Origin of the sequence: Tsuneonella dongtanensis, from assembly GCF_001698205.1 — a bacterium.
GTDB lineage: Bacteria > Pseudomonadota > Alphaproteobacteria > Sphingomonadales > Sphingomonadaceae > Tsuneonella > Tsuneonella dongtanensis.
In genome coordinates this window covers 55419-113089 of record NZ_CP016591.1, presented here as the reverse complement: position 1 = coordinate 113089, position 57671 = coordinate 55419, and the positions used below count along the sequence as shown (strand labels likewise).

Here is a 57671-nt window from a genome sequence, read left to right as displayed (position 1 = left end):
ATCTCCAATCAAAAGGTTTCATAACGGGAACGCCCCAAGCTTGAATAGGGACTGCCATCGGCAAAAAGGGGAGTCACATATCATCATTCAAAGTGTGCTAACGACAACCACCGTGGAGCCGCACGGCCAGGACGCACGGATCGGGCTCATCGCGCTATCGACCGACTTGGCGATAGAGCAGGATTTTCACCGTCTGGCTGCTGCGAGCGAAGGCGATGTCGCAGTATTCACGACGCGAATTCCCCTTGTGACGCCCAATACGATCGCGTCATTTGAGGCGCTCGCCGCTGGGCTCGGTGGGATCGGGGAACTGTTGGTCCCGGAATCGAAGCTCGATGTCATAGTATTCGGATGCACAGCCGCCTCGATGATTATCGGACCGGAGAGGCTGGCCGCCCGCTTGCAAGAGGGGCGGCGGGAAATTTCCGTGACCAACCCGGCATCCGCCTCGCTCGCAGCGTTCAAAGAGCTCCGAATTAAACGGATCGTGCTCGCCACACCATATACCGAAGAGGTCAACAAGCGGGCTATCGAATGGTTTGAAAGGCACCATATCGAAGTTGTTGGTGCAAGCGGCTTTGGCAGCGATAACGATGACGATCACGCCAGGATCTCTGCTCAGGACTGGATCGACGCGGTGGCCCGGCTTGATCCGCGGTCTGCTGATGGAATCTTCCTCTCTTGCACGGCGACAAGAGCCTTGGAAGTGATCGAACGGCTTGAGAATCAATTCAATCGTCCCGTTGTCACGAGCAATCAAGCGGCCTTTTGGCACGCCTGTTTGCTGGCCGGCCATCCTGCAAACGCAACGGGTTTCGGAGAACTTCTGACTGAAAGCACTCTCGAGCCTAAGCGCGGGCGAGGACACGCAGAAAGACGGAAATGACTTTTGAAGCCAGATATCTAGACGCGGGACTAAACACCGACACGCGCGCCGACGATCTTCTCGCGCGGATGACTTTGGATGAGAAGATTGCGCAGATCGGGGGGGTGTGGGGCCGATCGATCGCCGAAGCGGGTTCGGTTCTCGAAGAGGTGGCTGTGCGCGTTTTGCACAACGGCGTAGGTCACATCACCCGGAATAGTATGTTGCTTGCACCGGCGGAACTGGCTCGCAACAACAACGCCATCCAGCGTTGGTTGGAACATCGCACCCGGCTCAAGATCCCCGCAATCATGCATGAGGAAGGGTGCGGCGGGCTGATGATCCGCGGAGCGACGACATTTCCGATGCCAATCGGATTAGCATCTACGTTCGAGCCCGATCTGGCCAAACGGATTGGCGGCGTTATCGCAAGGCAGATGCAAGCAGTCGGCGCGCACCAGGTTCTGGCTCCGGTGCTGGACGTCGTGCGCGATCACAGATGGGGCAGGGTAGAGGAAACTTTCGGAGAGGATCCCATGCTGGCTGGGCGCATGGGCGTGGCATACATAAGAGGCGCTCAGGAAACTGAACGCGGCCCGAGAATAGCCTGTACCGCCAAACATTTTATTGCCTACAGCGGGGGTCAAGGCGGGCTCAACTGGGCGCCCGCCGATTTCGGCCATCGCGCCCTTCGTGACACATTCCTGCCTCCATTTACAGCCGCGATACGCGAAGCTGGCGTCGGGAGTGTGATGAACGCTTATCAGGAAATCGACGGAGTGCCCTGCGGTGCATCGCGCGAATTGCTCACCGGACTTCTCCGAGATGAGTTAGGGTTCGAAGGCACGGTCGTTTCGGATTACGATACACTGTCAAGTCTGCATTGTTATCATAACAGTGCCGTCGACGCGCAAGAGGCTGCCAAACAGGCAATCAAGGCCGGTATAGATATCGAATTGCCAGAACTCGACTTATATAACGACGCGCTGCGCAAAGCGTTGGCGGAGGGCGAGATAGAAATAGCCGACATCGACGGGGCGGTTCGGCGGATTCTTCGGCAGAAGTTTTCGCTAGGATTATTCGAGAATCGTTATGTCGACGAAGGGACTGTTGGGCTAGCCTTCGGCTGTGCGGAATTTGTGGAGCTATCGCGCGAAGTCGCCGGCAAGTCGCTCATTCTGTTAAAAAACGACGGGCCGCTTCTGCCGCTCGACCGTAAAATTGGGAAAATCGCCTTAATCGGTCCGGCGGCCAATTCAGCCCGGCTGGTGCAAGGAGCCTACCACTACCCTTCATTCTATGAATTCCAGTTCGGCGGCATGCCTGACTTTGAGGGAGACACATCCCGCACTACGCCCCCGCGCGATATGGTGTTCGCTTTGCCTGCCGCAGCCAGCGATCTCGCCTACGATAAAGCCAGCAATATCGAGCGACCATCTTGGGACGAGCATCTTCCGCCCACCGTTTCAATTTTTGAGGGCTTGCGCAGTGTCGCACCCGCTGAGGTTGAGATTTCATACCTTCCAGGCTGCTCTATCAGGGGCGACGAGCGCAGCGGGCTGCAGCAGGCAGTCGATCTTGCGCGTGAGGCGGATGTCGCCATTCTATGCCTTGGCGGACGCTCTGGATTGGCGCGCGACTGCACTGACGGCGAATTCAACGATCGGGTCGATCTGAAGCTCATGGGCCTGCAAGAGGAGATGCTGCGGTCAGTCGTCGCAACCGGCACGCCCGTTGTGCTTGTCTTGCTGAATGGCCGCCCGCTCGATCTCAGCTGGGCAGCCGAGAATGTCGGCTCAATTGTCGAAGCGTGGCTGCCTGGGGAGCAAGGAGGGCAGGCGATAGCTGAACTGTTGTACGGACTGGTCAACCCTTCCGGTCGCTTGCCCGTTAGTCTGGCGCGATCTGTCGGGCAGATGCCGCTCTACTACAACCGAAAACCGTCGGCCGGTCGCAGCCAGGTATTCGGTGATTACACTGATCAGCAAGCTTCGCCGTTGTTTCCTTTTGGCCATGGCCTCAGCTATTCCGAATTTGAATTTTCAAACATTGAGGTGAAAAGCGAAAGCTACGCAGTGGGCGACGACATACAGCTTTGGGTAGATGTTCGTAACGTTAGCAGTCGGGATGGAGACGCAATCGTCCAACTTTACGTGACCGACCCGGTTGGCAGTGTCACCCGGCCCGTTCTGGAGCTTAAGGCCTTTAGCCGGGTTCCGGTACCGGCGCGCGAATGTCGCCGCGTTGCCTTTACACTACCTGCCGAAAGCTTTGCCTTTCACGGCATCGATGGCGCATTGGCCGTCGAGCCAGGTGCCTTGAAACTGAAAATTGGAGAATCTTCGGAAGACATTCACGAGGAAGTCGAAGTTCAACTTTCCGGCGAAAGACGTATCTTGGCGGAATACTCGGCGCCTGCATTTACGGTCGAAATCGAACCTGTAGATTGATAGCGCGATCTCGTCTTGTTGCTCATCGGCGTATTCGTCAGTCCTCACTAAGTAGACTGAATCGCAACTAAGCAGCGGAAATATTCAAACAATATTGTATGTGACTGTATCACTTTCGGCATATCCGTAACGGATCGCCTTTGCCTTTATCGTCATTCCCGAGTGTATTATGACTGGCCCTGCATATATGATCCATCGCGACGCATCCAGATTATCGACACTGTAACCGATGCTCGATCCCGGCGTATCCCCTGAGAGAATGGCCCTGTTGTCTTCAACGGATATTAGGGGTGGAGCTGTCTTCGGTTGCTTAGATCGTGGCCACATTGCCTCGACCATGTCTCTCTCGGGAATAGCGCTTAGGTCACCAGTGCATATAATCCACGCGTCCATTGCATTTCGCAGGCGGCTGAGAACATGCTGGTATTGGTTGTCACGAACAAGATTTCTCACCTCGTCTGGATCGGCTACCGTGTCATAAAGTTCTTCTCGCGAACTAGGGGCCGTTACGAGACGACGAGCCTCAGGAGTGAGAGTGTCTTTCGCTGCCAAGCGCCATATTTCCTGCATCGTCGGCAGGGCATCACGGAACTTTAAATGTTGTAGAACAGCCAGATCAGGTCTGCAATTTCGTATGTATTTGAAACGAGCGTCGCGAACCGCCTTGGTACGCCCGGGGACCTCGTCATGACGATCAGCCGCGGCAAAGATGTAGTGTCGTAACGGTCCGTTGAGAAAGTCTCTTCCCTGAATGAATGGCGGGGCGTCCGCACCAGCTAAGCCCAATATAGTCGGAGCCAAATCAACAAAGCTGACGAGGCGAGGATCGACCGTGCCGGCTCGCTTTGTTTTGGGGAGGCGAACCATCAGCGGCACTTTGATCCCACTATCGTAAACGGTGCGCTTCATCCGCGGCAGACCATCGCCATGGTCCGTGGTCACAATGATGACTGTATCGTCAAGGAGGCCTTCCGCATCTAGTTTGGCTACAATATCGCCAGCTTTGCGCTCGGCGAAGGCAATGTTGTCATAGTGAGTAGCTAAATCCCGACGAACAATGGGGGTATTTGGCAGGTATGGCGGTATCCTGACCTCGTCGGCATCGATTAGCCGTCGCTTACCTCTCAGATCGCGGCGATTTATTTCGGTGATGCTGTTTATAAGTGGGTCGTCAGATTCCCGGTCCTCTGGCCAAATATATCCTTCGTGCGTCTCAAGTATGTTGAACATTGCGAAGAAAGGCTGTTTGTTTCGACGACCGCTCCAATCTGCGCCGTGACCATTCTTATCCCATACGGTGAATGGGTCGCCGAATTGATAATCCGTTTTACCATTATTTGAAGTGTAGTATCCTTCCATCCGCAACAGCTCGGGGAACGCTTTAACAGAGGGTGGAGGCACCGCCTCGTAATCAATCGGTCCGCCTGCATCGAGCCCCTTCATCGGCGACTTTGTCCTCATATGATGAGTGCCGAGCGTCTGCTGATGAACTCCGGTGATTAGCGAAGATCGACTGGGAGCGCACACTCCTGAGGTTGCAAATGCATTTGGGTATAAGACGGATTGCTCGGCGAAGGCATCAAGCCAAGGTGTCCGCGCGATCGGGTCACCAAACGCCCTGATGCGCTGACTCATATCTTCAAACACAATCAGCACGATGTTCGGGCGAACCTCGCGGCGGGTGCCGTACTTGCCGGTCGCGGGCCAAAGTGACTTAGAGGCGCACCCGCTAAGTCCGAGCAGTCCAAGCATTGTCGTCTGCCGACGGGTCAGGCTCATGCCACAAAACTTCCCTCAGAAGTGCCGACGCCGCGGGAACAATCTGGTGTGTAGAACTAAATCGTTATCCTAACGCTCCTCAAATTTACGATATCGAGACATGCTAGAAACGCAGACCAGCTGTCAGCCCGTAAGTGCGACCTGGATTGTTGCCCCATTGGATGACGTACAGCGGGAATCCGGGCAGCCAGAAACGTAATGAGGCGTATTCTTTATCAAACGCGTTCTCGACATAAGCGCCGACACTGAGCTGATCGTTCGCATCCGACCAGTTGATCCGGAAATTCGCGATTCCATACGGTTTCTCAATTGCAAACGGGTTGTTCGAAATGTCCCAGAAAATCTTGGATTGCCACTGATATTCACCTTGGAACTTCAGCAAGCTGCCATCGCCGAGGTCGGCCGAGTAGGCACCGTAAGTATTCACCTGCCATTTAGGAGTGCCGGGCATCTGGTTGCCATCTAAGGGATAGACGACGTTTTGTACCGTCTGCGTGCGCGTCCCCGGATCTTGGATCTCGGTTCTGTTATAGCCAACAGTCGCTCCAAGTTCGATGCCCCGACTCGGGCGGGCTACCGTCTCGAGCTCGAATCCGAGAGAAGTATAGGAATCAATAGGATTATTTATCGTCGTTGGTCTGCCAGTGTTCGGATCTATTGCCGGCGCTCCAAACTGATAATCCTTGGTCTTTTGCCAAAACAATGTCGGATTTATTACAAGGGCTCTGTTGAAAAAGCTGGTCTTGGCTCCGACTTCGACCGACTCAGTTCGTTCGGGTAAAAAATAATTAGTCTGGCCCGTCGCGGAATTCGGAGTGTCGAAATCGCCCGATTTTTGGCCGGTGCTGTACGTGCTAAACAGCAGCACGTCAGGAGTAGGCTCATACTGAAGGCCGAGGCGATAGGTGAAAAAAGAATCCGTTCGCTTGTCGTCAAACGAGTTCGTTGTTGTTCCTGTGAATGGACGACGAACAGAAATTGCCTTATCTTCCCAAGTCTGCCGTCCGCCAGCGATCAAACTCAATCCCTCTGCGATTCTTGCGGTTATGTTTGCGAAAACCGCAAAGGATTTTGTTGTCGGGTTTAAGCGGAGTGGTTGGTCAGGGATGATGCCATCGGTATTGCGAGAATCTACATTAAGGTAAAATAGGCCTGCAACGTAATCAATCGTGTCATACTGGCCATTGACCCTCAATTCCTGAAGGAATTGCTTGGTTTTATTTCCGCGATCACCACCGAACCGAAGATAATCGGTCCCATCGAACTCATCATAGTTCAGGAAGGTCATGAATTGGCCAGACGTCAGCGAAGTGATCGTTGTCTGGGCATTTAAGTTCCAAGTGAGACGGCCAATTAGGTTGGTGAAATTTAGGTCGCGGTAGACGTCGTTCACATCGATCGATACGACCTTCTTGTCAGCCGGCATGAAAGTGGCCCGACGGACCACCCCTGCGCCGGTGACATCGGCACAGGCGCCGGCTAGAATCCGCTCTAGATCGCAGTTGAATCGTGTCGATCCATTGCCGGGAACAAGGCGACTGGGATCGCTCCCGCCAAGCCCGGTGTTGGCATACTGATTATCGCGGTTGCGATTATGTTGGATTTGAACCAACGCGGTCAGGTCAGGTCCCAGATCCGCTTCAAGAGAGAAGCGGCCGGCCAATTGATTCAGCGCTCCAAATCCGCCGCCACCCGCGCCAACATTTTTCTGCCAGTCGTCGCGGCCAACGTATTTGCCGGCAAAGCGTGTGCGAACGTTCGGCCCAAGAGGTACGTTGACTGCCGCTTCTGCCACTCGATGAAAATAGCGGCCTAGCTGGACATTAAGGTATCCGCCAAATTCCTCGTCCGGTTTGGCGGTGATGAAATTCACCAGGCCGCCGGTCGAGTTTCGACCAAAGAGAGTGCCTTGGGGCCCACGCAACACTTCGACCCGCTCGAGGTCGAACAAACCTGCGTCGTTTGCCACCGGTGACCCTAGAAAAACGTCGTCAATATATGTTGAAACAGGTTGCTCTTGGAAGCCCGAGGTCTGGATAGAAACGGACCCACGGATGTTATACTGGATGTTGAAACCTGAATCTCGAAAGGAGAAGTTCGGTACGAGCGCGACAACGTCGCGCAGATTCACCACGTTGCGATCGCGCAATTCGTCTCCGCTGATCGCTGTGACTGAAATTGGGACGTCCTGAATTGAACTTTCAGACCGATTGGCGGTGACGATGATTTCGGGGGGGGTGGCATCTGCGACGGAAGGCGCTGTCTGGGCGATCGCTGCCCCACTGATACTCAACATCGACAGCGGCACCATTGCGAGCTTGGAGCAACTACAAGCAAATCTCGTGCGTGACCGTGATTTCATCGTATCTCCCCCTTCTCGTACTGATGGATCTCCTGCCTAGTTCCATGGAGCGGGAATGATAAAACAATACAGCTACCCCGATGCGAATCTCATTCAGATTGCACGGCATTGAGCTTGCCAATGCGAGTGACTGCCGATCGAGGTAAGGGGCGTACAGCTTGATCAGTAGGACTGCGAAGCGGTTGTGCCAGGAAACGCTTGTTTGAGTCGCTTATCGTTGGTTTTGCAAGTTGGGCATCGGTGTCCGGCAATTCGAGCACTCGATGTTCCCAATGATAACTTCCGGTCGGTGCCGCGAAAGTGAGCTGCGCCTGCGTCTCGTGTTGACGATCAAGCGCTGCAAGGCCGATGGGTCTGATTTGCGGTGGAGGCCTTGCGGTCGATGCCAGGCCCATTTGTGCCGATGCGCACGGTCAGAGATTATTCCGCGGCGATGGAGATATCCCCGCCAAAGGCAGTGGGATGCGCGGGGCGGGGTCACTGCTGATCCTGGACCATTGCCGACCCCGTTTCACCTCGACTTCCTTGCTTGCTAGCTCGCTCACAGCAGCCAGGGACAATTATCGCTACTTGGAGAAGGCCTAAATCATCAGCAATTCAAGATGCGACACCTGCAGCGCTTGCGCGATCTCGTAGACTGTCACGATCGTCGGGTTCCGCTTTCCGCGTTCCAGATCGCTGAGATACTGCTGCGAGAGACCCGAGCGCTCCGCGAGTTGCTCCTGCGTTCACCCCCGCTCCTTGCGCAGACGGGCGCAGTTGTCGCCGACGAGCTTGCGCATATCCATGCACAAAGCATTGGCGATTGAGGCCAAGGCAGTTTATCACCTTTAATGTGTAAACGGATCCCGGGGTGCCGTGCTCGACTTCAACACATTGCTTGAACTCGTCGATCTCGACCCCGCCGACACCCTGACTGTTCGTCATTTCCCGATCGAGAAGAAGCTGCGCCGCGTGCTGCCCTGGCTGGTCGAGGAACGACCCGAGCTCTGGCTGGCCTACCAGCAAATCCAGTGGGTGACGCTCGAAAAGGCGATGACGAAGGGCAGTCACATCGCATCGTTCATCGGTCTCGAGCCGGCCCGGGCGACCTTTGCCGGGGTTTACCGGATCGGCAAGTGGACGACGCTCGATCACGCGGGCTATCGCGATTTCCCTGGCAATGCCGAGCTTGAGCGCCTCGGAATGAGTGGGCGCTCGCCGGACATTCCCGATTGCCTTGCGTTCGATCTGGAGCCGCTCGACCACTACCGCGAATGGATCGGCAAGCTGACCGTCGCGTGGCCCAAGCCGGCCCAGAACTGGTGGCGCTGGGCGGGGCGAGGCGTGTTCCCGATCGAGACAATCGTCGAGGAGAGCCGCTTCGTGCAGGGCCTGCCCGACTGGCGCGAGCTGGTACTGGCATGGAATGAGCTTCATGCGATGCCGACATCCTGGCGAGCGGCGCTCGCCCAGTGGCGCGGAGTCTACCTGATCCACGATGCCGACCGCCGCTCTTCCTACATCGGCTCGGCGGGTGGAGCGGACAACATCCTCGGTCGCTGGCTGGGCTATGCGGCGACCGGCCATGGAGGGAACCGCGAACTCAGGAAAAGCGATCCATCGGCGCTACGCTTCAGCATTCTCGAGCGCACCTCGCCAGACCTCGATGTAGCCGCGCTGGTCGCGCTCGAGAGCAGCTGGAAGGAGCGTCTGCACACGCGCGAGGTCGGCCTCAATGCGAACTAGTCCTGCACGCTCACTCACCAGATAGGAAACATGCTGTCGCCCCTCGCGTGTGTGGAGAAACGCGCGGGACCAACCAGCAGATCTTGCGAGTTTGGACCCTCCTGATTCAGGCACACCCCCAAGGATCAAACGGCTTGCGCGGGAACCAGCTCTGCTCGAACAGCCCGTAATCTTCTCCCGAGACCTCGATGCCTCCGTCATCATGGAACGTGACCAGCATCGGCCCGCAATTAGTAGGCGGTACGTGGACCCACTGGCGGCGGACCCAGTCGAGCAGCTGCGCGAGCGCATCGACCTGGTCGTCGTGACGCGCGTTGGGGAACGCGAGGAGTTCGCGGCGGAAGTCGTCGAGCCAGACGGCCTCGGAGGGCAGGAGAAGCTGGCCGGCCTCGACCATGCTGCTGACCCCGGATGCGCGCAAGCGCTTGTCGAGTTCGGGGATGCGGCCGATCGGATCGACCACCCCGGGAAAGTGACCCGAACGCAGAGCCTGCAGCAGCTGCTGGCCCGAGGCCTTGTCCTCGATGATGATCGTGCCGGGGTTCCACTCCTGTGCGAGAGCGACAGCCTGCCTGAGTAGGCCGGGAAACTCGACACGGCCGCGCCAGACGTGAAGGATGTGCACCTCCTTGCCGACGATCCGTGCGGTTACACAGACCGAGAAGTCGTTGTTGGCTCCCGTCTTGATGGCGGTATCCCACGACTGGACGATCTGGCCATAGCGTTCGGACTGCTGTCTTGCGGGATAGACCCTCAGCCAGTTCGCGCGGAACACGTTGCCTTTCGCGGGCATCGGATCCTGTTGGTACTGCGCGGCGAACGCGAGGCTGCCCATCGCGACCTTCAGCTCCAGCAGCACGTCAAGCGGCTCGCGCGCCGGGTGGAGCACATCGCCCGCATAACGGCGGTGGACCCCGCCGCGCGCGAGCATGATCGTCTCGTCGCGCGTGGCGATAGCGGGCAGCGAGAGGTGATCCCAGACGCCGGTCTCGATCAGCATTCCCGAGAGATCGTGCTCGTGGAGCCGCTGCATCACGCAGATGATCGCGCCGGTCATCTTGTCGTTGAGGCGCGAGGCGAGCGTCGAGCGGAACCACTCGTTGACGCTCTCGCGCACCGTGTCGGAGAACGACTCCTCGGGCTTGATCACGTCGTCGAGAATGATGATGTCGCCGCCGCGCCCGGTCAGCGTGCCGCCGACCGAGGTCGCGAGGCGGCCCCCTCCGCGCGTGGTCTCGAAGTCCCACGCGGCCGAGCGCGCCTTCGAGATTACGGTGCCGGGGAAGATCTCGCGGTACCAGCTGCTCTCCATGATCGCGCGGCAGTCGCGCGCCATCTTGTTCGAGAGTTCCTGCGAGTAGCTGACGCACACGAAGTTGAGCGTCGGGTCGATGCCCAGCATCCACGCGACCCATGCCACCGAGACCGTTTTCGACTTCGCGTTGCGCGGCGGAAGGTTGACGAGCAGCCGCCTCGTCTCACCGTGCTGGATGCGCTCGAGGCGGTAGGCAATCGCGTCGAGGTGCCAATTCCACATCAGGAGTTCGCCGCCGCTGATCCACGGCCAGGCGCGCCGCATGAACGCGGTGAAATCGTTGCGGCACAGTTCGGTGAGGAGGCCCTGCGGGTCCTCGGCAGCAAAGCCAGTCATCGGTCGGTATCGTGGTTGTCGGGATCGGGGTTCGTGGACATGGCGTCATCTTGGGTCTCGCCACCGATCCCGCCCCGGTCCTGCGGGCGAGCATCGGCAATGACGGAGGGCCCGGTCTTCCGACCGAGCAACTCGTCGAGGATCTGCTGATCGGGGCGAGACAACGTCTTCGGCCCGCCGCCCTGGTCCTCGGGCCCGAATACCTGCAACACGAGGTCGATGAGGATGCGGGTGGCCTTCACGTCGCCCGCGGCGGCCCGTGCGGTGAGCGTACGGAGCATCAGCTGCTGCTTCGTTCCGCTCACGCGCTTGCCGTTCATGCTGATCTCCATGCGGCTGATCAGCTCGGCGCGCAGGTCAGTCTTGAGCCCCCTTGTACCTTTCGGGCGGCCCGAGGGGTTGCCCGACTGCCCCTTCTTCCAGCGCGACTGCCGTGGCGGACGGCCGTAGCCGACTGCGCCATCTTCCGGCTCCTCGCCTTTCCCGTCGTCGATCTCCATCTCAGTCCTCCCAGGCGAGGCGTTCGGCTGCGATCTCGTCGAAACTGCGCCCATCGCCGACGAGCGTCGGCACGAGACCGGAGGTGGCGGCGAGGCGCTTCAGCGCCGTGTCGGCGTAGCCGGGATCGATCTCGATCCCCGCCCCGCGGCGGCCGGTGCGGTGTGCGGCGATAAGCGTGGTGCCCGATCCGATACACGGATCGGCCACGAGGTCGCCCCGGTTCGAACAATCGAGGATGAAGTCAGCGACGAGCGCGGTGGGCTTCACCGTGCTGTGTGCGGCGAGGTCCGCGTCGCGGCCCTTGCGGAAGGTGTTGGTGCCCGCATACTCGACGACGTTGGTGCGGTAGCGACCGCTCTGGCCGAGCCCGAAGTTGTTGGTGTGCCTGGTCTTCCCCGCTTGAACACGAATACCAGCTCGTGCTGGCTCCGGTAGAACGCCCCCTGACCCGCGTTGGTCTTCTTCCAGACCACCAGCTGCTTCCACTGGTCGTAGATGCCATCTGCGGCGTCGAGGGTCTCGCGGCAGTGTCGCCAGTCCATGCACTGATAATGGATCGAGCCATCGACGGAGAACCGCACGCAGTTGCGGAAGATCGCGCGCTGGAACGCGGTGAACTCGGGCGCGCTCATCTCGCCTGCGCCCATCACGAACTCGCGGTGACGGGTCTTACCGTTTCCCGAGACAAACCCGTCGATCGGAACGTTGTAGGGCAGGTCCGTAAAGACCATGTCCGCCCGCTCATCGCCGAGCAGGGCTTCCCAGCTGGCAACCTCGCGCGCGTCACCAACGTAGAGGCGGTGCTGGCCTGCCTGCCACAGGTCACCGGACCGCGAGACCGTCGGACCCGCGTCGGGCAGCTCGACCGTCTCATCGGGCGGGGCTGCTTTCTCTTCCGGGATCGAGAAGTCGAGGTCGGCGGTGCTGAACCCGGTGATCTCGAGCTCGTAGCCGTCATTCCAGAGGATGTTCAGTTCCTCAGCCAGGATGTTGTCATCCCAGCCCGACAAGTCGGAGATCCTGTTCTCCGCGAGGACAAACGCGCGGCGGTCAGCCTCGGTCAGAAAGCGGGCCCGGATGGTCGGGACTTCGGACAGCCTGAGTTGCCTCGCGGCGAGCCACCGACCGTGACCCGCGAGGATCGCATTCGCATCATCGATCACGATCGGCACGAGGAACGTGAACCGGTCGATGCTCGCTGCGATCTGCGAGATCTGCTTGTCCGAGTGCGTGCGCGCATTGCGCGGATTGGGGATCAGCGAGCTGGTAGCCAGCAGCTCGATTTTCGGGTGGTTGATGTCGGTCATTGATGCGCTCCCGTCGAAAGAAGGAGCGCTCAGATAGTGCAGTCAGGAGAGTGGATGACCTACGTTCTGGGCCGTCTTTTTCTCAGGCGGGACTCGGCGATGATTTTTGCCATTGTCGAAAGCGCGGGCATCGAAAGTCCGAGCCGCTCGGCCATCATTGTCCGGGTCAGGAGTAGCGCGGTTTCGTGGCGCGTTCGGCGCAGATCTCGCGGTACCTCGAACGTGCCAAGGATCGGGTGAACCACTGTGCGCGGACTATTTTCGAGCATCTCGTAAACCTCGTCGTAGAGCCCGTTGATGAGCACGTCCCGATTGCGTGTTCTCCAGCGCAGGTGATAGGCGCGGTTGCTGTCGGCCATCGTAAACCGCCTGCCGGCGCGAAGCCGAGCAGCAAGGTGCGCGAGGAATTCCGGCGGGATCTCGGGATGTCTGACCCGTTCGACGGCATGGATCAGCTCGGCCTTCGATACCCTCCCGGATGGCGGTCGTCCGCGACGTTCGGTTGCCGGATCTAGCTGGCGGGTGAGTTCACTGTACAATCTTCGCGGCAGCATTCTTGGCCGCACAAGGTCGACTGCCTCCAGTAGCTCTTCGTCCGATGCGCGGTGCCCGCGCCCGATCGCGCGGATGAGCGGGGCCGGCTTCCTGAGATACCGCAGGTCGTATGTGGCCATGGGATCCCTGCATTAATGCCGATCGGGGCACATCGTGTCACATAATTCCCTGTTTGAATCACCAGGGAATCTGCCGCGAGTTTCCTCGATAATCCGGGGAGATAGCGAGCCGCCGATGCCCCGTCAGTGGCCACAACGGGCGAATTTCCCTGTAGATTCCCTGCGTAACAGGCTATCCGGCGCGGAGACCGGTTAGCGACGGACTGCGTCGTTCACCACTGACCACGCCCTGCGCGCCTCAATGGAGACTGCCGCGATGGGATTGACGCACATCGACGCGCAGGGTCGCGCACGCATGGTCGATGTCGGCGACAAGGCCGACACGGTGCGCATGGCAAAGGCCGTGGGAGTGCTGCGCTGCGAGAGCGACACTCTCGACGCGGTGGCGGAAGGTCGCGTTCCCAAGGGTGCCGTCGTCTCCACGGCCGAGATCGCCGGTATCATGGCGGCCAAGCGCACGGCCGACCTCGTCCCCATGTGTCATCCTCTTGCGCTCACTTCGGTTGCGGTCGCGATCGCACCCGACCCGGCGATGCCCGGTTTCCGGATCGAGGCGAGCGTCAAGACCAAGGGACCGACGGGGGTCGAGATGGAGGCCCTGACCGCGGTTTCGGTCGCTGCGCTCACTCTCTTCGACATGCTCAAGGCAATCGACCGCACCATGACGATCGACGCGATCGGCGTCGTCGAAAAGTCGGGGGGCAAATCGGACGACTGGAAGCGGCCGTGATTTCATTCGACGAGGCGCGCGCACGGCTCTTCACCATGGCGCACCCACTCGGGAAGGAGCCCGTCGCTCTTGCCAAGGCTGCCGGACGCGTGCTTGCCGAAGCGGTCGTCGCCCGGGTCGATTCCCCCCCGCGGGACGTCTCGACCATGGATGGCTATGCAGTTCGCAGCGCCGATCTCGAAGAGCCGCCCGTCCGGCTCCGGATCGTTTCGGAAGTCTTCGCTGGCGCTGACGATCCTGGCTCGATCGCCTCGGGCGAATGCGCCCGTATCTTCACCGGCGCCCCGATCCCGGCACACGCCGATCGGGTCGTCGTGCAGGAAGTGGTCGAGAAGGATGGCGATTGCGCGGTATTCGCCGATGCGCCGTCGCCCGGTCGCAATATCCGCGTCAGGGCGGGAGACTTCGCGGCGGGCACCGCGCTGCTGACCGAAGGAACCCTGCTGGGACCGCGGCAAATGGTGGCGGCTGCTGCGGCCGACCTGGCGGAAGTGACGTGCTGGCGGCGCCCACGTGTCCGCCTGCTGGCGACCGGCGACGAGTTGGCGGATCCCGGTTCGGCGCGCGGTCGGCCAGGCGCCATCCCCGAAAGCATCTCCTTCGGAGTGGACGCGCTGGTCGTGCGTCATGGCGGCGAATTCTGCGGGACGCTTCGGCTGGGCGATGACCTTGCCGCCATGGAGCGTGCAGCCGGCGAAGCGTTGCGACAGTCCGATCTTGTGGTGGTAAGCGGCGGCGCCTCGGTGGGGGAACGGGATTTCGCCAAGGCCGCTTTCGATCCGCACGGGCTGGATTTGCTGTTCGCCAAGGTCGCGATCAAGCCCGGCAAGCCGGTCTGGCTCGGCAAGGCCGCTGGCAAGCTCGTCCTTGGGCTCCCCGGAAATCCGACGTCCGCGCTCGTCACTGCTCGACTGTTCCTTGCGCCGCTCGTCGCCGGCCTCGCGGGACGCCCCGCCGCGCCAGGCGATGCCTGGACCACGATGGTGCTCGGCAGCCCCCTCGGAGCGAACGGCGATCGTGAGGCCTTTATCCGCGCCCGCCGAAGCGATGACGGCCGCGTCTACCCGCTCGATAACCAGGACTCGGGCGCGCAGCACGCGCTCGCCTATGCCGACGTCCTCCTGCGGTCACCTGCCCATGCGCAGGCACTGCCGGCAGGCGCCAGCGTCCCCGGTATCGAGTTCTAACCCGCGCGAACCCGAAGAATGACAACGCGCATCATCCCCCGGTGACGCTCATGTGCCGGTCGACTGCGGGCGAGGCGTGTTCGATGCGGAAGTCGTGCCTGCGCGGCTTGCCGGCCAGCAGTCGATCGAGCAGGGCGCTCACTTCGGGAACGCCTCCCCTCCGCAGCGCGTCTCGCAGTTCGACGCTCTGATCGTGGCCTAGGCAGCCGAACACGGTGCCGGTAGCAGTCACCCGGATGCGGTTGCAACCGTCGCAGAAATTGTTCGTCAGCGGGGTGATGAAGCCGACCCGCGTCGATAATCCGGCCGCCTCGTAGTAGCGCGCGGGCCCGCCCGTTCGCGCAAGCGAGGGCACGAGTGCGAACTCCTCGACGAGGCGTCGGCGCACTTCGTCGAGCGGTAGGAAGTGGTCCGAACGATCGTCATCGATCGCGCCGAGCGGCATCGTCTCGATCAGCGTGAGGTCGTTCTCCTCACGATCGCACCAGCGCAGCATGTCGGAAATCTCGTCGTCGTTGATGCCGGAGAGCGCGACCATGTTGATCTTGATGGCGAGACCAGCCCGTTTGGCAGCCTCGATTCCGGCGAGTACCGGTGCCAGCTCCCCGCGCCGGGTAAGGTGGCGGAACTTGACCGGATCGCGCGTGTCGAGGCTCACGTTGACCCGCCGCACGCCGGCGTCAGCAATCTGCGTGGCATATTGCGCCAGATGCGATCCGTTGGTGGTGAGGGTGAGCTCCTCCAGGCCGCGACCCAGTCGCTCGCCCAGCCACCCGATGAGCTTTACCACATCCCTGCGGACCAGCGGCTCGCCGCCGGTGAGCCGTATGCGTGTGACACCCCGTGCGATGAACACATCCGCGAGATCGACGATCTCCTTGAGCGTCATCAGGTCCTTGCGCGGGAGAAACTGCATCTTCTCGGACATGCAGTATCGGCACCGGAAGTCGCACCGGTCCGTCACGGACATCCTGACGTATGAAATCGTTCGACCGAAGCTATCGACGAGGTCTCTCGAGGAGGGGAAGGACTCGTTTCCGGTCATCGCGGCTCGAGAGGGGAATAGCATCCGCGCGCCCCACAGTGAAACCATCTCCACCGACCCCGCAAATTAGGTCTTGCAGCCGCGGACAATCGCGGCAAGAAGTAATGTGAACGTTAACAAGCCCGCGAAGTCGGGTGCAGGGAGAGTTGATCGATGGCGGCACCGATACCGGGTTCGACTGTGGGGGCGGGCGATTCGAGCGGGGGCGCGGGCGTGTCCGATGGGTCGAAGCGGGTGCTGTACCTGGTCTTTGCGGTGTTCTTCATCCTGGGCGGGGTGACCAACATCAACGACATCCTGATCCCCAAGCTCAAGGGGCTCTACCAGCTCAGCCATTTCCAGGCGAACCTGGTGCAGTTCGCCTTCTTCACCAGCTATGCGATCTTCTCGATTCCTGCGGGCGTGCTCTTGCGCAAGCTCGGTTACATCCGCGGGTTCGTGGTCGGCTTCCTGGTGGTGGCGGCCGGCGCGCTCCTGTTCCTGCCGGCAGCCAACACCGGGGTCTATGCCAGCTTCCTTGCCGCGCTTTTCGTGATCGGCGGCGGCATCACCCTGCTGCAGGTGGCGATGAACCCGGTGGTGGTGACGCTGGGCGATCCCTCGACCGCGTCGAGCCGGCTGACCTTCGCGCAGGCGTTCAACTCGGTCGGCGTGTTCCTGATGGTCTATGGCGGGGCGGAGCTGCTGCTGGGCGATACCGCTCCGGTCGATACCGCCGCGATGGCCCCGGCCGAGCTCACCGCCTACCGCGTGTCGGAAGCCACCGTGATCGGCCATGCCTATATCGGGCTTGCGATCGCGATGGTGGCGATCGCGGCGCTGTTCTGGTTCTGGCGCAAGGCGCTCGACGGGCGCCAGGTGGAGGAGACCGACTACTCCGGCACGCTGGCGCTGCTGGCCTCGACCCCGCGGCTGCAGTTCGGCGCGCTGTGCATCTTCGCCTACGTCGGCGCCGAGGTGGCGATCGCGAGCAACATGGTCGCCTACATGGCGGAGGACCGCGTGCTCGGCCTCAGTCCTGTCGAAGGCGGGCGGATGGTCGCGCTCTACTGGGGCGGCGCGATGGTCGGGCGGCTCGTCGGCGGGTTCGTGCTGCGGGCGATCAAGCCGGGCAACGTGCTGGCGGGGGCCGCGGCGATGAACATCGCGCTGCTGGCCGTCTCGGCGCTGACCTCGGGCGGTCTTGCGGCGTGGTCGCTGGTCGCCTGCGGCCTGTTCAACTCGATCATGTTCCCCACGATCTTCAGCCTCTCGACCCAGGGCCTCAACGAGCGCGCCGCGCAGGCCTCGGGCGTGCTGTGCACCGCGATCGTCGGCGGCGCGCTGATCCCGCCCGCCCTCGGCCTCGTCGCCGACGGCGCAGGCCTCGCCATCGCGCTCGTCGTACCCATCATCTGCTACCTCGTCATCGCCGCGTTCGGACGATACGCACGCTCACACGGCATCGACGGGTAACAGAAAACGGAAAGGCACCGTGGGGCCGCTGACTTAAGCGGCCCCGCCGGCTTCCTCAGCGGCGAAAGTCCCGCGCGCGCAGGCCATACCTGCTGAGCTTGTCGTAAAGCGTCTTGCGGGGCGTGCCGAGAAGACGTTGCGCCTCGCCGACATCGCCCCGGGTACGGCGCATCGCGTCTTCGATCATCGTGCGTTCGAATGCGGCAACGCCATCGGCGAGCGATCGGGTCGGGCCCGCAGCGGCTCCATCGGAAGACAGTTCGGTCAGGCCCAAGGTGAAGGCACGGGCGTAACCATCGAGTTCGCGGAGATTGCCCGGCCAGTCGTGGACCTGCAAATGGCGCCACTCCTGCTCGCCGATCGGCCTGGATTCCATGCCCAGTTCGCGTTCGTGCCGTGCGACGAAGCTGCGAAAAATCGTCGGGAGATCGTCTCGCCGCTCGGTCAGAGGTGGCAGGCTGATCCGAACCGGGCTCAACCGGTGGTCGAGCAGATCCTCGGACCCGGCTGCACGATCGCTGCGCAAGGCGATCACCAGCCGGATATCGAGACGTCGCGGACGCTCCGCTCCCATCGGCAGGATCGACCTGCTCGCGAGGATCGACAGCAGGCGAGCGCGCAGCTGGCCGCCCGCGCTCTCGATCTCGTCGAGGAGCAGGGTGCCGCCCTGCGCGCGCTCGACGAGGCCGGTCCGCGACAACCCCGCAGACGGGTCTCGCCCGAACAGCAGAAGCTCGGCATCCGGGTGCATCAGGACGGCGGCATCGACCGCGACGAAGGGGCGGCTGCGCCTTGGGCTGAGGTCGTGGAGCAGTCGGGCGGTGAACGTCTTTCCGGAACCGGGCGGACCTTCGAGCACCGTATCCATCTCTGCCGCGGCAACCGCGGCCACCAGCGTGCGCAGGCGATCGGCCGAATGAGAGGTGCCGAGAATGTGGCGCTCGGCACGCTGTCCGAGCTCTTCCCGCAGACGCCGGTTCTCGAGAATCAGCGCGCGCTTCTGCACCGCCATCCGGATCGAGCGGGCGAGGCGGTCGGCGGCATAGGGCTTGGCCAGGAAATCGGCCGCACCGTCGCGCATCGCTGCGACCGCCATCTCGACATCTCCGTGGCCTGTGGTGAAGATGACCGGCAAGTCCGGATCCATCTCGCGCAAGCGTGCGAAGAACGCGAGGCCATCCATCCCGGGAAGGCGGACGTCGCTGACGACCACGCCCGGGAAATCCCGCGACAGTTCTTTCAGCGCGGGCAAGGCCTCGGCATGGCGGGTCACCGCGAAGCCTTCGAGTTCCAGCGCCTGCACCGACGCGGCCGCAAGGAACTCGTCGTCCTCGACGTAGATTACCGGCACGTTTGATGTGCCGTTCATGCGCGGGGGATCGTCATGATGAAGCAGGCGCCGGAAGCGCCTTCGGAGTATTCGAGATCGCCGCCGAGCTCGCGCATGATGTCGCGCGAGATAACGAGCCCGAGACCGATCCCCTGATCCTTCGTGGTCGCGAAGGGGTGGAACAGCGTTTCGCGGACCCCCGCGGGCACGCCGGGGCCGTCGTCGGCCACGGTGACGCGGCAGTTCGCCCCGTCGGCTTCGACCGATATGGCGACACGGCCCGCGTGGCCCGCGGCATCGAGCGCGTTCTGCAAAAGATTGACCAGCACCTGTTCGAGCCGGACATGCTCGCCGCGCACCTCGATCGCGGCCACGCCCGGCAATGGCCGCTCGAGCGCGATGTCGAGCCGCTCGATCCGGTCGCGCAGGAGCAGCAGCGCCCCGTCGATCGCCTGGCCGATGGGCATGACCCGCGGTGCCCGCGTCCCGCGCCTGCTGAAACTGAGCAATTCTCCGGTCACCACGCCAATCCGGTCCGCAAGCTCGACGATCCGCGCGAAGTTCGTGCGCGCTTCTTCGACCATGCCCTTGGCCAGCAGCTTCTCGCCGGTCTCGGCAAAGACGCGGACCGCGCCGACGGGCTGGCGGATTTCGTGGCCGATCCCTGCAGACACCTGGCCCAGGGTTGCCAGTCGATTCGCCTGGGTGAGCTGTTCGCGCAAGGTCGCCGTGCGCTCCGCGACCAAGGCGTTGGTGCGCGCCTCGCGGCGGCGACGTAGCAGGATTGCGATGCCCACGAGGAGCCCGAATGCGACCAGCACCGACAACAGCGCCAGCCGCCCGGTCGCGACGGCGGCGGCGACTTGCGGCGCAGGGTCGACAAGCAGGTTGATCGTCCAGCCCCTGGGAAGGATCGTGTTGGCACCGATCTCCAGTGGTGTGCTCACCAGTTGCCCATCGCCGGCCGGTTCGGCAAGGCGATCGAAGCGAGCCACTCCGTAGAGCTGGAGATCGCTTTGCCGGTTACGCGCTTCGTAATCGATGGCGCGCGTGGCGCGGAAACGCCATGCCGGATCGCTGGTAATAAGAACGATGCCATCGCCATCGGTGACGAAGGCACCCAAGGTCGCGCTTCGCCAATCCGCCTCCAGTTCGGTAAATTCGACCTTTACCGCTACGACCCCGATGGTCTTTCCCGCGGCTTCCACGCGTTGCGCGATGTAAAGACCGGGACGTCGGCTCACCGTGCCGAGTGCGAACTGCGTGGCGGACCCGGCACGCAGTGCGTCGCGAAAGTAGTCCCGAAAGCCGTAATTCGATCCGACGAACGATGTGGGAAGGTTCCAGTTGCTGGCCGCCAGCGTGTGTCCGTCCGCGTCCATCAGGTAGATAGCCGCCGCGCCCGTCTGACGCGCAACCTGCTCGAGACGCCGGTTGAGGCGAGGCACCTCCGCGCGCGTACCATCGAGAAGGGCGCCGACCTGCGGGTCCTCGGCGAGTACTCGGGGGACCAGACTGAACTTGTCGAGTTCGCTCCGCAGGCCACCCGCCAGTATCTCTGCATCTCCCGCGGCCACTGCGCGCGTCTGTGACAGAGCGGACGCGCGCTCGAACCGGTCGATCACGATCAAGGCGATGGCGGACAGCGCCACGACGGCCAGCCCCCCGACAACCAACCCGGTATGCCGGCTTATCCAAGTCCAGAGTGGGCGAAGCACCTGCATACGATGTAGTGTGCGGAATTCTGCACAAACAGCAATCTTATTGTGCGGATATCCGGAATTTTACGGCGTAGGTCCGGATAAGCTCATGATATACCAGAATAAAAGATAATCGCCGGGCGATTTGATCTTTGGGTCTCGTCGCGCGATCATTTCGGACGCGTCGACGAAAACGGGCGCGGGGGAGGTCAAATGGAGGTTGCCAGTGCGGGCGAAGCCGCGGTGCGTGTCCGCAAGCCGCTCTATCGCCAGCTTTACGTACAGGTCGTAGCCGCCATCGTCGCCGGTGCGGCGTTGGGCCATTTCTATCCGGACCTCGGCGCCAGCCTGAAGCCGCTCGGCGATGCGTTCATCGCGTTGGTGAAGATGATCATCGCGCCGGTTATCTTCCTGACCGTCGCGACCGGGATCGCCGGCATGCGCGACATGGCGGCGGTGGGCAGCGTGGCGGGCAAGGCCTTCGCCTATTTCCTGTTCTTCTCCACGCTCGCACTCATCATCGGCCTTGTCGTCGCCAACGTTTTCCAGCCGGGAGCCGGGCTCGGGATCGACCCCGCGACGCTCGATGCGGAAGCGGTCTCCAACTACGCCGCGACGGCGGAAGAAACCACGATTACCGGCTTCCTGCTCGCCATCATTCCGACGACGCTGTTCAGCGCGCTGACCGCGGGATCGATCCTGCAAGTGCTGCTCGTCTCGATCCTCGCAGGCGTAGCGATCGCTGCGACCCGGCCGCACAGCGACCTGGTCCTCGACATCCTCGGGTCGGCGGCCGCGGTGATCTTCAAGCTGGTGCACATGCTGATGAAGCTGGCTCCGATCGGCGCTTTCGGAGCCATCGCCTTCACCATCGGCACGTTCGGGATCGGCACGCTCGCCAACCTCGCGGCGCTGATCGCCACGTTCTACATCACCTCGATCCTGTTCGTGCTCGTTGTGCTCGGTCTCGTTGCCCGGATGGCGGGTTTCTCCATCTTCGCCCTGATCCGCTACCTGCGCGAGGAGCTGCTCCTTGTGCTTGGCACATCGTCGTCCGAAGCAGCCCTGCCGAGCCTGATGGAGAAGATGGAGATCGCCGGGTGTCGCAAGGCGGTAGTCGGGCTGGTCGTGCCGACGGGCTATTCGTTCAACCTCGACGGCACCAACATCTACATGACGCTGGCCGCGTTGTTCATCGCGCAGGCACTTGGGATCGAATTGTCCCTCGCCGAGCAAGTCTCTCTGGTCCTTGTGGCGATGATCAGTTCCAAGGGCGCCGCCGGTGTCACGGGTGCCGGATTCGTGATCCTCGCCGCGACGCTGTCCGTCGTCCCGTCGGTACCGGTGGCCGGCATGGCGCTGATCCTCGGCATCGACCGCTTCATGTCCGAGTGCCGCGCATTGACCAATTTCGTCGGCAACGCGGTCGCCACGATCGTGATCGCGAAGTGGGAGAACGCACTCGACCGCGATCGACTGGCCGCCGCGATGGCGGGTCGCGCGATACCCCTTGAGCCGGCCGATACCGAACTTCACGAACGGACGAGCCCGCACGATGCGGTCCACCCGGCGGGAGAGGCAATTTGAAGGCCTCGCGCCGCTCCGTGATCGGCGGCACCGTCGCACTGGCGCTCGGCTCGATGCCGGGCGCCGCATTCGCGCACGAGCTGGAGGAAATACCGCTTTGGCCCGGTTCGCCTCCCGGTCGCGGTGGGCCGAAGGGCCCCGAGAAGATCGGCAAGGAAGGCGCGGGCTACGGCGCCATTTCGAACATCTCCGTCCCGCGGATGCGCGTCTATCGCCCGGCCAAGCCCAACGGCCGCGCGGTGGTGATCTGCGGCGGCGGTGGGTATTTCCGCATCCAGGAATGGAAGGAAAGCGCCCCCGCAGCGCGCTGGCTGCAGAACCGCGGATATACCGTGTTCGACCTGCTTTACCGGCTGCCCGGCGATGGATGGGAGGCCAGCGCCCCGTTCGCCGATGCGCAGCGGGCGATAAGAATCATCCGCTCGCGCGCTGCTGAATTCGACATCTTGCCCAATCGGATCGGCATCATGGGCTTCTCTGCCGGCGGACATCTCGCGGGGTTCAGCGCGCTGCAGCCCGACCGCGTGCTCTATGCAGGAAACGACCGTTTCGAGGCCGCCAGCGCCCGCCCCGATTTCGCGGTCCTGCTGTTCCCGGTCGTCTCGTTGCGCAAACCTTTCGACACCACCCGGACCCGGCGGGAGATCGTCGGGGACAAGGCCACTGCCGAGGCAGAGGCCGCGTGGTCGCTCGATACCTATGCCGCCAAGGGCGCGCCGCCGATGATCCTGTTCTCGTCCGCGGACGATCAGACCACGCCTCCGGGCCATAACTTCACACTATTCGAGGCGCTGCGCAAAGCTGGCGCCAGCGTCGAACTTCACGTCTATGCTGACGGCGGCCATGGCTGGGGCTTGGGGACGCCCCAGCAGACGCTGAACCAGTGGCCGGAACAATTCGAAGCCTGGATCAACCGGGCGGCATTCAAGTCATGATCAAATATCGGGAGGTATCGATGCGCACCAACACAATGACGCGGCTTGCCCTGCTGGGCGGGGCCAGCCTCATCGCTTTCGCAGGCCAGGCCCACGCCCAGGACGCCGCAGGAACGGCTGATCCGCAGTCAGCGACCGACGAGCCGCAGATCGTCGTCACGGGCACGCAGATCCAAGGCGCGCAGATCAACGACGTACTACCGGTAACCGTCCTTGATGAGCAGGCGATCGAAACCACCGGCGCCGCATCGGGCGACGAGCTGTTCCGCTCGATCCCGCAAGCCGGCAACGTCGCTTTCAACGAGCAGAACAATTCGACCCAGAACAGCGCGCGCGGCGACGTCGGCTCGATCAACCTGCGCGACCTCGGCACGGGCAACACGCTCCTGCTGATCAACGGCCGCCGGATGACCCTGCACCCCGGTTTCCAGACCGAGCTGCTGGTGCCGGTCGTCTCGTCCGACACCAACGAGATCGCGCCGGGAAGCGTGAAGCGGATCGAAGTCCTGCGCGATGGTGCCTCGGCCATTTACGGTGCCGATGCCGTCGCGGGCGTGATCAACACCCACCTCAAGGGCAACATGAAGGGCGGGTTCGTCGAGGGCGAGGTGCGCCTGTCCGACGGGACCGGCCTCTACAACTACGCGCTCAGCGGCGGGTTCGGCTTCGACTTCGGCGGAGGCCGCGGCAACCTGACGCTGTACGGCGGCTATTTCCACGAGAACGGCCTGCTCGCCCGCGACCGCATCTATGCCGCAGACGAGAACCGCATCCCGCTCGTCGCCGGGACCGATTTCGCGGACGACGCATCCTTCAACAACCGCAACACCTTCGGCCCCTTTGGCCAGTTCGACATCCAGGCGCCGAGCAATCGCACACCCATCGGCGACGACGATTTCTATCTCCAACCCAGCACGTTCCCCGGCTGCAGGATGACCTTCGGGCCGGGTCTGTGCGCCCGCGACGGCACCACCCCGACGACGGCGGTCCGCTACAACACCAACTTCGGCAGTCACCTGATCAGCGAAAAGGATCGCTACAATGCACTGGCGCTGCTGAGCTACGAGCTCAGCGACAATGTCGAGGCCTATTTCGAGGGCAGCTATTATCGCTCCGAGAACCGCCGCTTCATCGAGGCGTCGGCGATCCTGAGCGCAGTACCGGTCGGCATTTCGCGCAACGCCTATTACAATCCCTTCGGCCCGACCCTGCGCAACGGCCAGCCCAACCCGCAACGCCTGCCGGGCACGACGATCCCGTCGACCGGCGCAGACATCATCATGGAGCGCTACCGCTTCGTCGATGTCGGCAACCGTGACGTGACCGTCGACAAGGACACGTACCGTCTCGTCGGCGGTCTGCGGGGCAATTTCGGCGCGTGGGATTTCGATACCGGCTTCGTCTATTCGGAAGCGGATTCGATCGACCTGGCGCGTAACCGCGTCTCGCTCACGGCGATGCAGAACCAGATCAACCTCACGACGCCCGACGCATACAATCCGTTCAACGGCGGCTGTGTGACCGGCGATCCGGGGCAGGGCGATTGCACGCCCAACCCGGCATCGTCGATCGACCCGTTTCGCATCGATGTGTTCCGCAAGGGTGGGACGAGCCTCGCGCTCGCCGATTTCAAGCTCAGCCGCGACGACCTGATCTCGCTCCCCGGCGGCAACCTCGGCGTGGCCGCAGGCGTCGAGTGGCGGCGCGAAACGTTCTACGACGATCGCGATCCCCGGCTCGATGGAACGATCACCTTCACAGACAGCGTGACCGGCGAATTCAACGGCAGCGATGTCGCGGGCACCAGCCCCTCGCCTGACACGAGCGGGGTGCGCGAAGTCTATTCGGCCTTTGCCGAGGTTTTCGTGCCCATCGTCAGCCCCGAGATGGACATACCGCTTGTCGAACAGCTGAACCTCCAGCTGGCCGGGCGCGTCGAACACTTCAAGGATATCGACGCGACCGCGGCGGTGCCGCGTGTCGCGGCCTCGTGGACCCTGTTTCCGGGGCTGACTTTCCGTGGGGCCTGGTCGCAGGGCTTCCGCGCACCGAACCTCGTCCAGGTGAACGATGCAGGCACGACCCGGTCGAACACCCGCGACGATTTCGTCGTCTGCACCGCCCAGGTTGCCAAGGGGCAATTGTCGAGCCTCGGCGCGTGCCCCGGGGCCGGCGTCATCAGCTTCCGGTCGGGCGCCGATACGCTCAACCCCGAAGACAGCACCAGCATCAACCTCGGCGTGGTGCTCGAGCCGACGTTCATTCCCGGTCTGACCATCACGGCCGACTACTGGCGGGTGCGCCAGACCGGACTGGTCGGCACGTTCGGCGACGACAACGCGATCGCGCTCGACCTGCTGCGCCGCCTCAACGGCAGCACCAACCCCAACGTCATCCGACTCGCTCCGACGGCGGACGACGTTGCGCTGTTCACCGGCACCGGCCTTCAGCCCGCCGGCAAGATCGACTTCGTGCTCGACCCCTATCTCAACCTCGACAGCCGCACGTCGAAGGGCGTCGATTTCGGCCTCTACTACCGAGTGCCGGACTTCGGGCTGGGCGATTTCCGCCTGCGCCTCAATGCCGCCCGCCTGATCAGCTTCGTGCAGGATGCCGGGCCCGACGGGCAGGAGATCCTTGACGCGGTCGCTGCCGGAACCCTGCCGCTCGACGTGACCGTCGGCGGGCTTGGCGAGCTTCTCGAGGTGGAGGGGCGGCCCAAGTGGCGTGCCAGCGGCTCCATCAACTGGGAAAAGGGCCCGGTCGAAGTGGGCGTGTTCGGCCAGTACGTCGGCAAGGTCTACGACACCAGCGTGGTGCGGGACGTGCTGATCGTGTCGGACGATCCGAACGCGAACTTCTATCCGGTGGACGACCTGTTCACGATGAACCTGTCGGTCGCCTACTCGATCAAGAACGACACGCCGCTCGACGGCACGCGGCTTCGCTTCGCGGTGAACAACGTGTTCGGCGAGGATCCTCCGCTGGCGGACGAGTCGTTCGGCTTCTTCAGCGAACTGCACAGTCCGCGCGGACGTCAGTTCGTGGTCGAGTTGCGCAAGAAGTTCTAGTTCACGCCGGGGGGCCACTCGGGGGCGCAGGGCCGGTCGTCTTCCTCGCGGAAGGCGGCCGGCCCAACGTTTTCAGGGATCAGGCGGCACCCAGCCAGAGGGCGGCAACCGCGGCGAGGAAGCTGGCCAGAGTGGCGCACACGACGGGAGTCGCGGCGCGCCAGCCGAGCCGCATGATGAGCGCCATGTCGGACCGCATCGCGGTTGCGATGACCGCGAACAGCAGCAGCGTCTTGGATGCTGTCATCAAGGTTGCCTGAACCGCGGGGGGCACGACGCCCGTGCTGTTCACCGCCATCAGCGCCACGAAGCCGACGATGAACCATGGCAGCGTAACCCGGCGCCAGATCGGCTGGCGGGCATCCACGGCCGAATTGCCGATCCACAGCGCGACCAGGATCATCGCCGGCCCGAGCAGGGCCACCCGCGAAAGCTTGATGATCGTCGCTTCGGACCCCGCCGCGTCCGAATAGGTAAAGCCGCCGCCGATCGCCTGCGCGACGTCGTGGATCGAGGCGCCGATCAGGAACCCGGCCTGACTGTCGGTGAGACCCATCTCGCCCGCGATCGCCGGGTAGAGCGACATCGCCAGCGCGCTCGCGAGGCTGACCCCCACGAGCGTCAGCGCGAATTGCGCCTGGCTCAAACGGTCGCGCCCGATGATTCCATACAGCGCCAGCGCCGCGCTCGCGCCGCAGATCGCGGTCGCACCGCCCGCAAGGATCCCAGCATAGCGGGACTGCCCCGATACCGCCGCCCCGCCGACCCCGGCGAAGAAGGCGACCAGCATGATGGCGATGAGCGCAGCGAAGGGCCATGGTCCGAGGTCGAGCACTTGCGCCAGCGTGACCTGGAACCCCAGCGCAACGATGCCCCAGCGCAGGCAGGTTCGGCTTGCGAGGTCGAGTCCCGGATGCGTCGTCTCTTCGCGCGCGACGAAGTTGAGCGCGAGGCCGATGAGAAGGCCGAGGAGGATGATCGGGAAACCGTAATGCTCGGCCAGCCACGCCGCCGTTCCCGCGGCGACACCGACCACCGCGAGCCCGGGCAGAAAGCGGGAGAGGGGCTTGCGCGGCGGCTTCGCATCGACCGGAGCCGGCGCCGTTTCGGCCAGGTAGATCTCGCCGAACAGGTCGCCGCCATAGGGCAGCGCGTCCCAGTCGATCCGCCCCTTAGCGGCGCCATTGTCCGACGGTGTCATATTATCCTTCCCTTACGCGCGCGAATGGGTATCGTGCAAGCGTGACGCGCCGCAAGGGCGCGCAAGGGAGTGGCGGGGATGACCGACGGGGTTAGCGCGAGCACGGCAGATCAGGCTGCCGAAGACCGGGCTCTGGCCCGCACGCGCAACTGGCTGATCGCGCTGCTCTTCTTTGGCACGATCATCAATTACGTCGACCGGCAGGTCCTCTCGCTGCTGAAGCCGACGATTTCTGCCGAGTACGGGTGGGGCGATGCGGAATTCGCACACTTCGCGTCCGCCAGCCAGCTTGCCGCCGCCGCGGCGCTGCTGTTCGTCGGCTGGATCATCGACCGCTTCGGCGTGAAGCTGGCCTACGGTGCCGCGGTTGCGATGTGGTCGGTTGCGGGCATGGCGCACGCGGTCGCGGCGACGGTGACCCAGTTCGTCACCGCGCGGGTTGCGCTGGTCGCTTTCGAGGCGGTGAATACGCCCGCGGCGGTGAAGGCGGCGGCAGAATACCTGCCGATCCGTCAGCGCACGATGGGCATGGGGATCGTCAATACCGCACCCAACATCGGCAACATCCTTGCCCCGCTGACTGTCGTGCCCTTCGCGGTCGTGTTCGGGTGGAAGGCGGCCTTCATCGTTACCGGCCTGCTGGGGTTCGTCTGGCTCGCCTTCTGGATCATGGGGACGCGCCGGCTGAAGCCGTTGCCGCGTGCCGCGGCGGTCGAGGGCGCACCCGTGCGCTCGTCCTACGGAGAGGCGCTGTCCGACCGCAAGACCTGGGCGATCGCCGGCGCCAAGGCGATTACCGACATGTTCTGGTGGTTCTTCACCTTCTGGCTGCCCGACCTGTTCCACAAGGTGTTCAACCTCTCGCAGTCCGAACTCGTCGGGCCGACCGCGCTCGCGTTCACGATGGCGGCCGTCGGCGCGCTGACGGCGGGCAAGCTGTTCGGCGTGCTGCTCGGCAAGGGGCGCTCGGTCAACGCTGCGCGCAAGACCGGTATGTTCCTCTATGGCCTCGCGGTGCTGCCGATCCCGCTGGCGCTGACGGTCGACAGCGCCTGGACCGCGGCGGCGATCATCGGCCTCGGTCTCTTCGCGCACCAAGGTTTCTCGACGAACATCTTCGGCTTCGCGGCCGATGCGGTGCCCGCGCGCCGCGTCGCCACCGTGATGGCGATCGGTGCCATCGCCGGCAACGTCGCGGGTTTCGGCATCCAGGAAGCGACCGGCGCGCTGCTCACCTCGGGCGTCGGCTATGCCCCGCTGTTCTGGGCCGCTGCGCTGGCCTATCTCACGGCGCTTGCCTGGGTGCACTTCCTCGTGCCGCGGATCGTTGCTGAGGACGAGGGCGAGTAGCCCTCAGGACCGCGTCGACAGCGCGAGGCGAAGGCCGAAGCCGACCAGCACCACACCGGTCGCGCGGTCGAGCCATCCGACCGCGCCGGGGCGCCGGAGCAGGCGCCCGATCTGCCCCGTCGCTGCGATGATCGCGCCGAACCACGCCAGCGACAACGCGATGTGAATGCAGGCGAGGATCAGAGAAGAACTGGCCAGGTCCGCGCCTGCCGGCACGAACTGCGGCAAGAAGCTGACGTAGAATCCCCCGACCTTGGGATTGAGGAGGTTGGTGAAGAGGCCGCGCGCGAAGGCTCCCCGGCCGGTTCCGACGTTGACGTCCGGCGCGAACGCGCCGCGCGGCTGCATGAGCATCCGTGCTCCCAGCCACACGAGGTACGTGGCGCCCGCCAATTTGAGCGCGGTGTAGGCCATTTCCGAAGCAGCCAGCAGAGGGCCAAGGCCGAGCGAGACCGCCAGAGCCCATGCAAGGCAGCCGGTGCCGATGCCGAGCGCTGCCAGCAGTGCCGAACGCTTTCCGTCCACAGCCGCCGCCCTCAGGACGATCGCCGTATCGACCCCGGGCGTGATCGCCAGAAGCGCGGCGGCCGCGATGAAGGCGAGAAGCAGCGGAGTATCGATCATCGGCCACCCATATCGGTGCCGGCGATCCTAGCAGTGTGCCGGCCAAAGGAAACGGCCGCGGAAGTCTCCTTCCGCGGCCGCTGCTGTGCCCGACCCGACGGGCTTGTCCGATTACCGGATGCGCGCGCGTAGGCTCACGCCGAAGTACCGGTCCGCATCGCGCGGGATTTGCAGGCGCTGGCCGTTGCTGACGTTGAGCAGCGCATAGCTCTCGTCGGTGATGTTCCGGGCGTGGAACGTCAGGCGATAACGGTCGTCGGCATCGGAGAAGCCGACCGAGGCATTCCAGATTCCGTAGGGGTCGATCGGGCCGCTCTCGCCAAGGTCGGAAAACTGCCTGCTGACGTGGCGGAAATCGGTGTCGAGGTAGAGCTTCATCCCGCCGAGATCGCCCTCATAGCCGGCGCCCAGCGTGTAGACGAACTTGGGCGCCAGCGGGAGCTGGGTGCCGTTGCGCGCGTCGGGCGCGTTGGTCTGCGGATTCGGGTTGAACCGCTTCACGAAGGCATCGGCATAGGCCGCGCTGGCGCGCAGGGTAAGACCGTCCACCGGAACCGCGAGCATGTCGACTTCGAAGCCCTGCGACTTCACCGTGCCGGCGTTGGTGAGGTTCGTTACGACCGCACCGTTGAGAGTGACGAAGTTATTGGCCTGGAACCCGTCGTACTCGACCGAGAAGGCCGCGACGTTGAGCTGGACGCGGTTGTCGAGGAACTGCGTCTTGGCACCGATTTCGAACGCGTCCGACGTTTCCTCGTCGATCGGGATCGCGTTGGTCGGTGCGGTGTGGTTGAAGAAGACGTTGAACGCCGGTCCCTTGTAGCCGCGCGTGTAGCTGCCGTAGAGCATCACGTCGTCCGAAGGGGTGATCTGCAGGACGGCCTTGCCCGAAAGGTTGCCGTTGGTGCTGCTTCCGCGCGAGATGTTCGTACCGTTGCCGCCCGAAGCAATCGTTCCGCCCGCGGGATTGCCCGAAATGCCCGGACCCGTTGCGGGAGCTCCGTTGGTCGCGTTCACGCCCGGCGCGCGGACGTGGACATACGACAGGTCGTCCCAGGTGTAGCGCAAGCCCCCGGTGATCGCGATCAGGTCCGAGAGGCGGAAGGTCCCCTGGCCGAACACGGCGAAGTTGGACGAACTGACGTCGCTGTTCGAGGTGGCGGTGGGGAACAGCGTATTGACCGTATCGGCTACGTTGCAAGGCCGGGCGCCGCTCGGCGCCAAGGGCAACGTCGACGTGCTGCAAGTGATGTCCCTGCGAGTGAATATCTGAGTGTTGTCCGAATGCCAGGCAAAGGCGCCGACCTGGTAGAAAAACGGCAGAGCGCTGTCCGATGCGATCCGCGCTTCGACTGACAGCTGTTCGGTTGTCACGAGACCTTCATCGTGGAGCTCGGCCGTACCCACGATCGCGCGCGGCAGGAAATCGCCTTCGCGCAACTCGGTATTCCGCCAGTTGCGATATCCGCCGACGACGCTCAGCGTATGCGTATCGCTCAAGTCAAGGTCACCCGACAGGGTGAGGCTCCATTGCCGGTCGCGCGTCTGCGTGACCAGGTTGTGGTTCACGAAGCGCTGGTCGAGGCCGTGCGCGACACCGCCGGGCAGGCCCAGCTCGGCATCGAGGACTGCGCCGCGGCTGACGGTCGTCACGTCGGCGCAGCAATCGTCGTTGGCGCGAAACAGGTCAGCGATGAAGCGCACCCGCGCACTTGGTCCGTTATAGTCGAGGATGCCGCGGGCGCCGTAGTGCTCATATCCGTTGACCTGGTTGTTCTGGCCGCCGAACACGTTGGTGATGTTGCCATCGTAACTGCCGTAGAACCCGGTCACGCGCGCGCTCAGGTCAGTGCCGAGCGGACCCGAAAGCGACCCGCGCAGGCGATACTCGTCCCCTTCGAAGTACTCGGCGCGCGCCTCTGCCTCGAGGCTGTCCGTACCACCCTTCGAGACGATGTTGACGAGGCCGGCGCTGGCGTTCTTGCCGAACAGGGTGCCCTGCGGGCCGCGCAGCACTTCGAGCCGCTCGGCATCGACGAGATCCATGAACGCTTGTCCCGAACGGCTGAGGACGATGCCGTCGACGACGGTCGACACGCTCGGCTCGGCGGCGATCGAGAAGGTGATCGTGCCGACCCCGCGCATCACGATGGCGCTGTTGGCGCTCGTCGTGCCCTTGCGGAACGTGACCGACGGAACGAGCTGGGTGATGCCTTCGAGGCTGGTTGTCCCGGCGGTCTCGAGACGATCAGACGTCAGCGCGGTGATTGCGATGGGAACGTCCTGGACGTTCTCGGCGACCTTGTTCGCGGTTACGATGATCTCCTCGATCCCACCCTCGTCGGTGGCATCGGAAGCATCTTGCGCGAGCGCCGGATTCGCCGCGACAAGCGCGATCATGCTGCCCGACAGCGCGAGCGCGCGCGAACGGAAACCCATACGGATCATGAAAATCTCTCCCTGCGAAACGAACTTTCGTTGCCCTTGAAATGCGCGCATTGACCCGGTATGTCAAGCGGTGTCATATGGGACAGGCGGCGCAGTCGGCTTTTCAGGCCTTTATGCGGACGCAACCGGGGGAGAAATGGCGCAAACGGTCGAATTCAGGGCGCGCGATGGCGGATTCGAGTTGCTTCTCGGCGGCCGGGTCGTGTTGCGCCATGCCCCGGATTGTCCTGCGCTGGCCATCGCCCGGGGAACGCCGGACATCGAGATGGTTCGCGGCAACTTCAGGATCGACGATGCGCCGCGAGACCGTCGCGATCTGGGTGAGTGGAGCGCGACCCCGACCGGCGTCCGTTTCGACGGGGCTCGCCTCGACTGGTCGGACGGTGGGCTGACCGTCAGCTGCGACGATCCCGCGTTCGATCGCATCTACATTCGCTTTCACGCAGAGCCGGGTGAGACCGTTTGGGGCGGCGGCGAGCAGATGAGCTACCTGGCGCTGAGCGGACGTCGGTTTCCGATGTGGACCAGCGAGCCCGGGGTGGGCCGCGACAAGTCGACCGCGCTGACCCGTGCGATGGACGAGGCCGGGATGGCCGGCGGCGACTACTATCACACCAACTATCCGCAACCGACGTTCCTCACGTCGCGCTGGATCGCGGTGCACCTCGACGCGAGTTGCTACAGCGTGCTCGATTTCACCGATCCGGTCGCGCACGCGGTCGAGGTGTGGTCGAGCATGGCCCGTTTCGAACTGTTCGCCGCAGAAGGCCCCAAGGCGCTGGTCGGCCAGCTTGCCGGCCGCTTCGGCCGCCAGCCTCCCTTGCCGGACTGGGCGATCGGGGGTGCGATCGTCGGCCTCAAGTCGGGGGCATCGAGTTTCGACCGGCTGGAGCGCTTCGTCGAAGCCGGAGCCGCGATCTCCGGCCTGTGGTGCGAGGATTGGGCGGGCATCCGCGAGACGAGTTTTGGTCGCCGCCTGTTCTGGGACTGGCAACTCGGCGCGCGCAGTGCGGCGCGATACCCCGATCTCGAAGCGCGGATCGAAGCGCTGGCCCGGCGCGGGATCCGCTTCCTCGCATACGCCAACCCGTATCTGTCCAACGACGCCGAACTCTATGCCGAGGCGCTGGAGGGCGGGCATTTCTGCCTGCAGCAGGGTAGCGACGAGGTGTATCTCGTCGACTTCGGCGAGTTCGATTGCGGGGTGATCGACTTCACCCGCGCGGAAACGCGCGACTGGTTTGCCGAGCGTGTCCTCGGTCGCGAAATGCTCGACCGCGGCATCATGGGCTGGATGGCCGACTTCGGCGAGTACCTTCCCACCGATCTCAGGCTGGCCGACGGCAGCGATCCGATGGAAGCGCACAACCGGTGGCCGGTGCTGTGGGCGGAAGTGAACGCGCGCGCGCTGGCCAGTCGCGGTAAGACCGGCGACGCCGTCTTCTTCATGCGCGCCGGGTTTTCGGGCGTCCAGGCGCATTGCCCCCTGCTCTGGGCGGGCGACCAGTGCGTCGATTTCACCCGCCACGACGGCATCGGCACGGTGATAACCGCCGCGCTGTCATCGGGGCTGGTCGGAAACGCCTACAGCCATTCCGACTGCGGCGGATACACCTCGCTGCTCGGCAATGTGCGGACCGAGGAGTTGCTCATGCGCTGGTGCGAGCTGGCCGCGTTCGCACCCGTCATGCGCAGTCACGAAGGCAACCGGCCCGACGACAACCTGCAGTACGACAGCACCCCGGAACTTCTCGCCTGCTTCGCGCGATGGAGCCGCGTGCACGCCGCGCTCGCCCCATACGTTCGCGCGCTGAGCGACGAAGCGGCCCAGACCGGGCTCCCGCTCCAGCGACCCCTGTTTCTCGAATATCCGGACGACCCTGCCCTGTTTGCGGTGCGGGATCAGTATCTCTACGGGTCCGACCTCATGGTGGCACCGGTAGTCGAAGAGGGCGCGAGAGCGCGGCAGGTCGTCCTGCCCGGCGATGCGCCGTGGCGGCACGTCTGGTCGGGGCGCGACTTCGCTCCCGGGACGCACACAGTGGCGGCGCCGGTTGGCGAGCCTCCGGTGTTTTACCGACCCGGGAGCCCGCACGCTGCGATCTTCGCAGGCCTGCCGAAAGCGCTGGCGGCATGAGCGGCCGTTCCAACATCCGCGATGTCGCCGCGCGCGCCGGGGTGGCGGTAAAGACGGTCAGCCGCGTGCTCAACGGTCATCCCTACGTCAGCGAAGCGACTCGCAAGCGGGTCGAAGACGCGATGGCCGAGCTGGACTTCAGGCCCAGCGTCGCTGCGCGGATCCTGTCCGGTGCGAAGTCGAACCAGGTCGCGCTGATCTACGACAATCACAGTCCCTACTATACCTTCCAGATCCAGAAGGGGTGCTGGGACTTCTGCCATGCGCAGGGCATCCGCCTGCTCGCCCAGCCGGTCGACGTCGACGATCCGTCGGTGGGCGCGGAAGTGCGAGGGCTGATCTCCGAAACCCACGTCGACGGGATCATCCTGTCGTCTCCGGTGACCGACTGCGCGCCGGTGCTGTCGGTGCTCGACACCCTCGACATCCCGTTCGTGCGGATTTCGCCCGGGACGAACCACGCGCTCACCAGTTCGGTGTTCATGGACGACGTCCAGGCGGGCGACGACATGACCACGCATCTCGTCAACCATGGACACCGCCGGATCGGGTTCGTGAAAGGCCATCCGAGCCACATGGCGAGCGAGGAACGGCTCTACGGCTATCGCAAGGCGCTCGATCGGGCGGGTATCGCGTTCGAACCCGCGCTGGTGATCGACGGGGAGTTCGACTTCGACAGCGGGATGCGCGCGGCGAGGGTCCTCCTCGACATGCCGCAGCCGCCGACGGCGATCTTCGCTTCCAACGACGACATGGCCGCCGGCGTTCTTGCCGAGGCGCATACGCGCGGGATCGAGGTACCGTCCGAACTGTCGGTCGCCGGGTTCGACGACACGACGCTCGCGCGGACCGTCTGGCCGCCGCTGACCACGATCCATCAGCCTATGGCCGAGCTGGCGCACACCGCGGCCGAAATCCTGATCGCGGGCGGCGAGACACAGCATCGCCGCCTGCCCCATCAACTGGTCGAGCGCGCTTCGGTCGCTCCGCCGCCCCGGAGATCTGCATGAGCCTTTTGCCCGCCCCGCCTGCCACCCGGTCGCTCGGGCACACCGGGATCGACGTGTCGCCGATTGCCTGGGGCATGTGGCGCCTGGCCGAGAACGGTCGTTCGGCGGGCGAGGCGGCAAAGCTCGTGCACGCCGCGCTCGACGCCGGGATCACCTTGCTCGACACCGCGGACATTTATGGTTTCGACGGCAATGCCGGGTTCGGCGATGCCGAGGCGCTGCTGGGCGAAGTGCTCGCGGCCGAGCCGGGACTTCGCGCTCGCATGGTCCTGGCGACCAAGGGCGGCATTCGGCCCCCGCTGCCCTACGACCAGTCGACCGAATATCTCGCGCAGGCGATCGACGAATCGCTGCGGCGGCTCAAGGTCGACATGGTCGACCTGTGGCAGGTCCACCGGCCCGACATCCTGGCGCACCCGCAGGAGGTTGCCCGGGCGCTCGACGATGCCGTGACCGGCGGGAAGATCCGGTCCATCGGCGTATCGAACTTCACGCAGCAGCAGACCGAGGCGCTCCAGCACTTCCTGACGCACAAGCTCGTCGCGACCCAGCCCGAGATCAGCCCGCTGCGCATCGACTGCTTCGAGAACGGCGAGCTCGACCAGGCCATGCGGCTGGGGCTGACCCCGCTCGCATGGTCGCCGCTTGGAGGCGGCCGCCTGCTTTCGCCCGAAAGCGCGCGCGACAAGGCAGTCGCTGCCGAGCTCGACCGGATCGGCAAGGAGCAGGGCGCCAGTCGCAGCGTTGCCGCCTACGGCTGGATGATGGCGCATCCGGCAGGGATCATCCCCATCGTCGGTTCGCAGAGCGCCGGGCGCATCGCCGAAGCCGCGCAGGCGCTGGCGATGCGCTGGACCCGGCAGGATTGGTACGCGGTGCTCGTCGCCGCGCGAGGAGAGAGGCTTCCATGACCCAAGCGCAACAATGCGAAATCGCGTGGTTCTCCGCGCTCTGCGACGACGACTACGAGTTTCTCGGCGTGCCCGATCCGCAGCTCCAGTCGAGCTGGGAGCACTGCCGCAACATCGTCCTGCGCGCCGAAGAGGGCGGGTTCGACAACATCCTGCTGCCCTCGGGGTACCAGCTCGGGCTCGACACCACGGTGTTCGCGGCAGCCATGGCGCCGCTGCTCCGCCGCATGAAGCTGCTCTGGGCGACCCGCATCGGAGAGGACTGGCCCCCGCAGCTCGCGCGCCGGATCGCGACGCTCGACCGTATCCTCGGCCCCAACGCCGATGGCACCGCAGGCCGCCTCAACGTCAACATCATCTCGTCCGACATGCCGGGACAGGCGATGCCCGGCGGTCCGCGCTATGGCCGTGCGACCGAAGTGATGAAGATCGTCCGCCAGCTCCTCAACGGCGAGAGCATCGATCACCAGGGCGAGCACTACCAGCTCAAGCTCGATCCGCCGCGGATCAAGACCATCAGCGGCAAGTGCCCGCCATTCTATTTCGGCGGCCTGTCCCACGAAGCCCGCGAATGCGCAGCTGAGGGCTGCGATGTCTACCTCATGTGGCCCGACACGATGGACAAGGTGCGCGAGAACATCGCCGACCTTACCGAACGGGCGGCGAAGTACGGCCGTACGCTCAAGTTCGGCTACCGCGTCCATGTGATCGTGCGCGAGACCGAGGACGAGGCGCGCGCCTACGCCGACCGCCTGCTGTCGAAGCTCGACGACGAGAAGGGCCGCGCTATTCGCGAGGCTTCGCTCGATGCGAAGAACTACGGCGTGCAGCGCCAGGCCGAACTGCGCGGCGCCGCTGACGGCGACGGCTTCGTCGAGGAGAACCTGTGGACCGGTATCGGTCGCGCCCGGTCGGGCTGCGGCGCCGCGATCGTCGGCACGCCGGACCAGGTGCTCGCCAAGCTGCGCGCCTATCAGGCCGAGGGGATCGAGGCGTTCATCCTCTCGGGCTATCCCCACGTCAACGAGTGCGACATGTTCGCGCGTTACGTGCTGCCGCACATCGAACATGGGCCGCTGAAGTTCGACTGATCCGGTGAGCCAGGCGTCAATTCTCTACGACCTTGCCGTCATCGGCGGCGGGGTGAACGGCTGCGGGATCGCCCGCGACGCGGCGGGGCGTGGCGCGAAAGTGCTCCTGCTCGAGGCGGGGGACCTCGCCGGCGGCACTTCGTCGGCGTCGACCAAGCTCATCCATGGCGGCTTGCGCTATCTCGAGCATTACGAGTTCGGGCTCGTGCGCGAGAGCCTGTCCGAACGCGAGCGGCTGTGGGGCATCGCTCCGCATATCGCGTGGCCGATGCGCTTCGTGCTGCCCCATGTGCCCGGCTTGCGCCCGCGCTGGCTCGTGCGCACGGGACTGTTCCTCTACGACCATATCGGCGGCCGCAAGCGGCTGCCCGCCACCGAGACGGTGTCGCTCGCGACCCATCCGGCGGGCGTGCCGCTCAAGCCCGAATTCCCGACCGCCTTCGTCTATTCGGACTGCTGGGTCGACGATGCGCGCCTGGTCGTCCTCAACGCGCGCGACGCGGCGGATCGTGGGGCCGAAGTGCGGACCCGGTGTCGGGTCACCGCGCTGCGCCGCGATGGCGAGGCCTGGACCATCGCGGCGGGCGGAGAGACGTTCCACGCGCGCGCCGTGGTGAATGCGGCAGGACCCGGCGTGATCGACCTGCTGACGGGCAGCGGTCTCGAGCCCGACAAGGCCATGCGGCTAGTGCGCGGTTCGCACATCGTGGTCCGCAAGCTGTTCGACCACCCGTTCGCCTATTTCTTCCAGCTGCCCGACGGCCGCATCTTCTTCGCCATTCCATACGAAGAGGATTTCACGCTCATCGGTACCACCGACGTCGACCACGACGGGGGACCGATCAAGGCCAGCGCCGACGAGATCGCCTATCTGTGCGAAGGAGCGAGCCGCTTCTTCCGCAAGCCCGTGACCCCCGACGACGTGGTGTGGACTTACTCGGGCGTCCGTCCCCTCATCGACGACGGGTCGGGCCGGCCGGAAGCGGCGACACGCGGATACGACCTCGACCTTTCCGAGCCCGATGAGGGCGCGCCGCTGCTGACCGTCTACGGCGGCAAGATCACCACATATCGCCACCTCGCCGCCGAAGCAGTCGAGAAACTGGCGCACCGCCTGCCATGCCTGCAGGGCGACGACTGGACCGGGAATGCGCCGCTTCCGGGGGGCGACTTCAGGGTCGATGGCGCCGCGTCTCTGGAAGCGGACTTTGCCGCGCGGTTCCCGTTCCTCGCAGGGTCGGCGCATCGCCTGGTGCGTGCCTACGGCACCACCGCCTTCGCGATCTTCGACGGGGCCGCCGATCTGTCCGACTGCGGCCGGGATTTCGGCCACGGCCTGAGGTTGCGCGAAATGCGCCACTTGATGACTCGCGAATGGGCGCGCACAGCCGAGGACGTGCTGTGGCGCCGTACCAAGCTTGGCCTGCGCTTCTCGGCGGAAGAGACCGCAGCGCTTCAGGAATACATGCAGCAGGAGTGCCCGCAATGACCACCCGTATCGTCGGTATCGGCGGCACCGTGAACCCCGGAAGTTCGACCGAACAGGCCATGCGGCTTGCCGGCGCTGCGGCCGAAGCTGCCGGGGCGGATGTGAAGATCTTCGGCGGGGACTACCTGCGCGCGCTGCCCCACTACCGAGGCGAGGGCTACGGCATCGAGGACGGCGCCGAACTCGTCGAGGCGGTTCGTCTTGCCGACGGCGTGATCATCTCGGCGCCGGGATACCACGGAAGCATTTCCGGCCTGGTCAAGAACGCGCTCGACTATCTGGAGGATCTGGCGAAGGACGAGCGGCCCTATCTCGACGGGCGCGCGGTGGGCCTGATCGCAACGGCCTATGGCGACCAGGCGACGATGAGCACGCTGCAGACGCTGCGCTCCATCGTCCATGCCTTGCGCGGCTGGCCGACGCCGATGGGCGCGACGGTCAAGGTCTATCACGGGCTGTTCTCGCCCGACGGCGAGTGCCTCGAAGACCGCGCGCGGCTGCAGCTCGAGCTCGTCGGCAAGCAGACGTTTCGCGGCGCATCGGCGCTCGCGCTCGGGGAGGGCAAGCAGTGAGCGGGCCGCTGCAGCCCGCGCTCGCGGCGCTCGCCGAAGGGCGCGTCATCGTGATCATCGGTGACCGCCTGCGGGGCGGCGACATCGATTTCTGCGTCGCCGCGAAGCATGTCAGCGCCGAGGCGGTCAACTTCATGGCGACGCATGGACGCGGGCTCGTCTGCCTCGCGGTGACCCCGGCGCGCGCGGTGCGGCTCGGGATAGAGCTGATCAATCCGGGCCGCGAGAACCAGTCGGGCCGTCCGCACGGTCGTTCGATCGAGGCGGCGAGCGGGGTATCGACCGGCATCTCGGCTGCGGACCGGGCGCATACGATCGCGGTCGCAGTCGCGGACGGCTCCACCGCCAGCGACATCGTCTCCCCCGGTCACATCTTTCCGCTGATCACGGCGGAGGGCGGCGTCGCCGAGCGGCCCGCCGCGGCCGAGGCGGCAATCGAACTCTGCCGCAGGGCCGGGGCGGGCGATGCTGCGGTCATCTGCTCGATCATGCGCGACGACGGGGAGATGGCGCGCATCGAGGACATGGGCGATTTCCTCGCCCGGCACGGCATTCCGGTCGCCGACATCGGCGACCTGCTGAGGGCCGGCTAGACCGAGCCCCGGTCCAATCGGCGGGCGAGGCTGACGCCGAGCGCGATCAGCGGCGGGACCAGCACGATCGACAGCGCGACTTTTGCCAGGACCTGCCCGATCAGCAGGTTGGTGATGTCGAATTCGCCGTAGAAGGCGAGGGTGATGAAGATCACCGAATCAATCGCCTGGCTCAGCGCGGAGGCGATCGCCCCGCGGACCATGATTCCCAGGGTGCCGCCCGCACCACCCTCGCCGCGCAGCTTGGAGAAGATCCATACGTTGAGCAGCAGGGAGACGATGTAGGCCGCGGGCCCTGCCATCCATACGCGCCAGAGCTGCGAATGGACGCGTTCGAACGCGGTCAGGTCGTCCGCTCGGAACTGCACCATCTCGGACGAAGCGGGCAGGGCGAGGACGAGCTGCATCAGGAGCGACGAGACCAACAGGGGCAGGAAACCCCACCACACGAGCTGGCGTGCCCGTGCATCGCCGTAGAGCTGCGAGACGGTGCTCGAGATCACGACCAGCAGCAAGAACGCGAAGATGCCCGATTCGACCGCAAGGCTCGTCGGCCAGAGCGCGACCTGCTTGTAGGCCATGACGCCCGCCAGCACGGTCATGCCGCCGTAAAGCAGCAGATAGACGAACAGCGCGCGTGGCACGCGGACCTCGGATGGCTGGGCCGAAAGGGTTTCGTTCATGGCGCGACGGATTGGCACCGCGCTCGCGAAAAGAAAAGCGCAGGCGAAGGACGCTTGCGCGATTGCCTGTGGGAACCCAAAAGAGCCCGCCGCGCCGCAGGCGCGATTCCGGTTTCAATCGTAACCGGACGCCATTATGCGGGGGACTCATGCCGCCAGTCGTTGCCAGCCTTATCGGGATCGTCGCGATCCTTGCCATCGCCTTCGTGCTCTCGAACGGCAAGCGCCGGATCAGCCTCAGGATCGTCGGCTCGGCATTTGCGCTGCAGGCGCTGCTGGCATTCATCGTCCTGCGCACGCCGTGGGGCGTGGCCGGAATCCGGGGCATGTCCGACGGGGTTGCCGCGTTGTTGTCCTACGCCAACGAAGGGACGGCATTCCTGTTCGGCCGCGATAATCCGCTGCAGAACACGTTCGCGCTCGGCGCCTTGCCGGTAATCGTGTTCTTCGCCGCGCTCGTGTCGATCCTCTATCACCTCGGCATCATGCAGCGCCTGGTGCGCTGGCTCGGCGGTGCGATCGGCTGGGTCACGGGCGTCAGCCGGGTCGAGGCATTGGGCTCGGCGGCGAACATCTTCGTGGGCCAGTCGGAAAGCCCGCTGGTCGTCCGGCCCTATCTCGCCGCACTGACCCCGAGCCGGTTGTTCACGCTCATGACCGTCGGCATGGCGGGCGTCGCGGGCACGATCCTCGCGGCGTATGCGGGCCTGCTGGGGTCGGAATATCTGCCCTATCTGCTAGCTGCCGCATTCATGTCGGCGCCCGGCGGGATCCTTATGGCCAAGATAATCATGCCGGACGAGGACGAGGACGAGCCGGCCCCGGCAACCGAAGACCGGATCGAACTGCCCGAAGCGCGCATCAGCGCCGAAGGCCCGGCGGCGCTCGTCGAAGGCGGCAAGGCGCACGAAGTGGAACTCGCCGAGACCTTCGAGGAAGGCCAGAAGCCCGCCAACGTGATCGAAGCGGCGGCGCAAGGAGCGCAGACCGGCGTGAAGCTGGCGGTCGCGGTCGGCGCCATGGTGCTCGCCTTCGTCGCGCTGGTAGCGCTCGCCAACGGCATTCTCGGCCTTTTCGGCGAGGGTGTCTTGCGAGCAGCTTGCGCCACTGGTGAGCCAGGGCTTTGCTTTTCCGTGGGTCAGGTTTTCGGCAATCTAAGCTTCCAGAAGCTCTTGGGTTTTCTCTTCGCACCGGTCATGTTCCTCATCGGCGTGCCGTGGGATCAGGCGTCGGTCGCGGGCGGACTGTTCGGGACGAAGGTCGTGCTCAACGAGTTCGTCGCCTTCATCGACCTCGGCCAGCTCGATGCCGCGGCGCTGTCCGATCGCAGCCGGGCGATCGTGACCTTCGCGCTGTGCGGCTTTGCCAACTTCTCATCCATCGCGATCCAGATGGCCGTGACCGGCGGGCTTGCCCCAAATCAAAGACCCGTGATCGCGAAGCTGGGATTGAAGGCGCTGGCCGCGGGTTCGCTGTCCAACCTCATGAGCGCCGCGCTCGCCGGCCTTTTCCTTCCTTACTAGAGTCGCAACCAATGTCCGAAATCGCCTCCTTATCGATCGCCCGCCCACTCGACGAAGTCGCCGACGAACTCGGTCGCTCGTTCCGCGAATACGGCTTCGCCGTCATCCGCGACCACGGTATTCCCGCGGACCTGATCGCGCGCGCGGAGGCACTCTCGAAGGCGTTCTTTGCGCTGCCTGAGGAGGTCAAGAAGGCCTACAAGATCGAAGGCGGAGGCGGCGCGCGCGGTTACACCCCGTTCGGCGTCGAGCGGGCGAAGGATGCCGCGGTCCACGATCTCAAGGAGTTCTGGCACGTCGGGCGCGAGCTGCCCGCAGGACATCCCCTGTCCGAATACATGGCCGACAACGTCTGGCCGAGCGAGGTCGAGGGTTTTCGCGAGACTTTCACCGAGCTCTATGCGGCGTTCGAAAAGGCCGGCGGCCGCGTCCTCGAAGCGATCGCGATCCACCTCGGCCTTCCGCAAGACTGGTTTGCCTCGACGGTCGAGGACGGCAACTCGGTCATGCGGCTGCTCCACTATCCGCCGCTCGACGGACCGCATGCAGAGGGCGCCATCCGCGCCGCGGCGCATGGCGACATCAACACCATCACGCTGCTCCTCGGTGCCGAGGAAGCCGGTCTGGAGCTGCTGACCGCCAAGGGCGAATGGAAGGCCGTCGACACGCCCGAAGGCGCGCTGGTGGTCAACATCGGCGACATGCTGGACAGGCTCACTAACAGCCGCCTCAAGTCGACCCAGCACCGGGTGGTCAATCCCCGGGGCGAGGCGGCCTATCGCAGCCGCTACTCGATGCCGTTCTTCCTGCACTTCCGCCCGGACTTCGACATCGTCACACTCGACAGCTGCATCGACCCGGCGCGACCCGAAGATCACCCCGAGCCGATCTCGAGCCACGAGTTCCTGCAGCAGCGGCTTCGCGAGATAAACCTCGCCTGATTCGCCATGCGACGCGCCGCGATGAGCCTTTACTGACTTTTTTGTCAGTATGTTGCATTGCGGCAACATGAAAAAAGGCAGCGAAATCAAGCAGCTTCGTTGATTGGCGGGGTGTGTGGATAACTCCGCGTGCGATTGTCACACACCCGTAACAGAAGATACTTCTGGCAGCCGCGCTAGCCGACTAACGGCAACCCTGTCCTCACCCGATTCTCCTCATCGAATGCAAGGGATCGTCATTCCATGAAGCTCAAGTATCTTTTGGCTGCGAGCGTCGTCAGCCTTTCCGCCACCGCCATCCTGCCCGCGCCCGTCATGGCGCAGCAGATCACGTCCGGTATCCAAGGCTCCGTCGCTGACGAGGCCGGCAATGCGATCCCCGGCGCGACCGTCACGATCACCGACATCCGGACGGGTGCCCAGCGTAGCCTGACGACCGGCGCAGACGGCAACTTCCGCGCCGACGGCCTCGTAACCGGCGGCCCTTACACAGTGGCAGCCAATGCCGGCGGCTTCGAGGGCCAGACGGTTGAGGGCGTCCAGTTGACCTTGCAGGGCAATGCCGACCTTTCGTTTGCTCTGACAGCCGGTGGCGGCGAGATCGTTGTCTCGGGAGCGCGCGCTAACCTGACCACCGTCACGACCGGTCCCGGCCAGTCCTTTGGCCTCGCGGTGCTCGAAAGCGTTCCCACCTTCGAGCGCGACTTGCGCGATGTCATCCGCATCGACCCGCGCGTCAGCCTCGACCGAAATCAGGAATCGGACCGCGTTTCATGCCTTGGCGGCAACGACCGCTCGAACGCCTTCACCGTCGACGGGATCAACCAGGGCGACGTTTACGGTCTGACCGACACTCCGTTCTCGAGCCGCACCGGCACGCCTATCCCGTACGATGCGATCCGTGAGACCTCGGTCGAATTCGCTCCGATGGACGTAACCTACGGATCGTTTACGGGTTGCGCGATCAACGCGGTGACGAAGTCGGGTTCGAACGACATCAGCGGCAGCGCGTTCATCACGTACTCGAACCTCGATCTGTCCGGCGACCGGGCCGGTGGCGTTGCCGCCAACGGGGTCAATCGGGACTTGCGCTTCGGCGGAACCCTCAGCGGGCCGATTATCAAGGATCGCTTGTTCCTTTTCGGTGCCTACGAGCGTGTCGATGTCGTCGATGCCGTCGAATCCGGACCGGTGGGCGCGGGTCTGGCGAATGACCGGACATTCATCACGCAGGCGCTGTTCGATCAGATCGCCGGTGTTCTCAATAATTCCTACGGTATCGACGTCGGCGGTGTGGCCCGTACACTGCCCTTCAAGAGCGATCGGTATTTCGTTCGCGCCGATGCGTACCTTTCGGACAACCATCGTCTCGAGGCGACCTATCAGCATGTCAACGAGGCGAAGGTCCAGGCCGACGACATGACCGACAACACCGGCCTCGGCCGGTCGACGATCACCGGCCTTAACAACTTCTATGCATCGGGATCGCAGTCGGACTACTACTCGGGCCGACTATATTCGAACTGGTCGGACAATTTCTCGACCGAGTTCGGGTACTCCCGATCGGAAATCACCGACGAACAGAGCCCGCTCGGTGGGGGCGAGGCGCAGGACGAGAACCCGATCACACGCATTGTGGTCGGGGTGAACAATGGCACCAGCCGCGGGCTGTTTGTCGCTGGTCCTGGATTTTCGCGCTCGGCCAACAGACTGAGCGTGTCCGTCGACCAGTTCCGCGCCAAAGGCATCCTGAACCAGGGTGCGCACACCCTCACCTTCGGCGCCGAGATGAACAAGGCCGACCTCAACAACCTGTTCGTCCAGAACGGCACGGGGACGCTCTACTTTCGCGACGTCAACGCACTGATTGCGGGTACGCCCAACAATGGCACCAGCTTCAGCACGACCGACCCGGCCGCGGTGGCAGCGGGCACCACCATCGGGGCTGACATCAACAACAGCCGCGACGGCAATATCGAAAGCGCTGCGGCAGCGTTCTCGCGGACGATCTACACCGCGTTCGTCCAGGACGAATGGGACGTGACAGACCGCCTGAACTTGATCGGAGGCGTTCGCGTCGACTGGTACGACGGTGACCGGCCGCGTCTCAACTCGCGCTTCGTCCAGCGTTATGGCCAGGCCAACACGATCGGCTTCAGCAATATCGATCCGGTCGTCGCGCCCCGCTTCGCGCTCGACTACGACGCGGGCGATTTCGGCTTCGCGCGCAACCTGCGGATCAAGGCCGGCGTCGGCGTCTTCTCCGGTGGCGACCCGGTGGTGTGGTTCGGCAACGCGTTCCAGAACGATGGCTTCGCTACCGCGCCGGGCAACCTCAACACCACGTCGTGCGGCACGACCAACATCAACGTGCTGTCAGGCGGCAGTTTCACGGGTTTCCCGCAGTGCGTCCGCAATTCGGCACAGGCGCTGGCGGCCCAGGGCGGTGGCGATACTCAGTCCATCGATCCCGACATCAAGATGCCTTCGGTACTGCGCTATAACCTGGGATTGTCGGCGACGCTCGGTGCGGGTGGCAGCTTCTTCTCGGGCTGGAACTTGAACCTCGATTACATCCGCAGCCAGTATCGCAACCCGCTCACCCTGGTGGACCTCTCGCAGGTGCCGGACTTCCGGATCGGCCTCAACGGCTTCACAATCGACGGGCGGCCGATCAACCGGGCAATCGATCCGACCGTCGCGGGCTGTACTGCGCGACTCGTTCAGGATGGGACCGCCATCAGCTACACCAACGTCAACGCGGCGTGTTTCAGCACGTCGCGTGACGATGAGCTGCAGCTGACCAACGGTGGCAAGTACACTTCGCAGATCGCCTCGGCGATCCTGGCGAAGCGCTTCGAACGCGGGCTGTTCACCGAGGGTGGATCGACCTTCATCAATATCGGCTACGCCTTTACCGATTCGAAGGACCGCCGCTCGATGTACCGTTCGACCGCAGGTTCGAACTACGACGGAACCGCGGCGTTCGACCGCCAGAATCCGCCAGCGACACGCAGCTTCTATTCGACGAAGCACAACATCACGCTCGCGGCGCAGTTCAAGGAAGCGTTCATCAGCGAAGAGGCGAAGACCGGGTTCGGCTTTACCTTCGTCGCTCGTTCTGGCCGCCCCTACAGCTTGACCTTCGGTGGTTCGGGCCGGTTTTACGACAGCGCATCCGGCAACGACAACGCGCTGCTCTACATTCCGACCGGTGTGAATGATCCTAATCTGGCTCCCACATCGAATGCGGCGGCAGTGCAGAGCCTCGTCAACTACATCGATGCGCTGCCGTGCGCCAAGAAGTACGCGGGTCGGACGATCGAGCGCAATTCCTGCTCGAACGAGTGGTATTACGACCTCGATCTCAACTTCTCCCAGGAATTCCCAGGACCGCTCAACGGTCGCGACAAATTCCGCTTTACCGCAACCCTCGACAATTTCCTGAACTTCCTCGACAGCGATTGGAACGTGTTCCGCCGTCGCGACTTCGAAGGTCTAGTGAACGTCGTGGACACGCCATCGACTCCGGTCGATGCGCAGGGTCGCTACATCATCAGCTCGTTCGCGCCTGACGATGCCGCTCTGGTGCAGCCGAGCTCGTCGCTGTGGCGGATCAAGGTGGGTCTGAGCTACGACTTCTGATCGCAGCTGAAACCCGAACAACGGCGGCGGCGCTCCACCGTGGAGCGCCGCCGTTCGTTTATCCGCTTGCGGAACGCAGGCGCATTGCGCAGCGTTGGGTCGCCATGGCGGCCAACGACAACTTCTCCAGCGCACGGCGCAGGCCCCGGCCAGGCACGCTGATCCTGATCGTGCTGCTGCACGTGGCCGCCTTCTACGGCCTCGCCAAGGCGTTTGCCCCGACCATGACCGCGTCGGTCGAAGACGCGGTCCTTTCCACATTCACGGTGACGGTGGAGACCAAGGAGTACGTACCCCCGCCCGAACCCGAGCCCGACGCGGGCGCCTCTGGCGAAGAGGGCAAGCAGGCGGTGCCCAAGCCCACGGCGGCACCCGAACCCAAGATCAAGGTGAAGCCCGATCCTCCGGCGCCCAAGGCGACCTCGACCGGCACGGCCGACACATCGGGCGCGCGCGAACAGGGCAGCGGTACCGGCGCGGGCGGCACCGGCACGGGGACCGGAAGCGGCAACGGCGGAAGCGGACAGGGCGGCGGCATCGCGACCAAGCCGGTCCATGTATCGGGCGGGATCAACAACGCGCGCGACTATCCCGTCCCGCCCGGCGGTCGCGAGGCGCGGATCGGCACCGAAGTCATCGTCAAGGTGACCGTGGGCACCGATGGACGCGCGTCGAACTGCAGCGTCTTCAAGCCGAGCCCCGACCCTGAGGCGGACCGGATCACCTGCCGCCTCGTCGTCGACCGCCTGCGCTTCAAGCCGGCGACCGATTCCGCGGGCAACCCGGTGGCCGCACCATTCTACTGGAGGCAGCGCTGGTTCTGATCGCGCCTGGCCACTTTGCTTAGGCGGTTCGGTAGGAATTTGGTGCTAAGCGCGCGTTTGCGATGAGCGAACCGACGATCATTCCCGTGATCCTGTGCGGCGGAAGCGGCACCCGGCTGTGGCCGCGCAGCCGCAAGGCGCGGCCGAAGCCATTCCTGCCGCTGACGGGAGAGCGCACGCTGTTTCAGGCGACACTCGACCGATGCCGGGGAGAAGGGTTCGCTAGCCCCATCATCGTCGCCGGCAAAGATCACATGGCGCTCGTCGCGGATCAGTCCTCCCCCGACGCGACCTTGATCGTCGAACCATCGGCGAAGAGCACCGCGCCCGCAATCGGCCTCGCCGCTGCCAGTCTGCCCGCAGACGCGATCATGCTCGTGTGTCCGAGCGATCATCACATTGCCGACGCTGAGGCATTCCGGGAAGCTGCCCGCGCGGCGGCAGGGTTGGCCGCAGATGGCTGGCTCGTCGCTTTCGGCATCAATGCCAAGCGGCCGGAGACAGGCTACGGCTACATCCGCAGGGGCGAGGCGATCGCGGGCGGATACCGCATCGATCGTTTCGTGGAAAAGCCCGACCGCGCGACCGCGGAAACCTTTCTCGCCAAAGGCGGCTATGCCTGGAACGGAGGGATCTTCGCGTTCCTGGCGGGTGCCTATCTCGACGAGCTCGCCGCGCACCGGCCGGCGATGGTCGAGGCGGTGCGCGCCGCCATCAACGGGGCCGAACGCGACGGGTCCACCATTCATCCCGCCGCGGGGCCGTTCGCGGGTATCGCCGCGGAGTCGGTCGATTATGCTGTGATGGAAAACAGCAACCGCGCGGCGGTGGTGCCGGCCGACATGGGGTGGTCCGACATCGGCAACTGGGCCGCCCTGCGCGACGCGCTCGCAGGCGATGCCGACGGCAACCGGACACGCGGCAAGGCCGATCTCGTCGATTGCCGGAACGTCCTCGTCGATACCGACGGCCCGCGTGTTTCGGTGGTCGGCCTCCAGGATGTGATCGTCGTCGTCGATGGCGACGAGGTCCTCGTGACCAGCGCAGAAGGTACGCAACTCGTCGGCAAGTTGCCGGGGCCCACGAACCAGTGACGACCGTTCGCGCGCTCGAAACGAAAACCGTCGAAAAGGTGTGGGGTCGCGACGCCTTGCCGCCGCCGTTCAGCACATCGCCTGGCAAATGCGTCGGAGAAATCTGGTTCGACCCGCCGCCCGAATTGCCGCAGCTCCTCGTCAAGTACCTGTTCACGAGCGAAAACCTCTCGGTCCAGGTCCATCCGTCGGATGCGGATGCGCCACCCGGCTCACGGGGCAAGGACGAATGCTGGCTTGTCCTGTCAACCGAGCCCGGAGCGAAGCTTGCTGTTGGATTTGCTGAGGAGATCGCGCCGCAGACGATTCGCGCGGCCGCGATCGACGGATCGATCGAGGACCGGCTCGAGTGGTTCGCGGTCGAGGCGGGCGATTTCATCTACCTGCCCGCAGGAACCGTGCACGCGATCGGGGCGGGAATCTCGCTCGTCGAAATCCAGCAGAATTCCGACGTCACCTATCGCCTGTACGACTATGGCCGCCCGCGCGAACTCCATCTGGACGATGCAATCGCGGTCGCGAGCGGTGCACCGCACGATCCGGCCCTGCGGTGTCATGTACCCGCGCATGGATCGGTCAAGCTGGTAGACGGGCCGCATTTCCGGCTGGACCGGACCGACGGCGCGCCGAACGGCGAAACGCTCGCGCGCTACGGCGGCAGGCCAACGCTGGTCGTCCCGCTCGACGACAGCGTCGTCATCGACGGACTGGCGATCCCGCCGGGGAGCTGCGGACTGGCGGGCGATCTTGGAGAGGCGCGCCTTGAGTTCCGTGGGCGCGCGCTCCTCGTCCAGTCGGTCTAGGCTGCCTGCCTCCCGAGCACGGCCGCAATCTCGGCCTTGCCGTAAGGCTTCTTGAGCAACGCGAACGCGCCGAATTCATCGAGGCTGTCCTCGAGCTCGCCGTAGCCGCTCGCCATCACGAACGGAATGCCTCGCTCGCGAAGCTGCGCCGCAACCGGATCGGACGTCTCGGTGCCCAGATTGTAATCGAGAATGGCCAGCTCGGGCGGATCCTGCTCGATCGAGGCGAGCGCCTGGTTCACGTTGCTGGCGGTCGTCACTGTCTTGACCCCGAGCGAGCGAAGACTGTCTTCGGTGTCCATCGCAATGATCATGCTGTCTTCAACCACCAGCACGTGCTCGGGGATCTCGCCGGGCGCGGCCGCCGCATTCGTGGCTTTCGCCGCTCCTGCACCGGCGCCATCGCCGCTGGCCGCTGCACCCGCACGGACGAAGCGCTGTGGAATGACGAAGCGCGCCTCTACCCCGCCGAGCTTGTACTGGACCTGTGCCTCACCGCGTAGTTCATACGGGATCGACCGTTCGGTGATCGTCGATCCGAAGCCACGCCGCTGCGGGGCCTGCACCGCGGGGCCGCCGCGTTCGGTCCAGGCGATCTCGAGGTCGCCATTGCGATCGCGCGACAGGTCGATGGCGATGGTGCCGCGGCTGTCGCACAGCGCGCCGTACTTCACCGAATTCGTCATCATCTCGTGCATGACGAGCGCGACGACGGTGTACGCTTCGGGCGCGATCAGGACGTCGTCGCCGTTGACCGAAACACGGTCTTCCTTCCCGCCCAGGTAGGCCCTAGCCTCGTCGGCCACGAGGTCCTTGAAGGAAGCAGGCGACCAGTTGCCCTTGGTGATGTGATCGTGCGCGGTGGCGAGTGCACCGATCCGTCCGCCGATAAGGTCGGAGAAGCTGGCGACGTCCGTCGCCTCGCGCCGGGTCTGGCTAATGAGACTGCGGATGAGGTTCAGGATATTGCGGACGCGGTGGTTGAGTTCCGCGATCAAGAGTTCCTGCTGCTCTTGCGCGCGGGCCCGATCCTGCACGGCCTCATCGGTCAGTCGGAGGATCACCTCGAGCAGGGTGACCCGCAGGGACTCGGCGATCTGGCATTCGTCTTCAGCCCATTCCGCGCTTTTGCCGTTCACCGACTGCTGCCACGCCTCGAAGCTCTTGCGCGGGGTGAGCCGGGAACCGCTCGGCCCGTATTCGACGGGCTTTTCCGGATTGCCCGCCCAGGTGACGACCTGCGGCAGTTCGCGCCGCCACAAGACGAAGTAGTCCCGTGGACGGCGGCTGACGGGCACGACCATCGCTCCGACCACCTTGTCCGCGAAGGCCTGAGCCGCCGGTATTCGAGCCGCAAGCTCGTTTGAGGCGAAGACCCGGCTGGTCGAAGCCGAATTGAGCGCCGGGATCAGCGCCATGAATTGCTCTTCGGTAGGCCCACAGCCGCGCGACTTGTACACCCCGTCGATATAAATGCTCGAACCGTCATGCTGCACAATGTCGCCGATCACCGCTTCGAGTGTGGGGAGACTGTCGAGCAGCGGCACTCCACCCGCGAGACGCGCCATCAGCCGGTCGTGCAGCTCGCGACCCTTCGCGGACAGGCGCGTGCCCGTATCCGTCAGCACGCGGTCGAGGAGCAGCGAAAACAATTGGCTGAAGAGCTCGGCAACGGTGCGCAAGGAATAGGGCAGCACGCGGGGTGCGTAGTGGTGGCACGCGAACAGGCCCCAGAGTTTGCCGCGCACCACGATCGAGATCGACAGGGATGCCTCGACGCCCATGTTGCGCAGATATTCGAGGTGGATCGGCGATACCGCGCGAAGGGTGCTGAGCGACAGGTCGATCGGCGCGCCCTCGATGCTGACGCCCGGCAGGATCGGAACGCCGTCTTCGTTCACGTCGCTGATGATGCGGAAGGGGTTGCGCAGATAAAGCGCGCGCGCCTGCGCCGGAATGTCGGTCTTGGGATAACGCAGACCGAAATAGCTCTCGAGATGGGGCTCGCGCGCTTCGGCCACGACTTCGCCCGACAGATCTTCGTGGAACTTGTAGACCATGACCCGGTCGAAACCGAGGAGGCGTTTCATCTGGCCGGCGGCCTCGCGGCAAAGTGCCATGGTCTCGCCGCAGGTCTCGAGTTCCGCCATGATGGCACGCAAAGTGCCGACATGGCTGGCAAAGCCGGCCGCATCGTGGGGCTCGATCTCGATAATGGTCAGGGGGCCCGTCGAATGGACGGCCACATCGAACGGCGCGCCGCCGACCGTCAGGATCAGGCCGAAAATCCGCTCGACCGAGTCCGATCCGCGCATCTGGCCGAGCGTAGCGCGCAATGCGCCGACGGCCTCGGGGAGAAAGAGATCGGCGATCCGCATGCCCGGTGCAATCGTCGTCTGCGCATCGAGTATCGCGTCGAAGTTTTCCGAATACTGCGCAACCATCCAGTCTGCATTGACTGCGACGAGTGCTCCGAAAGGCTGAATGCGGCCGAGCAGATGTATCGGTTCACGATCGCAGTTGGTCAGGTCGACCGTGGTGTACATGGTATTCATGCGGCTTGTTCAAACTCTGGTTCTTGTATCGCGCGCGGGATGGCACTTGCGAACGTCCCGAAGACAGCCCCGGCGGCGGCGACTTGTTCTGCGAGCGCTTCCGCAACCGCAGCCGGTCGCTCGAGCAGCGGACGAATCCTCGCGAAGTAGGCGGGCATGGCGTCATCGCCGAGAAACGAGCGGGGCAAATCCGACCCACGGCTTGCCAAGCGCTTGAGCATCATGCGGTTGCCGAGCGACGAGCCGGCTACCGCCCAGGCCACTCCCAGCCAGCCGTTGGGCGGGGCGGACAAGGAACCGATGACGGTCTCGGGCACAAGCGAAGCCATGGCGCGCAGGTCCGCTTCGATCAGAGGCGATTGCAGGGGCGGCAGGAATTCGTTGGGCACATTTACCGCGCACCAAGCCTCAATGGGGCGACGAGCCGCCAGTTGGGTTTGGAGAAACAGGGCGTATTCGCCGCGCTCGCACAAATCGAGCGAGCCCAGCGATTGGTCCAGCAGATCGTGCGATTGGCCGGTTTCGCTGCGAAGGACCTCGCGGATGGTCGCGCTGCTTCTATCCTTGGTCCCGACCCTCATCTGGACATAAACTTCCGACCGTCGACCAAGTTCCCGCGCTACCGTACACACTCCGGGACATGCCGGATGCGCGGCGGCAATGACCCAGGAGGCCTTTCGCGCCTCGTCGTTTAGACGGGCCGGTTATCTTGCCATTCACCCCTGCGCGCCTACATTCGTGTGCAGGAAAGGACGGTTCATCGATATGAACGACGACAACAACCCGCAGGGGTCCGGCCCCGGGGGCAATCCTTGGATCAAGAGCCTGATGGTGTGGGGCGGAATTTTCCTCGCGCTGCTGCTCGTCGTCTCGATGTTCGGTCAGGCAGGGCAGGCGCCCGGCTCGTCCATCGGCTACTCCGAATTTCGCGAGCGCGTCGCTGCCGGCAGCGTCAAGGACGTCCAGATCGCGCCGAACCAGATCACCGGCACGATGAAGAACGGCGATACCTTCGCCACCACGCCGGTGGCGGGTGATACCGGCCTGCCCAAGATGCTCGACGACGCGGGCGTGTCCTATTCCGGCAAGGAAGCCGAGCAGCCCAACGTCCTGCTCTACCTTCTCATCCAGTCGCTGCCGTTCATTCTCATCCTCGGCATCGCCTTCTTCGCGCTGCGGCAGGTCCAGAAGGGCGGCGGTGCAGGCGGGGCAATGGGCTTCGGCAAGTCAAAGGCCAAGCTCCTGACCGAGAAGCAGGGACGGGTGACATTCGCCGATGTCGCCGGCATCGACGAGGCGCGCGAAGAGCTCGAGGAAATCGTCGAGTTTCTGCGCGATCCGCAGCGGTTCTCCAAGCTCGGCGGCCAGATCCCGAAGGGGGCGCTGCTGGTCGGTTCGCCCGGTACCGGCAAGACCCTGCTCGCGCGCGCCATCGCGGGCGAGGCGGGCGTGCCGTTCTTCACCATCTCGGGTTCGGACTTCGTCGAGATGTTCGTCGGCGTCGGCGCCAGCCGCGTGCGCGACATGTTCGAACAGGCCAAGAAGAACGCGCCGTGCATCGTCTTCATCGACGAGATTGACGCGGTCGGTCGTCACCGCGGCCACGGCCTCGGCAATTCGAACGACGAGCGCGAGCAGACGCTGAACCAGCTCCTCGTAGAGATGGACGGGTTCGAGGCCAACGAAGGCATCATCATCATCGCGGCGACCAACCGCCCCGACGTGCTCGACCCCGCGTTGCTGCGTCCGGGCCGCTTCGACCGCCAGGTCGTGGTGCCGGTGCCCGACATCGACGGGCGCGAGAAGATCCTTGCGGTCCACATGAAGAAGGTGCCGCTGGCGCCCGACGTCAATGCCCGCACGATCGCGCGCGGCACGCCCGGGTTCTCGGGCGCGGACCTCGCCAATCTCGTCAACGAGGCGGCGCTGCTGGCCGCCAGGCGCAACAAGCGCCTCGTGGCCATGCAGGAGTTCGAGGACGCCAAGGACAAGGTCATGATGGGCGCCGAGCGTCGCAGCATGGTCATGACCGACGATGAGAAGAAGATGACCGCCTACCACGAGGCTGGCCACGCGCTTGTCTCGATGCACGAGGCGGCCTCGGACCCGATCCACAAGGCAACGATCATCCCGCGCGGCCGCGCGCTGGGCATGGTGATGCGCCTGCCGGAGCGCGACAACTACTCGTACCACCGCGACAAGATGCATGCCGACCTCGCGGTCAGCATGGGCGGCCGCGTGGCGGAGGAGATCATCTTCGGCCACGACAAGGTCTCGAGCGGCGCGTCGTCCGACATCCAGTACGCGACCTCGCTGGCCCGCAACATGGTCACCAAGTGGGGCATGAGCGAGAAGCTCGGCCCGCTGCAGTACGAGCAGTCGCAGGAAGGCTACCTCGGTTACGGCGGCAGCCAGCGCACGATGGGCTCGGACGAGACCAACAAGCTGATCGACGCCGAGATCAAGGCGCTTGTCGAAGGCGCGCACCGTCGCGCAACCGAAATCCTGAAGACGCAGGAGGACAAGCTGCACCTGCTCGCGCAGGCGATGCTGGAGTACGAAACGCTGACCGGCGACGAGATCAGGGCCCTGCTCGATAACGGCAAGATCGACCGTCCCGACGCGCCCGCGTCGCCGACTGCCAAGCCGGTGCGCGGCTCGGCGATTCCCAAGGCCGGACGTCGGTTCGGCGGAGAGGCTCCCGCCGCGTCCTGACCGGCGGGTGTCGGCCTAGCGGCTGATACCGAGCTGGCTGGCTGCGGCCTCCAGCTCGGCCTTGCGCGAAGGGTTGGCGGCGATCGCTGCCGTCAGCGCCTTCGCTGCAGCCGCATCCTGGCCGAGCGTCTTGCGGCTGCGCATCAGCATGATCCAGCCGTCGATGTTCGATGGATCTCCGGCCAGGCGCGATTCCAGCTTGGCGACCATGCCTTCGGCCATTGCGCGTTGTTCGCCGGGCGGGATGCTGCCTGCGGCGGCAAGCTGTTCCTGACTTGGACCGGGAATGGCATCGAATGCCGGATGTCCGGCAGCGGGCTCCGGCTGGCTGCCGCGCGCGTCTGCGATTCGCTTGGCCACTTCGATGTCGTTGATCTTGCCGACTTGCTCGATCGTGCGCACGAGATCCGCTTCCCACGGCGCTCCGGGTGGCGTGTCGGCAAGCAAGGCGATCCAGTCTCCGATCGCGCCCTGGTGGTCGCCCGTCAGGTCCTTTGCGACCGCCAGGAAATAGCGCCCGCGCGGGTCCTTGGCATCTAGCGACACCGCCTTGCGGAATGCGTCGCGCGCGCGATCGGGCATGGGATCGCGTTCGCTCGCCATCACCAGCGCTTCGCCAAGGCTCGACCACAGCGCGGCGTTGCCGGGGTCGGCTTCGCTCGCCTTTCCGTAAGCGTCTGCCGCGTCGGCGAAACGCCCCGCGTCGAAGTAGGCGATGCCGAGGCGCTGCCACGCGCCTGCATCCCCGGGGTTCGCCTTGGCATCGGCCTCCAGCGCGGTCAGCGGATCCGCGGGCACGGCGGCCGCCGCGGGCGAATCCTCCGCGTCCATGAGACGGTATCCGATCGCTCCTGCGGCAAGCACCAGCGCACCTGCCGCAATCACTCCGCCCTTGCCAATGGCCACCTTCTCGTCCTCCCTGATCGAGCCCTCATCTAGCAAGCAGGTCACTTTCCAGCAAACGCGCTGGATAATCGCGTCGTCGTGGTTATGATGGGCCGTTGCCTGGGGGGTGGCATGCCGGGAACCGAGACGGGGATAGTGGACGTAGCGATCGTCGGATCGGGCCCAGCGGGCCTGAGTGCCGCCGCGCATGCTGCTGCCAAGGGCCTCAGTCACGTCCTCCTTGAGAAGACCGACCACCTCTCGGACACGATCTTCAAATACCAGAAGGGCAAGCACGTGATGGCCACCCCGGCCCATCTCGTGCTGCGGTCCGACCTCGACTTCGACGCAGGCAAGCGCGAGGCGATCCTCGAGACCTGGGACCGGCAGATCGCCGAGAACAAGGTCGAGGTCATGCTCGACGCCGAAGTGTCCTCGATCACCGGCCACGCGGGGGATTTCACGCTGACGCTGAAGCGCGGCGTGACGGTGCGCGCCAAGGCGGTGATCCTCGCGATCGGCACCCAAGGCAACCCGAACCTCGTGCGGTGCCCCGTCACGCAGGGCACCATCGTCCAGTACCAGCTCGACGATCCCGGCGAGTACGTCGACGAACACATCACCGTGATCGGTGCCGGGGACGCGGGCATCGAGAACGCGATGGGCCTCGCCGCCGATCCGCAGCAGAACAACACCGTCACCATCGTCAACCGGTCGGCCGACTTCGCGACCGCCAAGGAAGCGAACGTGCAGGCGTTGCTGGCCATGGAATCCGAAGGGCGAATCATCGTCCGACGCGAAACCACCGCCGCATCGATCGGCGACGGCCAGATCGTCTTCGACACGCGCGACGGCCAGGTCACGGTCCCCTGCAACCGGGTGATCGCGCGTATGGGCTCCGCACCGCCGCGCGCCTTCGTCGAAGGCATCGGTGCCGAGTTCGAGGAGCGCGACGGCAAGCGGGTCATCAAGGCCGGTACGGGCGTGACATTCACCAGCGCCGACCGGGTCGCCTATCCGGTGCTCAGCCCCCGCTTCGAATCGTCCGTGCCGGGCATCTACGTCATCGGCGCCCTCGCCGGGTATCCGCTGATCAAGCACTGCATGAACCAGGGCTACGACGTCATCGAGTTCCTCTCGGGCAACGACGGCCTCAAGCCCGCCGACGAGCCGATCCTCGAGGAAAAGTTCGCGGGCCTGCCCGGCAACAAGTCGGTCGACGAATGGCTCGAGCTGTTCGGCCGCAATGTCATCATCCTGCAGGAACTGTCCGCCCTGCAGCTGCGTGAACTGATGCTCGATTCGCGGGCGCGCGCGTTCGGGAAGGGCGAGGTGATCTTCGAACGCAACGCTCCGGGATCGTCGATGTTCGCCATAGCGCAGGGCTCGGTCGCGGTCGAAGTCAATCCAGCGGACCCCTCGATCACGGTGCCGATCGAGGAAGGTTCGATCTTCGGCGAAGTCGGCCTGATCTCGGGCCGCCGGCGCGGCGCCACGATCCGGGCTGCCGAGCCCACCGTCGTCCTGGAATTCTCGCGCAACGCGGCGCTCAAGCTGCTCGCCACCGCGCCCAGCGCGGCGCGCGCGGTCAACCGCATCTCGATCGAGCGCCAGCTCCTGCAGATGTTCGGATCGGGCCTCACCCCGTCCGATCTCGCCGAGATCATCGAAACGGCGGTGGTCGAGGACAAGCGGGCGGGCGAAGTGGTGATCGCCGAGGGCGACGACGACAAGGACGTCTTCGTGATCCGCCGCGGATCGATGATCGTCGAAAAGGACATCGGCGGGAACCCGGTGTTCCTCAGCTACTTGCCCGCCGGATCGTATTTCGGGGAGATGGCGGTCATCGACGGATCGCGCCGCACGGCGACGGTCAAGGCCGCGATCAAGAGCCAGGTCGTGCGCTTTCCCGGTGAGGCCTTCGTCAAGTTGCTCGAGCGCAAGCCCAAGCTGCGCGAGAAGGCGCTGGCCGACATGGCCGGCCGGCGCGAGGTCAACGCGTTCATCGAGAGCCGCAAGGACAGCTTCGGCGACGCGGCCGACTATTACTCCCAGACCGCCAAGTTCCTCGTCGACAACGGCATCGGCGAGGCGACCGACGTGCTGCTGATCGACCAGACGCTGTGCGTCGGCTGCGACAACTGCGAAAAGGCCTGCGCCGACAGCCACGACGGATTGTCGCGACTCGACCGCGAGGCGGGCAAGACCTACGCGCACCTC

41 protein-coding genes and 2 pseudogenes (1 of these 43 only partly in view) are annotated in these 57671 nt (G+C 64.4%); 25 read left to right on the top strand and 18 right to left on the bottom strand.

From position 1 onward, the window contains the following. Positions 1–112: 112 nt before the first annotated feature. Positions 113–886: a maleate cis-trans isomerase family protein gene (locus tag A6F68_RS00485; RefSeq protein ID WP_084001454.1), complete on the top strand. Its 774-nt coding sequence runs from the start codon at positions 113–115 to the stop codon at positions 884–886. After that, complete coding sequence (locus A6F68_RS00480; RefSeq protein ID WP_067674811.1) at positions 883–3315, top strand: glycoside hydrolase family 3 N-terminal domain-containing protein; 2433 nt, start codon at positions 883–885, stop codon at positions 3313–3315. Before A6F68_RS00485 ends, A6F68_RS00480 begins: the two co-directional genes overlap by 4 nt. A gap of 84 nt (positions 3316–3399) precedes the next feature. Here A6F68_RS00480 and A6F68_RS14595 read toward each other — a convergent pair whose 3' ends face one another. The 3 genes and pseudogenes from A6F68_RS14595 to A6F68_RS15265 form a co-directional block, all read right to left on the bottom strand. Continuing rightward, a complete protein-coding gene (locus A6F68_RS14595) occupies positions 3400–5094 on the bottom strand; it encodes a sulfatase-like hydrolase/transferase (RefSeq protein WP_084001452.1) in 1695 nt (564 codons plus the stop codon). A 103-nt stretch (positions 5095–5197) separates the two neighbouring features. Continuing rightward, entirely contained in the window at positions 5198–7405 is a 2208-nt protein-coding gene (locus A6F68_RS14590) for a TonB-dependent receptor (protein ID WP_074428249.1), read from the bottom strand. 632 nt (positions 7406–8037) lie between these two features. Next, positions 8038–8172 (bottom strand): annotated as a pseudogene (locus A6F68_RS15265) (helix-turn-helix domain-containing protein); the annotation flags it as partial. Positions 8173–8314: 142 nt separating this feature from the next. Here A6F68_RS15265 and A6F68_RS00455 point away from each other — a divergent pair. Further along, on the top strand, positions 8315–9184 hold the full coding sequence (locus A6F68_RS00455) for a GIY-YIG nuclease family protein (protein WP_198152635.1): 870 nt from the start codon (positions 8315–8317) through the stop codon (positions 9182–9184). Between the two features lie 106 nt (positions 9185–9290). On the opposite strand, the gene terL is transcribed toward A6F68_RS00455, so the two are convergent. From terL to A6F68_RS14910, 5 genes and pseudogenes are all read right to left on the bottom strand, one after another. After that, positions 9291–10835 carry a phage terminase large subunit gene (gene terL / locus A6F68_RS00450; RefSeq protein ID WP_067674790.1) on the bottom strand — a complete coding sequence of 515 codons (1545 nt, stop codon included), beginning with the start codon at positions 10833–10835 and terminating at the stop codon, positions 9291–9293. Continuing rightward, positions 10832–11335 carry a DUF5681 domain-containing protein gene (locus tag A6F68_RS00445; RefSeq protein WP_067674787.1) on the bottom strand — a complete coding sequence of 168 codons (504 nt, stop codon included), beginning with the start codon at positions 11333–11335 and terminating at the stop codon, positions 10832–10834. Before A6F68_RS00445 ends, terL begins: the two co-directional genes overlap by 4 nt. 1 nt (position 11336) lies before the next feature. After that, positions 11337–11822 carry a site-specific DNA-methyltransferase gene (locus A6F68_RS15410; RefSeq protein WP_335673620.1) on the bottom strand — a complete coding sequence of 162 codons (486 nt, stop codon included), beginning with the start codon at positions 11820–11822 and terminating at the stop codon, positions 11337–11339. Positions 11823–12418: 596 nt separating this feature from the next. After that, positions 12419–12643 (bottom strand): annotated as a pseudogene (locus A6F68_RS15405) (ParB/Srx family N-terminal domain-containing protein); the annotation flags it as partial. 59 nt (positions 12644–12702) lie between these two features. Next, positions 12703–13002, bottom strand: coding sequence for a hypothetical protein (locus tag A6F68_RS14910; RefSeq protein WP_157096581.1), 300 nt, complete (start codon positions 13000–13002; stop codon positions 12703–12705). Between the two features lie 571 nt (positions 13003–13573). On the opposite strand from A6F68_RS14910, the gene moaC reads away from it, so the two are divergent. Together moaC and A6F68_RS00425 are read left to right on the top strand one after the other, a co-directional pair. After that, positions 13574–14047, top strand: a complete 474-nt coding sequence (moaC, locus tag A6F68_RS00430; protein ID WP_084001863.1) for a cyclic pyranopterin monophosphate synthase MoaC — start codon at positions 13574–13576, stop codon at positions 14045–14047. Then, a complete protein-coding gene (locus A6F68_RS00425) occupies positions 14044–15234 on the top strand; it encodes a molybdopterin molybdotransferase MoeA (RefSeq protein ID WP_067674778.1) in 1191 nt (396 codons plus the stop codon). Before moaC ends, A6F68_RS00425 begins: the two co-directional genes overlap by 4 nt. 31 nt (positions 15235–15265) lie before the next feature. Here the strand turns inward: A6F68_RS00425 and moaA are convergent, their stop codons facing one another. Next, on the bottom strand, positions 15266–16279 hold the full coding sequence (gene moaA / locus A6F68_RS00420; protein WP_067674773.1) for a GTP 3',8-cyclase MoaA: 1014 nt from the start codon (positions 16277–16279) through the stop codon (positions 15266–15268). 153 nt (positions 16280–16432) lie between these two features. Between moaA and A6F68_RS00415 the strand changes: the two genes are divergently transcribed. After that, entirely contained in the window at positions 16433–17734 is a 1302-nt protein-coding gene (locus A6F68_RS00415; RefSeq protein WP_067674770.1) for a sugar MFS transporter, read from the top strand. A 55-nt stretch (positions 17735–17789) separates the two neighbouring features. Here the strand turns inward: A6F68_RS00415 and A6F68_RS00410 are convergent, their stop codons facing one another. Both A6F68_RS00410 and A6F68_RS00405 read right to left on the bottom strand, forming a co-directional pair. Then, positions 17790–19103 (bottom strand): sigma-54-dependent transcriptional regulator, encoded by a 1314-nt coding sequence (locus A6F68_RS00410; RefSeq protein WP_067674767.1) that lies wholly within the window; start codon positions 19101–19103, stop codon positions 17790–17792. Next, a complete protein-coding gene (locus A6F68_RS00405; RefSeq protein WP_198152633.1) occupies positions 19100–20716 on the bottom strand; it encodes a sensor histidine kinase in 1617 nt (538 codons plus the stop codon). The genes A6F68_RS00410 and A6F68_RS00405 overlap by 4 nt, the downstream gene beginning before the upstream one ends. A gap of 261 nt (positions 20717–20977) precedes the next feature. Between A6F68_RS00405 and dctA the strand changes: the two genes are divergently transcribed. Genes dctA through A6F68_RS00390 form a run of 3 tightly spaced genes read left to right on the top strand, consistent with a single transcriptional unit; the run spans position 20978 to position 26357 of the window. Further along, positions 20978–22351: a C4-dicarboxylate transporter DctA gene (gene dctA / locus A6F68_RS00400; RefSeq protein ID WP_067674764.1), complete on the top strand. Its 1374-nt coding sequence runs from the start codon at positions 20978–20980 to the stop codon at positions 22349–22351. Further along, positions 22348–23286: an alpha/beta hydrolase gene (locus A6F68_RS00395; protein WP_232308165.1), complete on the top strand. Its 939-nt coding sequence runs from the start codon at positions 22348–22350 to the stop codon at positions 23284–23286. Before dctA ends, A6F68_RS00395 begins: the two co-directional genes overlap by 4 nt. A gap of 20 nt (positions 23287–23306) precedes the next feature. Beyond that, positions 23307–26357 (top strand): TonB-dependent receptor plug domain-containing protein, encoded by a 3051-nt coding sequence (locus tag A6F68_RS00390; RefSeq protein ID WP_084001862.1) that lies wholly within the window; start codon positions 23307–23309, stop codon positions 26355–26357. Between the two features lie 79 nt (positions 26358–26436). On the opposite strand, the gene A6F68_RS00385 is transcribed toward A6F68_RS00390, so the two are convergent. Then, positions 26437–27558 (bottom strand): YeiH family protein, encoded by a 1122-nt coding sequence (locus A6F68_RS00385; protein WP_067674760.1) that lies wholly within the window; start codon positions 27556–27558, stop codon positions 26437–26439. A 78-nt stretch (positions 27559–27636) separates the two neighbouring features. On the opposite strand from A6F68_RS00385, the gene A6F68_RS00380 reads away from it, so the two are divergent. Further along, positions 27637–28908, top strand: a complete 1272-nt coding sequence (locus tag A6F68_RS00380) for an MFS transporter (protein ID WP_067681755.1) — start codon at positions 27637–27639, stop codon at positions 28906–28908. 3 nt (positions 28909–28911) lie between these two features. Here the strand turns inward: A6F68_RS00380 and A6F68_RS00375 are convergent, their stop codons facing one another. Both A6F68_RS00375 and A6F68_RS00370 read right to left on the bottom strand, forming a co-directional pair. Further along, complete coding sequence (locus A6F68_RS00375; RefSeq protein WP_067674757.1) at positions 28912–29532, bottom strand: LysE family translocator; 621 nt, start codon at positions 29530–29532, stop codon at positions 28912–28914. Positions 29533–29643: 111 nt separating this feature from the next. Next, entirely contained in the window at positions 29644–31971 is a 2328-nt protein-coding gene (locus tag A6F68_RS00370; protein WP_157096760.1) for a TonB-dependent receptor, read from the bottom strand. 145 nt (positions 31972–32116) lie between these two features. On the opposite strand from A6F68_RS00370, the gene A6F68_RS00365 reads away from it, so the two are divergent. Genes A6F68_RS00365 through A6F68_RS00335 form a run of 7 tightly spaced genes read left to right on the top strand, consistent with a single transcriptional unit; the run spans position 32117 to position 39783 of the window. Beyond that, a complete protein-coding gene (locus A6F68_RS00365; RefSeq protein WP_067674752.1) occupies positions 32117–34117 on the top strand; it encodes an alpha-glucosidase in 2001 nt (666 codons plus the stop codon). Continuing rightward, positions 34114–35127 carry a LacI family DNA-binding transcriptional regulator gene (locus tag A6F68_RS00360; protein ID WP_067674749.1) on the top strand — a complete coding sequence of 338 codons (1014 nt, stop codon included), beginning with the start codon at positions 34114–34116 and terminating at the stop codon, positions 35125–35127. The genes A6F68_RS00365 and A6F68_RS00360 overlap by 4 nt, the downstream gene beginning before the upstream one ends. Next, positions 35124–36038, top strand: coding sequence for an aldo/keto reductase (locus tag A6F68_RS00355; RefSeq protein WP_067674746.1), 915 nt, complete (start codon positions 35124–35126; stop codon positions 36036–36038). The genes A6F68_RS00360 and A6F68_RS00355 overlap by 4 nt, the downstream gene beginning before the upstream one ends. Then, positions 36035–37129 (top strand): LLM class flavin-dependent oxidoreductase, encoded by a 1095-nt coding sequence (locus A6F68_RS00350; RefSeq protein WP_067674744.1) that lies wholly within the window; start codon positions 36035–36037, stop codon positions 37127–37129. The genes A6F68_RS00355 and A6F68_RS00350 overlap by 4 nt, the downstream gene beginning before the upstream one ends. Before the next feature lie 4 nt (positions 37130–37133). After that, the gene (locus tag A6F68_RS00345) at positions 37134–38618 is read left to right on the top strand and encodes a glycerol-3-phosphate dehydrogenase (protein ID WP_067674742.1); all 1485 of its coding nucleotides are present in this window, start codon (positions 37134–37136) and stop codon (positions 38616–38618) included. Then, on the top strand, positions 38615–39190 hold the full coding sequence (locus A6F68_RS00340; RefSeq protein ID WP_067674739.1) for an NADPH-dependent FMN reductase: 576 nt from the start codon (positions 38615–38617) through the stop codon (positions 39188–39190). The genes A6F68_RS00345 and A6F68_RS00340 overlap by 4 nt, the downstream gene beginning before the upstream one ends. Next, positions 39187–39783, top strand: a complete 597-nt coding sequence (locus A6F68_RS00335; protein ID WP_067674736.1) for a 3,4-dihydroxy-2-butanone-4-phosphate synthase — start codon at positions 39187–39189, stop codon at positions 39781–39783. The genes A6F68_RS00340 and A6F68_RS00335 overlap by 4 nt, the downstream gene beginning before the upstream one ends. Here A6F68_RS00335 and A6F68_RS00330 read toward each other — a convergent pair. After that, the gene (locus A6F68_RS00330) at positions 39780–40466 is read right to left on the bottom strand and encodes a queuosine precursor transporter (protein WP_067674733.1); all 687 of its coding nucleotides are present in this window, start codon (positions 40464–40466) and stop codon (positions 39780–39782) included. The genes A6F68_RS00335 and A6F68_RS00330 overlap by 4 nt on opposite strands. Positions 40467–40615: 149 nt before the next feature. On the opposite strand from A6F68_RS00330, the gene A6F68_RS00325 reads away from it, so the two are divergent. From A6F68_RS00325 to A6F68_RS00300, 6 genes are all read left to right on the top strand, one after another. Then, on the top strand, positions 40616–41989 hold the full coding sequence (locus tag A6F68_RS00325) for a NupC/NupG family nucleoside CNT transporter (RefSeq protein WP_067674728.1): 1374 nt from the start codon (positions 40616–40618) through the stop codon (positions 41987–41989). Between the two features lie 11 nt (positions 41990–42000). Beyond that, a complete protein-coding gene (locus A6F68_RS00320) occupies positions 42001–42930 on the top strand; it encodes an isopenicillin N synthase family dioxygenase (RefSeq protein ID WP_067674721.1) in 930 nt (309 codons plus the stop codon). Positions 42931–43173: 243 nt separating this feature from the next. After that, entirely contained in the window at positions 43174–46575 is a 3402-nt protein-coding gene (locus A6F68_RS00315) for a TonB-dependent receptor (RefSeq protein ID WP_067674718.1), read from the top strand. 104 nt (positions 46576–46679) lie between these two features. Next, on the top strand, positions 46680–47399 hold the full coding sequence (locus A6F68_RS00310) for an energy transducer TonB (RefSeq protein ID WP_067674715.1): 720 nt from the start codon (positions 46680–46682) through the stop codon (positions 47397–47399). Between the two features lie 62 nt (positions 47400–47461). Beyond that, positions 47462–48493 (top strand): mannose-1-phosphate guanylyltransferase, encoded by a 1032-nt coding sequence (locus tag A6F68_RS00305; protein WP_067674711.1) that lies wholly within the window; start codon positions 47462–47464, stop codon positions 48491–48493. Continuing rightward, a complete protein-coding gene (locus A6F68_RS00300) occupies positions 48490–49296 on the top strand; it encodes a class I mannose-6-phosphate isomerase (RefSeq protein ID WP_067674708.1) in 807 nt (268 codons plus the stop codon). Before A6F68_RS00305 ends, A6F68_RS00300 begins: the two co-directional genes overlap by 4 nt. Here the strand turns inward: A6F68_RS00300 and A6F68_RS00295 are convergent. Then, a complete protein-coding gene (locus A6F68_RS00295) occupies positions 49293–51851 on the bottom strand; it encodes an HWE histidine kinase domain-containing protein (protein ID WP_067674705.1) in 2559 nt (852 codons plus the stop codon). The genes A6F68_RS00300 and A6F68_RS00295 overlap by 4 nt on opposite strands. Next, on the bottom strand, positions 51848–52432 hold the full coding sequence (locus tag A6F68_RS00290) for a biliverdin-producing heme oxygenase (RefSeq protein WP_067674702.1): 585 nt from the start codon (positions 52430–52432) through the stop codon (positions 51848–51850). The genes A6F68_RS00295 and A6F68_RS00290 overlap by 4 nt, the downstream gene beginning before the upstream one ends. A gap of 184 nt (positions 52433–52616) precedes the next feature. On the opposite strand from A6F68_RS00290, the gene ftsH reads away from it, so the two are divergent. Then, the gene (gene ftsH, locus A6F68_RS00285; protein WP_067674699.1) at positions 52617–54566 is read left to right on the top strand and encodes an ATP-dependent zinc metalloprotease FtsH; all 1950 of its coding nucleotides are present in this window, start codon (positions 52617–52619) and stop codon (positions 54564–54566) included. 15 nt (positions 54567–54581) lie between these two features. Here the strand turns inward: ftsH and A6F68_RS00280 are convergent, their stop codons facing one another. Then, positions 54582–55472 (bottom strand): tetratricopeptide repeat protein, encoded by an 891-nt coding sequence (locus A6F68_RS00280; protein ID WP_232308164.1) that lies wholly within the window; start codon positions 55470–55472, stop codon positions 54582–54584. Between the two features lie 111 nt (positions 55473–55583). Here A6F68_RS00280 and A6F68_RS00275 point away from each other — a divergent pair, with 111 nt between their 5' ends. Beyond that, positions 55584–57671: the 5' portion of a cyclic nucleotide-binding domain-containing protein gene (locus A6F68_RS00275; protein ID WP_067674693.1), read on the top strand. 426 nt of this gene lie beyond the right edge of the window; the window shows 2088 of its 2514 coding nt (coding positions 1–2088); it begins with the start codon at positions 55584–55586; its stop codon lies beyond the right edge, outside the window.

Coding starts and splice junctions, on each gene's coding strand:
- A6F68_RS00480 (WP_067674811.1), top strand. CDS start 883: ATGACTTTTGAAGCCAGATATCTAGACGCGGGACTAAACACCGACACG.
- A6F68_RS14595 (WP_084001452.1), bottom strand. CDS start 5,094: ATGAGCCTGACCCGTCGGCAGACGACAATGCTTGGACTGCTCGGACTT.
- A6F68_RS14590 (WP_074428249.1), bottom strand. CDS start 7,405: ATGGTGCCGCTGTCGATGTTGAGTATCAGTGGGGCAGCGATCGCCCAG.
- terL (WP_067674790.1), bottom strand. CDS start 10,835: ATGACTGGCTTTGCTGCCGAGGACCCGCAGGGCCTCCTCACCGAACTG.
- A6F68_RS00445 (WP_067674787.1), bottom strand. CDS start 11,335: ATGGAGATCGACGACGGGAAAGGCGAGGAGCCGGAAGATGGCGCAGTC.
- A6F68_RS14910 (WP_157096581.1), bottom strand. CDS start 13,002: ATGGCCGACAGCAACCGCGCCTATCACCTGCGCTGGAGAACACGCAAT.
- moaC (WP_084001863.1), top strand. CDS start 13,574: ATGGGATTGACGCACATCGACGCGCAGGGTCGCGCACGCATGGTCGAT.
- moaA (WP_067674773.1), bottom strand. CDS start 16,279: ATGACCGGAAACGAGTCCTTCCCCTCCTCGAGAGACCTCGTCGATAGC.
- A6F68_RS00415 (WP_067674770.1), top strand. CDS start 16,433: ATGGCGGCACCGATACCGGGTTCGACTGTGGGGGCGGGCGATTCGAGC.
- A6F68_RS00410 (WP_067674767.1), bottom strand. CDS start 19,103: ATGAACGGCACATCAAACGTGCCGGTAATCTACGTCGAGGACGACGAG.
- dctA (WP_067674764.1), top strand. CDS start 20,978: ATGGAGGTTGCCAGTGCGGGCGAAGCCGCGGTGCGTGTCCGCAAGCCG.
- A6F68_RS00390 (WP_084001862.1), top strand. CDS start 23,307: ATGCGCACCAACACAATGACGCGGCTTGCCCTGCTGGGCGGGGCCAGC.
- A6F68_RS00385 (WP_067674760.1), bottom strand. CDS start 27,558: ATGACACCGTCGGACAATGGCGCCGCTAAGGGGCGGATCGACTGGGAC.
- A6F68_RS00380 (WP_067681755.1), top strand. CDS start 27,637: ATGACCGACGGGGTTAGCGCGAGCACGGCAGATCAGGCTGCCGAAGAC.
- A6F68_RS00375 (WP_067674757.1), bottom strand. CDS start 29,532: ATGATCGATACTCCGCTGCTTCTCGCCTTCATCGCGGCCGCCGCGCTT.
- A6F68_RS00370 (WP_157096760.1), bottom strand. CDS start 31,971: ATGGGTTTCCGTTCGCGCGCGCTCGCGCTGTCGGGCAGCATGATCGCG.
- A6F68_RS00365 (WP_067674752.1), top strand. CDS start 32,117: ATGGCGCAAACGGTCGAATTCAGGGCGCGCGATGGCGGATTCGAGTTG.
- A6F68_RS00360 (WP_067674749.1), top strand. CDS start 34,114: ATGAGCGGCCGTTCCAACATCCGCGATGTCGCCGCGCGCGCCGGGGTG.
- A6F68_RS00355 (WP_067674746.1), top strand. CDS start 35,124: ATGAGCCTTTTGCCCGCCCCGCCTGCCACCCGGTCGCTCGGGCACACC.
- A6F68_RS00350 (WP_067674744.1), top strand. CDS start 36,035: ATGACCCAAGCGCAACAATGCGAAATCGCGTGGTTCTCCGCGCTCTGC.
- A6F68_RS00340 (WP_067674739.1), top strand. CDS start 38,615: ATGACCACCCGTATCGTCGGTATCGGCGGCACCGTGAACCCCGGAAGT.
- A6F68_RS00330 (WP_067674733.1), bottom strand. CDS start 40,466: ATGAACGAAACCCTTTCGGCCCAGCCATCCGAGGTCCGCGTGCCACGC.
- A6F68_RS00325 (WP_067674728.1), top strand. CDS start 40,616: ATGCCGCCAGTCGTTGCCAGCCTTATCGGGATCGTCGCGATCCTTGCC.
- A6F68_RS00320 (WP_067674721.1), top strand. CDS start 42,001: ATGTCCGAAATCGCCTCCTTATCGATCGCCCGCCCACTCGACGAAGTC.
- A6F68_RS00315 (WP_067674718.1), top strand. CDS start 43,174: ATGAAGCTCAAGTATCTTTTGGCTGCGAGCGTCGTCAGCCTTTCCGCC.
- A6F68_RS00310 (WP_067674715.1), top strand. CDS start 46,680: ATGGCGGCCAACGACAACTTCTCCAGCGCACGGCGCAGGCCCCGGCCA.
- A6F68_RS00305 (WP_067674711.1), top strand. CDS start 47,462: ATGAGCGAACCGACGATCATTCCCGTGATCCTGTGCGGCGGAAGCGGC.
- A6F68_RS00295 (WP_067674705.1), bottom strand. CDS start 51,851: ATGAATACCATGTACACCACGGTCGACCTGACCAACTGCGATCGTGAA.
- A6F68_RS00290 (WP_067674702.1), bottom strand. CDS start 52,432: ATGAGGGTCGGGACCAAGGATAGAAGCAGCGCGACCATCCGCGAGGTC.
- ftsH (WP_067674699.1), top strand. CDS start 52,617: ATGAACGACGACAACAACCCGCAGGGGTCCGGCCCCGGGGGCAATCCT.